Raw genomic sequence first — 56,304 nt, 5'->3', positions numbered from 1 at the left:
AGATGAGGGGGATGAGGGGGATGAGGGAGTAGTGTAGTTCAATTACTTGAAAAGTGTTGTAACTGCAAATTACGAATTACGAATTAGCATGAGTTGTGTTTAACCGCAGTCGTCGTAACTTAGCTCTTTGGTTTACCCTTTCGATGGGGGGCATTCTCGTTCTGTTTGCTGGAGTCATTTATCATCTTGAGGTAAAAGACAAACTTCAAGCATTAGATCGACTACTTTATAAAAGAGCAGAGCTAATGGCAGCTAGTTTGCAGTACCGACTTTATCAAGGACAAAAACAAGTCGATCTCAGCAATATACCGCTATTGGGTAGTGGTTCTCACCCCGCTGATATTGAACTAGTTTATGTTCGCTGGTATGACCCGAATGGCAAACTTAAACGTTTTTTTGGTACTCCACCTCCAGAGCGGTTAAAAACGACACCTGGGTTTTCCACTATTAAATCTGTTGACGAATTAACAAATAAAGCGTTTTGGCTTCGTCAAGTCACGCTACCTGTTGAAGGTGGAAATTCGGTCATTGGCTACCTTCAAGTTGCTATCCCGCTGGCGGAGACTCAAAACGAACTCAGAGAATTTCAGTTAATGTTGACCCTAGCTGTGCCTGTAGCGCTAGGATTAATTGGACTTACAGGTTGGGTACTCGGTGGTATAGCTATGCAGCCCGTTAAGGAAGCCTATAACCAGCTGCAACGCTTTACTTCAGATGCTTCTCATGAATTGCGATCGCCTCTTTCTGCGATTTTAACCAATGCCCAAGTCGGGCTACTGATGGCAACAGACCGTCCTCAACTTCATCCCACATTAGAAAACATTATTGATAGCACCAAGTCGATGAGTACTTTGGTGAATAACCTACTGCTATTGGCTCGCCATCAGGGAAAATTAACTTCAGAATCTCTCAAAAAAGTAAATCTTAATAATTTGCTGGAGGATTTAGCCCTTCACTATACTACTGTTGCTGCAAAAGCATCGATTGAGTTGATCGGCCATTTCCCAAAAGAACCCTTTAATTTATGGGCTGACCCCGATTTACTGCGGCAAGCTGTGGAAAACTTGCTGGATAACGCTTGCAAATATACTCCATCTGGTGGAACTGTCTGGTTACGCTTAGAGTCTCACCCAGATCGGGCAGTAATTCAGGTCATCGATACAGGAATTGGAATTCCAGAAGCAGATTTACCTTACATTTTCGATCGCTTTTACCGAGTTGACACAGAACGAGCTAGAGAAAGCGGTGGATTTGGATTGGGATTGGCGATCGTTCAACAAATTGTCCAGGCTCACGGCGGTCAAATTCAAGTAACGAGCAATGAGGGTAAAGGCTCGACGTTCCAGATAAAATTACCGCCGCTCGACAATAATTTTTCGCCTCAAAGAGTCTCTAAAAGAGTAACGATATGAAGGTAATCTGCTGTTGCCAGAAATTGAGCTTAAAGAGGTTTTAAGCGATCGCATCACAATACTTAAATCCAAAGTCAAAACAGCCACAGCCAGACTGGCAGAGTTAGCAACAACACCATAGCCCCTAATGCCAAGGCTGTAACTGTCAGGTCGCGATCTAAATTAAAAGTTTCGGCAATTACCAGTGTGGCAAATGCTGGCGGCATTGCCATTTGTAATACAATCACTTGTGCGGGAACGCCAATTACACCAAAAAGTGGTAAGGTAATGCCGATAACTAAGGGAACTACCAGCATTTTAATTGCTAAACTCATTGCCGCTTGAGGTAGCTTGTACCAAGAATTGAGCCGCGAGAGTCGCATACCAATTAACACCAAAGATAAAGCAACGACACACCAAGCAAATTTCTCTAGACAAAATTCCACTATATTTGGGATGTTTGCCTGTCGCAGTAGCAAGCCCAAACCAAAACTCCACAAGGCAGGATTAATAATGATTGCCTTAGTAATTTGCCAATAATTCCTGACACCACCACCAAAATGAGATGCCAGCACTACACCCAATCCATAAGATCCGAATAGCGAACCGAGTAAATCGTAGAATAAAGCCCAGGCAAAGTATTCTTTTCCTACCATTGCTAGGATGATGGGAAAGCCCAGATAACCCGTGTTACCCACCATAGCCGCCAAAATTAAACTACCTTGGGTTGAGTCTTGAGGAATGGTGTTGGTGAAATAAGCTTGCCCTTTGATTCCTAGCCAAGCTAAAAATGCTCCTAAGAAAATAGCTAAGTAAGCGATCGCAGGTGCAATCCAAATCTGCCCCGATAAATCAGCTTCTCGTAAAAAAGCTACTATACTTATAGGTACTCCCACAGAGAAAAGCCACTGAGCTAAACGGGTGGGAACAGTGGTAGGTAATTTACGTCCCAAAAGAAATCCTAATAAGACTAATCCCACCAGCTTGACGTATAGTTCTAAGAGATTTGTCAAGATTGCGCCTAAAAATACAGATGTAGAATGTTACCCAACATGTTAGTTTTTCTCAAGTTTACAATCTCTAATTAATGTTGAACAAAATCAGGAGTTGACCTTTGAATAGAGCTAGCTTTTCTGGACAACCACAAAATTTATCGGGCGAACCTGGTGACGATATTCCAGTGGCTGTACGCGATACTCCTGATGTAGCACCCAAGATCCGCTTACAACTTCCAATTTTGCTATTGGGAGGAGCAGCAGGCTTTGTTCTACTAGCTATAATTAGTGGCTTTTTGTTTTTCGTCACTGCACCAGAAAAAACTACCAATACCCAGTTTTCAGCAAATAATTCTGCTCCTGCACCTATAACCAAAGACAATAATTCTAGCAATACTCAAGGTAGTAAAAGCGATACTGTATTAGGGCATTTGGCGTATCCAGAAGCACCTCAATCAGAATTAGTGCCAATTAGCGCCGATGGGCGAATTAGAATGCGAAAATCTGCTGCGGCTAAGTTTCGGGAAATGGCCCAAGCAGCGCGGAGTGCAGGTGTGATTTTAGCCCCAATTTCTGGCTTTCGCTCGGTGAAAGAGCAAGAACAGCTGTTTTTTAGTGTTGGCGCTCAACGCAATCAAACTCCAGCGCAAAGAGCCGCTCTCAGCGCTCCTCCCGGTCATAGCGAACATCACACAGGTTACGCTATGGATGTTGGGGATGGGTCAGTACCAGCAACTAATCTTCAAGCCAACTTTGACAATACCAAAGCTTATAAGTGGCTACAAGCAAATGCAGCCCGTTTTGGATTTGAAATGTCATTTCCGAAAAATAACGTTCAAGGTGTCAGTTATGAGCCTTGGCACTGGCGTTATGTAGGCGATCGCGATAGCCTAGAAATGTTTTATAAAGCTAGAAATTTAAAGCCTATCCCGACACCCTAATCGAGGCATAGCTAAGAATATTTACAATCCGTATTTAATAACTAAATTTCATCTCATCACCAATTTCACCAAGCGATCGCTCCCATCGTAAAATTCTTAATAACCATTAGTTACATAATTTACTCTCAAGTCAGCGAAAAAGGAGTGCGTCATCGATGGTGAAAGGGAGGTTAGAAGCATTCAGTGATGGGGTGCTGGCCATAATTATTACCATCATGGTGCTTGAACTCAAAGTGCCACATGGAGCTAATTGGGCTGCCCTGCGCCCTTTGATTTCAGTATTTTTTAGCTATGTGTTGAGTTTTACTTTTATCGGTCTTTACTGGAATAATCACCATCATTTGCTACAGGCAGTCCGCCACGTTAATGGTCGCATTCTTTGGGCTAATATGCATCTGCTATTTTGGTTGTCGCTAATCCCATTTGTTACAGGCTGGATGGGCGAGAACCACTTTGCTGCCTTGCCAGTTGCACTTTATGGTACGGTATTGTTATTCGCTGCGTTTGCTTACTTTATCCTGACCCGTACTCTGATTTCTCACCACGGGAAAGATTCTGCTATAGCGATCGCACTTGGTAAAGACTTCAAAGGAAAAGTATCAGTAGTGTTGTATGCGATCGCAATTCCACTTGCATTTGTCAACTCGTGGTTTGCTTGTGCGTTATATGTTTTAATTGCGATCGTCTGGCTCATCCCCGATCGCCGCATTGAAAAAACTCTGACTCAGTGAAATCTGGGGCTTAATCGTTCGGCGTTTGACCTCAGCGCTGTCAAAGGGTAGCAAAGAGTTTCGTAATTAACACCTAATGTGAATTAAAAACGCCTCTAGTCCCATAAGGGTTTCAAGACTTGTTAAAAATCTTGGTTGAGGTGCAGATAATTGTAAGGGCGGACGGCTGTTCGCCCCTACTCGCATACTTTATTTACCTGAAAAATTCTGTAGGAATTATTAATTACGAATTATAGCCGTCGCCAGTAGTGTTAGGACATCAACAGACGATTAAACCTAGACACAAAAAGACTTTTCACCCAGTCACCAGTCCCCAGTCCCCAGCTATAAGTGTTATGTTCCAAATTCCTAATAATCTAATCTAGAAATAAACTAGTATAATATTTGCACTACATAGAATAAAACTATGACTATAGCAAGCAACAACCACTAGTAAAATGAAAGCAGATTGTCTAAAATAAATTTAAAAAGTAACTACCTATAATAGGTGTAATATATACAATCTGTAGTTACCAAAGGTTAAGATATCACCATAATTTGAGATATAAAGTAGATATGCAAGCAGAATATCGGCAGCGTCGCCAGCAGTTAATGGCAAAAATTGGTAATGGCACAGCAATTTTTCGCAGTGCGCCAATGGCAGTGATGCACAACGATGTCGAATACGCTTATCGCCAAGACAGTGATTTTTTCTATCTGACTGGCTTTAATGAATCGGAAGCAGTGGCGGTGTTAGTGCCACATCATGCAGAACATCAGTTTGTGCTGTTTGTCCAACCGAAAGATCGAGAAAAGGAAGTTTGGACTGGTTATCGCTGTGGCGTAGATGTAGCCAAAGAAATTTATGGTGCAGATGAAGCTTACACCATTGGCGAACTGGATGAAAAGTTGCCGCAATATTTAGAAAAAGCCGATCGCATTTACTATCACTTAGGACGCGATCGCAATTTTAACGACCAAATTTTAGGGCATTACCAAAGTTTATTAAGAACTTATCCCAAACGCGGCACAGGGCCAATTGCCATTGAAGATACCGGGCCAATTCTCGGTAGCATGAGACTAATCAAAAGTGAAGCTGAGTTAGAGTTGATGCGTCAAGCTGCGGCGATCGCCACTGAAGCACACAACCACGCTATAGAATTTACTAAACCCGGACGTTATGAATATGAAATCCAAGCGGAGATAGAACACATCTTTCGCCTACGGGGTGGAATGGGGCCAGCTTATCCTTCAATTGTGGCTTCCGGTGTCAATGCCTGCGTACTTCACTATATAGAGAATGTGCGGCAGATGCAGGATGGGGAGTTGCTGTTAATTGATGCTGGTTGTGCTTATGGTTATTACAACTCCGATATTACCCGAACATTTCCGGTAGGCGGTAAGTTTACACCCGAACAAAAGATATTGTACGAGATTGTTTTATCAGCGCAAAAACAAGCGATCGCTCAAGTAAAACCAGGCAATACCTTCAAATCAGTTCATGATACCGCAGTCCGCGTCCTCACCGAAGGCTTAGTTGAACTTGGCATCCTCAAAGGTGAAATTGATAAGTTAATTGAAGAAGAAAAATACAAACCATATTACATGCACCGCACCAGTCATTGGTTAGGCTTGGATGTTCATGATGTAGGTGTTTACCAACATGGTGAGGATAAACCGCAGATTTTACAACCCGGTCAAATTCTCACAGTGGAACCAGGACTTTATATTGTCCCAGATACGAAACTGGCAGAAGACCAGCCAGAAACCGATCCGCGCTGGGTTGGTATTGGGATTCGTATTGAAGATGATGTCTTAGTTACATCTAATGGACATGAAGTGTTAACTAGTAGCGTTCCCAAAGAAGTAGATAAATTAGAAAGATGAAAAAACGGGGATGGTGCGTACTATCCCCAAGCTAAGTTAAAGAATTCTTGCTTGTTGAAATATTTGTTGAGGTGTAATTTGTAGCCCTTCAAATAAAGGATCTTCTAAACTATCAGTGCTGCGCTTGGTTTGAGGAAGAGTATCTGGATAAAAAATAGTAACAGTTTTTGCTCTAGTATCAATAACCCAAACTCTTTGAACATCAGCTTTGAGATAATCAGTTGCTTTTTCTGTCATTTCTCCAAAAGTTTGACCAGGAGAGATAATTTCTATGACTAATTCGGGTGCAACTGGACAAGCCTCATCTTGCAACCAATCAGCAGAAAGACGGCTATAAGAAACATATGTCAAATCTGCTACAGGAACCCAGTCTTGTTGATTTCGTGTTAGCTTAATTGCCGATTCAATTACAACCCGCTCTTTTCCTTGTGCCCATACAGACAATAGTAGAAATAACGCACCTGTTATAGAACTATGAAAAAATTTTGGTGACATTTCATCGTTTTTGAATTTAGGAACTGCTTCTTTGTCAATTAGTTCATAGATGATATCTCCTTCGGGAAGTGCGAGGAATTCTTCGAGGGTGAATTGGGTTTTGAGTTTTATCATGGTTGGTTCTAGAGTTAAGGATAACTCTATTTTAAATTTTTAATAATTACGTCGATCTCGGCAATCTCCCTTAGTTCTATTCAGCTTGGTATTAAAGTCGTGCTGAGAGTTACCCAACAATCACTTATCAAAGCTTTTTGCATCTCTATTTCATCGTTAAAAGTCTGGTGCAGCATCCGCCCTTCATAGACCAGCTTTATTTCTTTTTGCTCGAACGCCCAAGGAGAGAGAATTACTGTGTGATGATACTCTTTGTCTTCTATCAACGTTAGCTTTAATGTAGTTGTGCCATTAGTAACTGGCACTTGATTAATATATTGTTCGCCAGTTTGTCCTGTACATAAAATTATCGAAAGGGCATCCCATGTTGCTACTAAACGCTTGTTGCGTTCAATCACCTTTGGTATTGCATAAGGTGCGTAGTATTTATCTTTTTGAAGAATGTCAATAATTTGCTTTTGAAAAGCATACTCTATTTTTAAATAATTCTGGACAATTTGAGCAGATTTAGCTGAGTTTTGCCAGCTTGTGAATCTTTCATACAATCCTGTCCCGTGGAGTGAAACAAGTAATGTTACATATCTACCCCAAGGAAATGCTTGCTGTTTAGCACCCGACCAAATATCTATATGTACTTCGATTGGAAGTTCTGTGAATTTATAAGGGTAGCCAGTTTCTGGGTTCAGTGTAGGTTTTTGTTCCCATTGCAGCCAACCAATATCGTGCTGTTCTGCGGCCAGACAAACTTCTTCTTTGGGGACAAATTCACCAAATTGTTCGTTTCCCCACGCTCTTGCTAATTGCCCCGAAAGCCATGCATGATGTGGTTGAGTGATGCAAATCAGTCCAGATTTGGATAAGCGATGTAGCATGAGTTGAAAATTCAATCTATTCCTTGCTTTTCAACTTACAGTTCGTTTGCTATTACCTAAAGGTTAAATTCTTTAGGTAGAGACGAACATACTAACACTATCCTTCTAGACAATTGTGAAAGCAACCTTAATTTCACAAATATCAAACCTGTTGCCAACTGCTTGGGCTTGCAGTTGGCTCTAATATTAAAAGTTTTTGCTCTCCAAAATCTAAACACACACTCGCAGAAAACTAGGCAGATATTTCCAAAAGGCTAATTTTTGGTACTAATGAATCAGCTTGAACAGATAGCATACTTTGCTCTGGAAAGGCTGTCCAATTTTGGTTAGATAAAGGTTCAGAGGCAACAATAACTCGGCTGGGATGAGTTACATCATCGCAATACCAATAAAGAGTAGGTGCTTGTGTACCATAGGCATAGCGAACTGCTGCAACTGATTGACCATCGCTGACAATTATATTAGTACTAAAACTGGTGTCGTATTTTTGAGCCAAGTCAGTCAATTTGTCGAGGGCGATCGCCAGGGCTGACGACAGAGTGCGATCGCCACAAGACTGCCAAATTTCTACTAATAAAGCGAAAATGTGTTCGGAGTCTGTCAGACCTTTAATTAAACGATATGTAGAATCACCAAGGCGATCGCGTATCGGTCTATAAAGTGTTTGTTGAAAGTTTGATATTTCGCCATTATGGACAAACAACAGCTTTCCATTACGAAATGGTTGACAGTTACTGATGTCAAGCGGTTCACCTGTTCCAGCTAGTCGGACATAACCTACACTACAGGCAGATTGTACGTATTGGCTCAAGTCTTTCAGATTCGGATCGTTCCACAGTGGAATCGTATTGCGATAAATAAATGGTTTACCCGCTTCATCATACCAACCTACACCAACCCCGTCTCCACATACGAATCCTGATTTTAATTCCAAAGGATTATAACTTTGATTGTAAAGAGAGTGTTCTTGTTTATATAACAACTCATCTAAGCGAATATTGTCACCAAAATAGCCAATTAATCTACACATACAAAACTGAGGTAATACAAGAGTAATAAAATTTGGTTGCTAGTTACTTCAATACCATTTGAAAATGTATATTTTTGTAAAGCATTATGAATATAATAACAATATTTGGGCATTTTGGCTCTGCTTAAACCGTGACTAAAGTCATATATAAAATTGTGACTTTAGTCTGATTGATTTGATAAAATGACTCTAAAAGTGACTAAATAAGCTAAAAGCTATTACTACTAAATTTGGGATTTTAGTAGTAATTTAGAGACTATTTATAAAGTAAATTTTAAGTAGGGTATGTTATGGCTTTAGCCTAACGCACCGCCATCTAAATGGTGCGTTAGGCGCTTTTTAAGTATTTTTCATGAAAAATCATGTTGAAATCTGCGCCTAACACACCCTACAAGAATTTTATTTTTACTTTATTAGGACTTACGCAAGAACTCTCTGAAACTCTTATAACTTCGTGCCCTTTGCGCTCTTTGCGGTTCGTTTTTTCATAATTTTGCGTAAGTCCTGTTTATTAATAACCTCTTAGGAACTTAGAAAAAGTTATCAAAGATGAAACATTGACATTAGCAAAAATTAATATTCCTGTTTTGGTTGTCTATGGTGATTCAGATATAGCTACTAAACCTATTGCAAGCGATCGCATGGTAGCAGAATTACCTCAGCCTCAAAAAGTTACTATCAAACAAGGTAGACACATGGCGCTGATGGAACAAAATCGTCAGTTTGCCAAAGCTGTTAGCGCCTTTTGCAATGGTTGTTCCTAAACGATCGCTTATATAGCAGAATTCAGGAGTCAGAAGTCAGAAGTCAGAATTAAAACAGGCTTGATACCTGGATTTGAGACTTATATTGTTTACTTCATTAACTTGAAATCTGCTGTAAGACTATAAAAATTCTACTTAATTGCTGAAAAAATCAGTACATTTATACTTTCTTTTTTGTTCTTTATTTTCTGCTTACGCCAGTAACATCAGAAATTAAAGCGGATTGCTATAGAGAAATTTAATTTTTTTAAAGTTTTTTGGATTAGTGTAAAGCTAAATTTGAAATTTTAGGTAAGTGAATTAAAAATTTAATTTTATAACTCTTTAGATAGATAAATTTTATCCCAAGAGGTCGAGGATAATTAGCTTTTAATATGTACCAATAATAGTGGGAGATGTGTCTAGCAATAATTTTTTATCAAGATATGAAAGACCAAGTACAACAACTGGAATATGTCGATCCTAGCTCCTTAGACGACACGACAATAATTAAAATTTCTGAGCCAGGACAAGTGTCTAGATTATCAAGTAATAATAATTTTACTAATCAGATATCAAAAGTCAGCCAAAAAGTTTCTGATTTTTGGGAACGATTACCGGGAAATATAGTTAATTTTTATCATGAGTACAAGTTTCTGATTATTAGCTTTACTTTACTTGTTGTAGTAGTAAATGCCCTCAAAATCTTACTAGCCGTTACAGGTGCTATTAATAGTATTCCATTAGCTTCTACGATTTTTGAGTTAATTGGATTGAGTTATGTAATCTGGATAATTTTTCGCTATTTCCTGAAATCTAACACTCAGCAAGAAGTAGTGAATGAAATTGACTCACTTAAAAGTCAAATTCCAGAGGAAGACGCGGAGAAAGGGAGACGCGGGGATGAAATTTGAATGATTATTAGCTTACTACCCTGATGCGAAGCCGCTAGCCTGTGTCAACGCTCTGCGTATTCTAAGCACTCATCTGAATCGAGAGGATAACTGGAGAGCTTCGTTACAAAAGTAAGCGCTTCTGGTATGTCAATGCCTTGATTCAGGCGATCGCACATCTTAGCGCTTTGTTATCTAATAGAATTTAGGAATCAGAAGCTAAAATTCAGTTGAGTATTATGTGGAACTGGCAAATAAATGGGTTTTATATCTCCATCAAATCTCAATACACTGAGATTTGAGATCGAACTAATTTCAGTATAAAACAGTACTGTCAGTTTTTATGTTTGAACAACAACCTGAAAAATTACAGCTTCATATTAAACAGTTAGCTACCGAAGCTTTACAAACAGCAGAACCATCAGCTTGGTTTGAAGTTTTATACGCCGAAGCTCAAGGCGACGCAACACAAGTTCCTTGGGCAAAGTTGGCTCCTCACCCTTATCTACAAGACTGGTTAACTAATCATCAACCATTCGCTTCTAGACAAAAGGCGCTGATAATCGGTTGCGGTTTGGGAGATGACGCAGAAGCTTTAGCAAAACTGGGATTTGAGGTAACTGCTTTTGATATCTCTCCTACAGCTATTGCATGGTGTCAGCAACGATTTCCCAATTCGACTGTCAACTATCTAGTTGCAGATTTGTTCGCCCTACCAGAAAAATGGCATCTTGCTTTTGACTTTGTATTTGAATGTCGTAATATTCAAGCTTTGCCTTTGAATGTGCGTTTTTCAGTTATCTCCTCAGTTACCTCCCTTGTGGCTCTCGGTGGGACACTTTTAGTGATTACTCGCGTTCGGGACACAGAAGCTGAACCGAATGGCCCTCCTTGGCCATTATCAGACTTGGAACTTCAGCAGTTTGAAAGTTTGGGATTACAGCAAGTAGAAAAACTCGTGTTTTTAGAGTCTGAGCAAGTTGAGGTTAAACAAGTGCGGATTGAATATCAAAGGCATAATTCTATCTAGGCGATCGCTAGTTTTAATAATGTAAAAAATAATTGAGACCACAAAGGTTAAAAAATAATTAATTTTGGCTAATTTTTTGGAAAGATAGAGCAAATAACCACGCATTAATCAGCTTTTGAGAGCTGAGAGCCTTTATATTAAGTGAGTTAGAAACTGCGAATATTTGGGAAACATACTGTAAATGAATCAGTTTGTTTGTCAAAAAGGTTACTAAAAATGACTACAGCAATCGAGCCACTGAGCAAAATCCTGGGTTATCGAATTAGCGAGCGATTGTATACAGGCTCTAGAACCCTAGTTTATCGCGCAATCCGCGAGGTGGATCGACTGCCAGTGGTCATCAAGATACTCAAACAGGAGTATCCTACATTCAATGAATTACTTCAATTCCGCAATCAGTACACCATTGCCAAAAATCTTGACCTAGCTGGTATTGTTCGTCTTTACAGTTTGGAACCTTATCACAACAGCTATGCACTGGTGATGGAGGACTTTGGTGGTATCTCTTTACGAGAATGGATACACAAACAAGCCAACAGCAACTGCGATCGCCTGAAAGGGTTTTTGGAAATTGCGATCGCCCTAGCCGCAATTCTTGACCAACTCTACCGCCTGCGAATTATCCACAAAGACATCAAGCCTGCCAACATTTTAATTAACCCAGATACCCAGCAGGTGAAGTTGATTGATTTCAGCCTTGCTTCCCTACTGGCTAGAGAAACCCAGGAAATTTATAATCCTAATGTTTTGGAAGGCACTCTCGCTTATGTGTCGCCAGAACAAACCGGACGGATGAACCGAGCAATTGATTACCGCAGTGATTTCTACTCATTAGGCGTAACTTTTTTTGAACTACTCACCGGACAATTGCCTTTCCAATCTAACGATCCGATGGAAGTAGTTCACTGTCATATCGCCAAACAACCTCCTAGCGTTGACAGCTTAAATCCTGATATTCCCCCGGTGCTGTCTCATATCATTAGCAAACTGATGGCGAAAAACGCTGAAGACCGCTATCAGAGCGCCTTGGGGTTGAAATACGATTTAGAGATATGTCTGAACCAACTGCAAGCAACTGGGCAGATCGATACGTTTAAGATTGGACAACGAGATGTGTGCGATCGCTTCAGTATCTCAGAAAAGCTCTACGGTCGTTATAACGAAGTTGCAAGTTTGCTAGCGGCTTTTGAGCGAGTTTCTCAAGCACGTAGCGAACTCATGCTAGTGACAGGTTTCTCTGGTATCGGCAAAACTGCTGTAGTCAACGAAGTTCACAAACCGATTGTGCGACAACGAGGTTACTTTATTAAAGGTAAATTTGACCAGTTTGGGCGCAACATTCCCCTGTCTGCATTTTTACAAGCATTTCGTGAGTTGATTGGGCAACTGCTCAGTGAAAATGATACCCGATTAGAACAATGGAAGCAGAACATTCTCTCGGCTTTGGGAGAAAATGCTCAAGTTATTACTGAAGTTATCCCAGAACTGGAATGCATAATTGGTAAGCAACCTGCTGTCCCCGAACTCTCTGGGAGCGCTGCTCAAAACCGCTTTAACATCTTATTTAAAAAATTTATCCAGGTATTTACTATCAAAGATCGTCCTCTGACGATCTTTATCGATGACTTGCAGTGGGCAGATTCTGCTTCTCTCAAGTTTATGCAACTGTTAATGAGCGAAATAGATAGCCGATATCTTCTGCTAATTGGGGCTTACCGGGATAATGAAGTCTCTGCAACCCATCCACTGATGCTGACGCTTCAAGAAATTGAGAAGTCACAGGCTACAGTCAATACAATTACTCTTGCTCCTTTAGATCGGCCGTCGGTGAATCAATTGATTGCTGATACATTCAGTTGTTCGCTAGAGTTAGCTTTGCCATTGACAGAGTTGATATTTAGCAAAACTCAAGGAAATCCGTTCTTCACAACTCAGTTTCTCAAAGTACTACACGAAGATCGGCTGATTGCATTCAATTTTCATGGCGGTTACTGGGAGTGTGACATTGCACAGGTAAGATCGCTTGCTCTGACTGATGATGTAGTAGACTTCATGGCAGTTCAACTCCAGAAGTTACCCCAAACCACTCAAAAAGTATTGCAGTTAGCGGCTTGCATTGGTAACTCTTTTGACTTGGAAACACTAGCAATCGTCTCCGAACAATCCCCAACCCAAACCGCTAAAGAGCTGTGGAAAGCTCTCAAAGACAGGTTGATTGTACCGCAAAATGATGTTTATAAGTTTTTTCAACAAGAAATATTATTGAGCGATCGCGAGTCATTGCTAAACGCTCAAGCAGGAAAAATTACCACCAACTATAAATTTTTACATGACCGAGTACAGCAAGCGGCTTATTCATTGATTCCTCAAGACCAGAAGCAAGCCACTCACCTCAAAATTGGGCGACGGTTGTTAGAAAATACATCAGCAGCGAACCAGCACGAGAAAATTTTTAATCTTCTGAATCATCTCAATCTGGGTGTGGAACTGATTACTAATCCTAGCGAACGAGAGCAACTAGCGAATCTCAATTTGATAGCTGGTCGTCAGGCAAAGTCTGCAACGGCATACGAAGCGGCGCTGAGATATTTGTATACAGGCATAATGTTTCTCGAAGCAAATAGCTGGCAGACTCAGTACGAGCTAACGCTGAATTTGTATTTAGCAACGGCAGAAGCAGAATACTTGAATACAAACTATCTACAAGCAGAGCAGCATATAGAGACGCTTCTAGAAAATGTCAAAGAGACATTACAAAAAGCCAGTGTTTACGAAATCAAAATTCAATCTTTAATTTCTCAGTCTCAGATGCAGTCAGCGCTAGATGTAGCGTTAGAAATTTTGCAGATGTTAGGTGTCAGTTTAGAGCAAGAGGCGATCGCTACCTTAGAGATTGAAGCATTAATTGACCTGCCAGAAATGACCGACCCGGATAAACTAGCAGCACAGCGAATTTTGATGACCGTTGGCCCTGCGGTTTACCTTGCTCATCCCCAAATGTATCCATCAATTGTCTTTACAATGGTCAGTCTGTGCATTAGATATGGCAATTCTAGCCTTGCCGCTTATGCCTATGTCATCTATGGATTGTTACTCTGTGGTGGGGGGGATATTGAGTCTGGCTATAAGTTTGGTCAGATAGCGATCGATCTGTTAGAGCGTTTTGATAGCAGGAAGCTGAAATCTAAAGTTTACATGATGTTTAATGGCAACATTCGCTACTGGAAAGAACACTTACAAATCTGCTTGGAACCTTTGCAGGAAGGATTTCATGTTGGATTGGAAACTGGAGATTTAGAATTTGCTTGCTACAACGCTACAACATATTGCGATTTTTGTTTTCATACTGAGCTAGAGTTAGAAGTCGTGCTTGACAAGCAAGCTCAGTATCTTGAAGTTATTCAAAATTTAAAACAAGAGTATCAGCAAATTTATAGCAAAGTCAGCAGACAATTTTTATTGAATTTAAGTGGTCGTGCAATTGATAAGTTGCGTTTGGTTGGTGAGAGTTGCAATGAAACAGAAATGTTGCCAATCTGGACTCAAAATAATCTTGGTTTCATCGTATTTCTTGTATATTTATACAAACTGATTCTTGCCTATTTGTTTGCAGATTATGGTGATGCGGTGGAAAATCTGCGACTAGCAAAACCATATCAAAACTTTGCTATGTCCACAATTCATATCGTAAATTATAACCTGTATTCGTCTCTAGCGCTGTTGGCGCATTACCCAGAGGTATCAGCCAGCGAGCAGCAGCAATATCTGCAACAGGTGGATGAAAACCAAGCACTGATGCAGGAATGGGCAATTCATGCACCCATGAACTATCAACATATGTGGTGTTTGGTCGAAGCGGAAAGAAACCGGGTGCTGGGTAACAAAGCTAATGCCATCGAAATGTATGACCAAGCTATAAAGAATGCCAAACAGCAAGGCTACATCCAGCAAGAAGCGATCGCTAACGAACTCGCCGCTAAATTTTATCTTCACTGGGGCAAACAGCACATCGCGCAAAATTACATGATTGAGGCTTATTACTGCTATACCCGTTGGGGAGCTAAAGCCAAAGTTGCCGATTTAGAAACTCGCTATCCCCAACTTTTAGCTCCTATCCTCGAACAAGAGTCTTTTGCTTTTTCTACTAACGAAACAATCGTTGTATCTAATCGGATCAGTTCTCATAATTCTTCTTCAGGTAATAGCAATGCCTCTGTTGCTTTAGATTTAGGCGTGATTCTCAAAGCTTCTCAAACCCTGTCTAGGGAAATTGAATTAGAAAAACTCGTCTCTAGCTTATTGCACGTCGCTCTCGAAAATGCTGGAGCTGATAAGAGTGTGTTGCTGCTGTCTGAAAACGGCCGTTTGCTAGTGCAAGCGATCGCCAATATAGATAATTCTGCAACGCTACTCCACCCACAACCAATGGAAGAAAGCTTAGAAGTACCCTTGAGCTTAATCAACACGGTGAAACGTAGTTTGCAACCATTGGTGATTTTGGATGCAACGGTACATCCGAGATTTGCCAATGATTCATACATTCAGCAGCACCAGCCCAGAAGTATTTTGTGTAGCCCAATTTTGCATCAAGGCAAGTTGCTGGGTATTTTGTATCTAGAAAACAATCGCTCTATTGGCGCGTTCACTGACAATCGCGTTGATATCCTTAATCTTCTCTGTACTCAGGCAGCTATTTCTTTGGAAAATGCCCGTCTGTATCAAAAATCACTACAGTATAGTCAACAATTAGAGCGATCGCTGCAAGAAGTACAGCAAATACAGTTACAGTTAGTGCAGAGTGAAAAAATGTCAGCCTTGGGAAATCTAGTGGCTGGCGTTGCTCATGAAATCAACAATCCCGTTGGCTTCATTTCTGGTAATATCGAACCAGCTAAAGATTATGTGCAAGATTTGTTAGGGTTAATTAATCTTTACCAAGAAAAGTTTCCCGATCCTGGTTCAGAAATCGCAGATGAAATTGAGGCGATCGACCTAGAGTACGTGCGCGAAGATTTACCCCAGTTACTCGACTCGATGAATCTGGGCGCTAATCGCATTCGGAGTATCAGCAATAGTTTGCGAACCTTTTCCAGAACCGATAAAGATTACAAAGCACCCTTCAACCTTCACGATGGCATTGACAGCACAATTTTAATTCTGAGACATCGTTTAAAAGCCAACGAATTCCGTCCAGCAATTGAAGTGATTAAGAATTATGGTGTACTACCCTTAGTAGAATGCTTTGCCGGACAACTCAACCAAGTATTTATGAACTTGTTAGCAAATGCCATTGATGCTCTAGAAGAATCTAATCTAGGGAAGAGTATGGCAGCGATCGCCACCAAACCCAATTGCATTACAATCAAAACCCATGTAGCCCAATCAAGTCAGCACGTTGTGATTCGGATTGCAGATAACGGAGTCGGAATGTCCCAGGAAGTGAAGCAGAAAGTATTTGACCATTTGTTCACCACTAAAGCTGTCGGCAAAGGAACCGGATTAGGATTAGCGATCGCACATCAAATTGTAGTGGAAGCTCATGGAGGCACAATTGAAGTAGATGCCATTGAGCAAGAGAAGACGGAGTTTATAGTCACGCTGCCAATCGAGGCGTAATACCAAGTTCGCTTAATTATTTATATAGCTGGGGACTGGAGACTGGTGACTGGGTGAAAAGTCTTTTTGTGTCTAGGTTTGATCGTCTGTTGATGTCCTAACACTACTGGCGACCGCTATAATTCAAAATTCTCCGCATTTGGGAGGGGTTAAAGCAGAATTCCATAATATGAGCGTTTGATAACCCAATCCCCAATCCCCAATCCCTTTTACTCTTCATAAATTACATTGCCTGTAGTACCTGCCGAATAGTGTCTGATGGCACATCATCTGTAATTTGGACTACACCAATCTGTGTTGGCAAAATAAACCTAACTTTACCCGCTTTGACTTTCTTATCTAATTGCAATGCTGCAATAATTCCTTCAATATCTATCCCTTCTGGTAACTTAGTGGGTAAACCCGCTTTTTGAATTAAAGCGTTTTGACGTTCTGCATCTTCCTGTTGCCAAAGTCCCAAGTCCACAGCAATTTGTCCTGCTGCTACCATGCCAATAGCAACAGCTTCACCATGATTCACTAAACGATAACCCGTCAAGCTTTCTACTGCATGACCGATGGTATGACCATAATTCAGAATTGCCCGCAATCCAGCTTCTTTTTCATCTTTGCTCACAACATCGGCTTTGGCTTGACAAGAGCGCGTTAAAATAGCGCTGATGAGTTCGGGCTTGATGTAACGCAGTTGATTGAGATTTTTACTAGCTTCCATTTGGGAAAATAACTCAGCATCCCAAATCACGCCATATTTGATTACTTCTGCCATTCCCGCCCGAAACTCTCGCATCGGGAGGGTTTTTAACACTTCTGGGTCAATCAACACTCCTCGCGGCTGATGGAATGCCCCAATCAAGTTTTTGCCATGAGGATGATTCACACCAGTTTTGCCACCAATTGACGAATCTACCATTGCCAAAAGAGTGGTGGGTACTTGCACTACATTAATACCTCTGAGCCAAGTCGCCGCTGCAAAACCCGTCATATCACCTATCACACCTCCCCCCAAAGCCGCCATTGTGGAGGAACGTTCTAGACGGTTTTCTAAAGCAATATCGTAGAGTTTTTGGATAGAGTTGAGGTTTTTGTAGCGTTCGCCTGCTGGCAGAGAACAGCTACCTACTTCAAATCCCGCAGATTTCAGCGATGCGATCGCTTTTTCTCCATAATGCTTAAAAATCGTCGGATTAGAAACAACTAAAACCTTCTTGCCTAACTTCAATTCGGTCATATATTGACCCAGTTGTTCTAAACTCGCAGGTGCGATCGCAATTTCATAAGATTGCTGCGGTAAATTAACATTAATTATAGAAGTCATTACCCAACCCCAAACGCAAGCTTGTGGGCTGTATTCTACCGCAATCTGAGGAGTGGGGAGTAGAAAGTAAAAGGGACTGCCAAATAAATGCAGGGGAAAAGGTTAAAGGTTAAAGGGAAAAGCTCAGAATAGGTCGCCCACCATTCTACTCGCTTTTTACCTTCCCCCAAGCAAAGTCTTACCACCGATTTTTTTAATAGACTTCTTGCAGAAGTCGGGAAAAGGGGGAAAGGTTTGTTATTTTCCCTTTCCCCTTTAACATGAGACCCTTTTCCCACAAGAGTGCAAAAAGAACTTTTGCAAGAGGTCTAATAACTCCCAGCCCAAGTTATCCACTTATGGGATATGCCTATATGCAACATTCCCCCAGTCATCTCTTGTTCGGTGATGACTGCTTCTGTGAAATCTGCACCGCTGAATTCTGCTTCACTGATATTGCTACCAATCAAATTTGCCTTTCTGAGATTGGCTTTTCTCAAATCTGCCCCACTCATTTCTGCCTCGCTAAGGTTTGCACCTGCTAGGTTTGCCAGACCTAAATTGGCACTCCGCAAATCTGCACGACTTAAGTTAGTTGCTTCCAGATTGACTCTAATTAAGTCTGCACCAATCAAGTTCACTTCACTCAAGTTGGCATTGTTTAGGTTAGCTCCACTCAAGTCGGCATCAGTCAAATTTGCCCTACTGAGATTACATCCACTCAAGTTTGCTTGACTGAGATTAGCTCCACTTAAGTCTGCTTCAGTGAAATTTGCACCTTTTAAGTCTGCATCATAAAGATTTACCTGATGCAAATTAGCTCCATCAAACTTCCGTTCTCCTGCTGCATATAAATTGAGAAGCTTGTTAGCATCCATAATTATCACCTCATAATATCTATTGGTAAGTAAGTTTAGTTATGAGTTAACACTGCTCAAACCACACCAAAGATAAAAAGACGATTTTGGGAGTTGCCAGCAACCAGAGCTTTAGAGAAACTAGTAATTTTATTGTGCTATATTTTTGGGATTTTGGAACATTTACTTCATGAAAATCAAAACTATTTTTCTACTGAGTTTTCTGCTTTTAAATTGATAATTTACTTAAGTACTAGTCAATAATCAGCATTTTTATTGTGTTTGAGTCATAACTAATGTAGTTAAATTGTTCATATTGCTATTTACTAGACCTTCGACAGTAGAAAGAAACTCATGCTCTAAATAAGGTTTCGTTAAATAAGCCTGTACGCCTAATTCTTGAGCAAGTTGGCGATGTTTATCAGCGCTACGAGACGTAAGAATAATTACAGGTATTTTAATGAAATCTGGGTTTTGACGGAGATTGCTTAATAACTCAAAACCATTCATTCGTGGCATCTCTAAATCGGAAATCACAATCTGTATTTCAGGATGCTGTTGCAACTGCTCTAGAGCTTCGATTCCATTTTGTGCTTGTATTACTTGATAGCCTGCCTTTTGTAATGTGAGACAAAGAGTTTGTCGAAGACTAATTGCATCATCGACTATCAAAACTACTTTTGGTGTTTTCTTATTTGGTTCTAGAGGCGTAATTGGTTGTTGTTCTATAGTATCTATAGAAGCAGAGGCAGTAAGTAACGGGATTGATGGAGCGGGATATCCTGATATTTGCAAAGAATTTTTACTAGCAGAATAAGCTGGTGGTAATTTTGCAATATCAAGAGTCGTTTGCATTTCGTTAGATTCTAGTAATAGAGCACCATCAATTACTAAAATGAGATTACCATTGGCTAAACTACTACAACCATAAATATATTTTGGCGGAGCGATCGCATTTCCTAAAGGTCTAATTACTAGTTCTTGTTCGCCAATGATTTGGTCGATTTCTAAACCAAAAATTTCTTGATTTCGCCGCAGCAAAAGCACGGGGTTTTTCATAATTTCTGTGCCACTATTAGTAGGCGCACTGGGTAAACTGGCACTGTTGAAAAACGAACCGCGATAAGACATCAATTCTGAAAGGTTATGGAGACTAACTATAGTTTCATCTTGCTCTGTGTTCCAATGTAATACTTTTTTTCCTTGATACTCCTTAATTTGCTGAGTTGAGGGAATCAATATTTTTGCGATACTATCCAAAAGTAAGGCATAAACAACACCTCTCGATTGGACTAACATTAATTTATCTGTAGTCATAGAAAAAGGTATTTTAAGTATAAAAGTTGTTCCCTGTTTAGGTAAGAATTGTACTGAAACTGAACCGTTAAGTGCCTGTATTTGCGAACGGACAATATCTAATCCTATACCGCGTCCAGAAATTTCACTTACTTTCTCAACGGTGGTAAATCCTGGCGAAAACATTAAATCTAATAATTCTGATTCAGTCAAATTAGCAGCATAGTTTTTAGCTTTTTCTTCAGTTTTTATGTGATAAAGCTCAATAGCTTTTTTCCGAAGATTGTCTAAATTTAACCCTTGTCCATCATCTCGAACCTCGATAATAGTTTGGCTTCCTTGATGATAAGCACAGATTTCGATGGAACCTTGTTCTGGTTTGCCATTTTCTCGGCGAATTTGTGGAGATTCAATACCATGGTCAAAAGCGTTCCGTACTAGGTGTAATAATGGTTCGTAAAGCTTTTCAGCAATGGCTTTATCTACTAGTACTCTTGTGCCAGTGAGTCTCAATTTTACTAGTTTGTTATATGCATTCCCCAACTTTTCGATCGTTTGGGGAAAACGATTAAGAATGTTTCCTAATGGTAACATTCGCGCTTCTACTAAATTATCGATGATACTAAAAGCTAGATTCTGTTTTTTTTCACTTATTTGAATAGCTTGTTTGAGGAGTAAATCAAGGGACTCTGTAGTTTCTTGTAGTTGTAGTGTTTCTTCTATAGTTTCGTTCAACGTCAAATTAAATTCTGTATATACATCCATTTCTAGAGCGTCAAAGTTCACACTAGCAAAATTTTGTGTGTATTGTGATGTGAAGTTTTGTTTCTGTAATGGTAGATCGCGTAATTGATTTAAAGTTTCTTGATGTCTGTTAAGTCGCTGTAATAATTGTTCGATAATTTCTTGGATTTGTTCGTCATGTAAACTCCGGCGTTTTTGCTGAATTAATAATTCTCCTGCTAAATAATTGATGCGTTGCAGACCCTCTGTATCCACACGTACAAATGAACTTTGGCGAAATTTTTTTGTTTTATCAGACTGGGATTTATCTTCTATTTTTTTGTGAGCTTTGATATTTAAAGTAGGAATATTTGTAATTTGATGTTCGTTAGCAGACCATGGATCGACTGATTGTAAATGATTATTAATTTGATTACTGTCTGTAGTTCCATCGGGTTCAACTTCATTATTAGTATTTGTATCAACTTTTCCTCCCCATATTGTCTCTATAAGACTATCAGCTGGATCGGATATTTTTTTCAGGAATAACAACCTTTGTAATTTAGGGTTGTCGAGCCAATTTTTTTCTTTAGCTGTTACAGGAGGGTATTTTTTATATTCTTTTGCTAGCTGGCTGATTTTGTTTTGCAGTTTTTGGATCGAGATCGAAGTATTATCATTTTTATATGCAGAATACTGAAATTTAGCAACAGCAAGTAAAATAATTAAAATGACTCCGTGACGATAAAGACAAAGATTGTAACTATCTGCTTCGTCTCGCACAAAATTAAGAAACTTACCTAACCAATTTTCTAAATAAATAAATTGATTTTCTTCCTCGTTATTTGAAATCAGCAGAGTCAATACAAGTTCTGACTCTGGTATTTCCATTTCATGGTTAAACCAACCTAAAATATACTGAATTACTTTTAAATATAACTTGGCAGTTGTTGGTTTGATCCGTTCGTTTTTAGTATTGCCAGATGTAGTTAAAAATTGGTAAAATTCTTCACTAATACTTACAAATGCTGGGGCTGGGGTAGTAGATAAATCAGATTGTGATTCTACAGATGCCGCTAATGCGAATTTTTGTAAAGCTAGAGAAGGCGTTCCACCAGAAATGCGATCGCCTGCTAGAATCTCTTTTTGTGCTTGCTGCAAATTGGCAAGAGCAACTTCTGCAATTTGGCATACCTGGGTAGGATTTGCTTGCAGTGCTGCTATAATTGTTTTGGCAATTTCTCCAAATCCAGGTAAGTTTAAAGATTCTGCAAGTCCCAGAAACACTTCAGCTTGCGAAACTAGCAAATTTACAAAACTATGATTGTCTGGAGGGTTTTTAATAGCTTCTCTAAGACTTTCAATGCGTTGCTGTACCCCGACTTCAAATATTGATTGAACAATATCAAATCCTAATTCTTGAGAAGTAGGGATATGAGTATCAGCACCAAAATCATCGCCAAGTTTTATTTGTAATTGAGCAAAAACTGAAGTAGATCGTTGAATAATTTCCTCATCATCTACACTACTTCCTGTTAGCTCTTTTGTTAATGCTAAGTGCAAACATTCGTAAGCTTGGAGTAAGAGAGTTTGTAATTCGGCATCAATTAGCAAATCTGGGTTATACAGAGCTTTAAATACATCTTCTAGAGAATGAGCGATCGTCTTAATTAGTTCTAGCCCAACGGTAGCAGCTCCACCTTTAATTGTATGAGTTGCCCGCATCAGATTATGTATTTTTGCAATGCTATAATCTTCTGACAAGCTAAACAATTCTTGCTCGATAGTTTGTACTAACTCTGGTGCTTCTGCCAAAAAATAGCTATAACCTTGTTCGCGGATTTCTGAGTCTGTCATCATAAAAGTCGGAGAAATAATTTAATCATTAAAAAGTAAATATAAAAATTTTTGTTAAAACAGAATCCAGAAGTCAGGAGCCAGAATTTAGTATGATGTTTGTGCGACTTGCGAATGGATAAATGGGTTTAATACCCCACACAGTTGAAAATTTTATAGTTTATAATTTACGATCAATTCAGACCGACCATTTATTGATTCTGATTCCTGTATTCTGATTCAATGAATAATACTTTCTATCATTTTTCATCCCCTTGTTTGCTACTAACAATTCACAGTTAAGAGTTAGTTGTAAAGTTTTGAATCTGAGATTTTCAAGTATAAATTTTCAACTTCCAACAACTATTAACTCATAACTATTTTTCAGCTGACTTTAAACTTACTTGCCGTTGTTAATAAATCTTGTGCCATTCCCGATAAATCTTGGAAGACAGCAGCAATTTCTTGAGATTCAGCAAAGGTTTTATCAGCAATTTCTGCGACATCTTTCATTGATGTTGTTACCGTTACAGATTGCCCCATTTGTTTATGAGTGGCTGCGGTAATTTGTTGGATTAGCTGACTAATTTCGGCAGTTGCAGAAACGATCGCATTTAAGTTTTGGCGAGTTTCACTGACAAGATTTGTTCCTTCTACTACCTGCTGAATACCAGTTTCCATGGCTACAGCAACTTCTCCTGTTTCTGCTTGAATCTCTTGGACTAATTTTTCAATTTCGATAGTGGCTGCTGCTGACTGACGAGACAAAGAACGAACTTCATCGGCTACCACTGCAAAGCCTTTGCCATATTCACCTGCACGAGTAGCTTCAATCGCTGCATTCAAAGCCAGTACGTTTGTCTGTGTGGCGAAATTACTAATTAAGTTCACTACTTTGGAGATTTTTTGCGAAGACTCGCTGAGGCGTTTAATCTTTTTACTGGTTTGAGCAACGGTATCGCGGATCGCTTGGATGGCTTTGACGGTTAAATTCATGGCGGTATCGCCAGACTCTACAGTTTGATTGGCTTGTTGCACCGCTGCTTGTACCAACTCGGCGTTAGCTACCACAGCTTGAGTAGAGTCCACCATCTGTTGAATCTCGCCTAAAGCTTGAGCAATATCATCAGACTGTTGTTTTGCGAGATTGGTCAGTCCTGCTAGTGAAGTATTGCTATCGCCAGAGGTTTGAGCAACTTGTTGGGCTGCTGCTTGGACTTGAATGACAATTTGCCGCAGTGCTTGCAGGGTATTATTGTAAGCATCGGCAATTGTACCTAGTTCGTCTTCTGTAATTGGGGCGCGTACTGTTAAGTCGCCGTTCAGGGCTGGTCTGAGGGCTGTTAAGAGTTGAATAGATCGTTGTTGCAGTAGTTCTTTGTCTGCCTTTTCTCGTGCGGCTGCTTCTGCTAGTTTTGCTGATTGCGCCTGTAGTTGTTGCAGATATTCGGTCTGTTGTAATGCTAGTCCTAACTGGTCGCCAATGCGTGCTAACAAGCTGACTTGCGATTCTTCCCAATCGCGGGAACCAGAATTTTGATAAGCTGCCAGCAGACCCCACAATTGCTCGCCAAAGAATACAGGCACAATTACATAAGCTTTAACTTCAAACTGCTCTAACATATCAATGTGGCAAGGAAAATGTCCCACTTGATAGATGTCATTGACGACAAAGCTTTCACCTTTGGCATATCGACCTCCTTGAGTTTCTTGCAAGTGAGTATCTTCCCAAACGGTTTTGATATCAGAACCTACTAGTCTTACCCAGTTATGTCCCACTGACTCAGCGATAAATTCGCCACTCCAATTGGGGTGAAAGCGATAGATGGCGATGCGATCGCATCTTAGTAATTGCCGTACTTCTTGAGTGGTTGTTTTGAAGATTTCTTCTACATCTAAAGATTGCCGAATGCGATTAACTATCTTGGTAACAGCTTTTTCTTGTTCGGCTAACTGCGCTAGTTGTTTGGATTTCACCCGCACTTGTTCGAGATATTCTGCTTGTGAGATCGCTATACCAAATTGCAAGCTAATTTGTGTCAAAAAGTTGACTTCCCAAGGTTGCCAATCACGAGAGCCGGAGTTTTGATAAGCTGCCAATAAGCCCCACAATTGGTCGCCAGAAAATACAGGTACAATCACATAGGCTTTAGCTTCTAACTGCTCTAACATCTCCACGTGGCAGGGAGAATGACCTACTTTATAAATGCTATTAGCTACAAAGCTTTCATTTTTGCTATATCGACCTCCTTGATTTTCTTGCAAGTGGCTATCTGCCAAGATAGTTTTAATATCAGGCCCTACAAGTTTTATCCAACCATTACTCACTGACTCAGCGACAAATTCACCACTCCAATCGGGGTTGAAGCGAAAGACACCGACGCGATCGCATTTTAGTAATTGCCTGACTTCTTGAGTGGTTGTTTTGAAAACGCTGTCTATATCTAATGATTGGCGGATGCGGTTAACTATTTTTGTTAAAGCTTTTTCTTGTTCGACTATTTGAGTTAATTGCTCGGATTTTGTATTTACTTTTTCGATATATTCCGCTTGGGAAATAGCCACACCAAATTGCAAGCCAATCTGAGTTAAAAAGGCTTCTTCCCAAGGTTGCCAATCACGAGGCCCGGAATTTTGATAAGCTGCCAGCAAGCCCCATAATTTTTGTCCAGAAAATATCGGTGCAATCATATATGCCATCATTTGATATTGCTCTAAAATATCAACGTGGCATTGAGAATGACCTGCTTGATAAATGTCATTAACTACAAAACTTTCACCCTTGGCATAACGTCCTCCTTGGGTATCTTGCAGGTGCGTATCTTCCCAGACCATATAAAAGTCAGGGCCGACCATTTTTATCCAATTATTACCAACAGACTCAGCGACAAACTCGCCACTCCAATCTGGTTTAAAACGATAAACACCAACGCGATCGCATTTTAGTAATTGCCTGACTTCTTGAGTGGTTGTCTGAAATAATTTATCGACATTTGATACCCGCAAAATCTTATCAACGACTTTAGCTACTGATTTTCTTGCTAATAACCGCTGATGCAATTCGTTTTGAAATTCAAAGTTTTGTAATCTATAAACTAGTTCTGTTGTAACTTGAGATAAAAGAGTAATTTCTGCTTCTTGCCACTGCCGTGCTGAAGTACAGCTGTTTACTGCTAGTAAACCCCAAATTTTACCTTCTACGACAATCGGTAAACTCAAACTAGCTTTGACCTGAAATTTCTCTAGCAGTTGTTTTTGATGGGGGGTAAGTTGTATCTGATTGATATCGTTAACAACTACAGGTTCTAAATAATCTTGATTGGTATATAAGCCAAAAAGAATTCCCGGAATATTTTCACCTTGCGTAGGTGTCCAACCTAGGGTTCTAGACTCTGCTAAAACGATACCAGATTCCAGCGAATTAAATTGATAAATTAAAGCGCGATCGCTAACGATTTTTTCCCTAATTTTGGCAACAGTAACTTTCAGTAGCGTCTCTATGTCTGAAGGTTGACGCATTTGATTTAAAATCTCTTGCAATTGCTGCCGCCAAATTTTAAATTCCTGAGATACTAAATTAATGCTAGTATCCTGATTTTCTAAAGATTTTACTTCCGAAAGTAGATGCTCGTTTTCCTGACTGTTATGATAGGCGATCGTCATTTTCAAAAACCTCAAGCTGTGTTATTATCAAAGTAATTATTTGCTACTTATAAGCTAGATATCATAGGAAAATTTTGACTTATCGTGTTGTGATATCTGGCAAATGTATAATCTCGATACATTAAAAAATTTCCGATGAATTATGAATAGCCCACATAGGAGATTGGATAATTTCTACTGCATCCAAATTAAACATCATATCATTAGTATTGTTAATAAAGTATCCTCGTAAAAAAGGTATCATTTTAGAGTAAAATAAATCAGCAGATGGAGATGTCATTTGACTAACATCAAGCCATTCAATATCCATTGATTGCCGCACTAACAGACCCAGAAATTTCCCTTCTATCTCTAAAACAATAGCCATCATTTTTGAGAGAAAATTTCCTCCTTGCGAAAGTGATGGATAACCTAACATTTCTTCTAAATCAACTAACCAAAGCATCTCGCCACGCCAGTTATATATACCCAAAACACAACTAGGTACTTGAGGTACAGCACATATTTCTGCTAATGATATTTGCACAACTTCTGCTACGTGCTGCAATGAAATTACTGCTGTATCTGTTATTCCTAAATTAAAACTTAAAAATTTCTGCTTTTCCAAAGTTATTTGTCCTTTTACAATCACTCGTGTTATGTATTTTCATTTACTTAATTGCTTTAAAATTAATATGAGTTCTTCTTGATTAATCGGCTTAGAAAGATAACCTTCTGCACCCAACATATTGCCCCAAATTTTATCTACATCGCTATTCTTTGTCGAGCAAAAAACTACAGGTATCTTGCTAGTATGGGGATTATTTTTTAGCTCTCTACAAATTTCAAATCCGCTTTTTCCTGGCAAAATAACGTCGAGAAATATTAAATCTGGCTTGGTTTTATCTATTTTGACCTCAGCCTCTTCACTACTTGTAGCACTCATCACAGAATAACCTGCTTGTTGCAAGTAACGGCTGAGGATTTCCATATCAGTCAAACCATCTTCAACAACTAAAACAGTATTCATAGTAACTACCTATCAAATTCTCCTAAAGATAAAAAGCAAAACTCCAACGTGTATCAAAATTAGATAAATACAAGTTTTTGTTGTTATCCAATTTTGATCCATCGTTTTTATATATGACTCAGAAAAAACACGCAATCTTTACATTTTGTCTTAAAAAAACCAACCCTAATTTATTAAAAACAAATCATCACTGATTGATGAATAATCCCGCACAACACAAACAACTATGCAATTAGAGCCTGAAGTAAAACTATGTTTTAAACTTTCTTATCTATTGCTACTTAAATTTTTGATTTCAGATATTTCATCTAAAACCTCAAGTCTGAGATTATTTTTCTGTTACCGACAAACTTCTAAAGAAGATTGAGGTTTGCTTTTAACTTGAGTAGGAACCTGTGTAGGTAAATACTTACGTACTACACTCATTACTTTATCCGCTGCTACAGGTTTAGTGATAAAATCTGTAGAACCCACTACCTTAGCACGGACTCTATCTAAAAGACCGTCGTTACCTGTTAAGATGATCACGGGTGTGTTGGCAAAAGCAGAAATTCGTCGCAACTGAGTGCAGATTTCGTAACCACTGGCGACTGGCATGATTAAATCTAAGAAAATTAAATCTGGCTTATCTTGAATGATGGTTGGTAGGGCTTGTACGGCATCTTGAATCTTGATAAACCTTAGTCCATTTGAGGTGACAATTTCCTCTAGTATTTTACAGACTTGAGCGCTATCATCTACACAAGCTACTAGTGGAGCAGTCGATTTTTTTGCTTGTGTAGAGATATTGTTTTTTACATTCGTAACTGACAAAGGCAAATCAGGCACTTCCACTAGTTCAATAATGCCTTTGAGAATACAAGGAAGTAAGGAACGGCTGAGAGGCAAAACACTCTGCTTCATTTTTGCAGCCAAATCTCGCAGTGTATATTTGCCGTTAATCAAAGTTACAAAGTTTTTGTAAACAGATGGACTTACCAACTGCTGGAGTTGTTCTGGTTTCCGTAAGACTGGTGCTAAGTCAGGAGCAAAATTTGCCAAGCCAGCTTCTGACCAAGTATTCCACGAGTCTTGCATATGCTTCATAGACACATCTGCACTTGTGAAGCTCATTGGTGTTTCTAAGATAACTTCTTGATTGCGATCGCAACTAGCAGCTACAAAATTTGTTTGTTGAGCTAAGTCAAACAAAAGCTCTGCGATCGTGCTTTCTACAATAGCATTAATTTTTTCTCTTTGAATTTTTTGTTTTTTATACAAAATTTCCCAAAGCCGATAATCCCAGTAACTAATTGATATGTCTTGCTGGCGTAACTGCATTTTATCCACATCAATTTGGGGGCAATATTGAGCCATATAACGCCGCCAACGTCTGAAAGGATGAGTTCCCCCACTTGCCCAAACAATTCGTCCCAGACGATAGTAAAAAGTCCATTGTTTTCCCTTTGAACTTTTAATATTTAATTGACCGTTATATTGCAATTGAGTACAGGTTTTAAATTCATTAAGTATATTATTTGATACCATCAGTTCCGGGTGGGTCATACTTTGTTCCCTGAATTAAGAAGTAAGTCAGCCCTTTCAAAACCCACACTAGCTATATAGTCATTTGCAAGCATCCCAACGTTCGCAAATCTAATTGGGAAGCTAATTATAATAGCAGCCCGTTTATTTTATATGTGTGAGCATATAGCTTTCTTAAGCCAACTTTGAGAAACTCAACAGCAGTGAGGAGATATTAAAAATATTACTAGTAGAGGAGCCATTTCATACAGAATTTACTCTCAAACTACTCTACTCACTAATTTTTTATTTCTCAAATAAGATTGCTATACTTCAATATTAAAACGCATTCATTACTATCATATTATTAAGCAAACTTATACTAATTTATAACCGTGGAATTCCTGATTTTTGTTTAAAATAACAATGTGTTAGATAAATTTTAAATTATCTTATTTGATTTTTTATAATGTAAATATATATGAAAAAGTTATTTTTCTTCATATTTTCTAGATTATCAGCTTGAAAAAGCGAAATATCTTATTTTGACTAATAATATTTATAGTTCATCATCTATGATATGGAATTGCTGAACGCCATCATCTGAATTGCGTTGAATTAGCGAACAGATAACAGTCGGTTTTTAGAAAATTTTAGTATAGCCGTAGTCATACCCGTTAGGACAATTGCGATTGCTCAAAGCCTTACAGCAACTTACTTTTGTCCAGACGCGTAGACGCTCGTAAGAGGGTGAGAGAGTCGCAATCTTGGCGGTGAGGCAGTCCGGTCTTGGGGTCTCCCCAAGTAGAGGAACTGCCGTTAGCGCAGCGTTAGCGAGTCTTCTCCCAAGGGGAGAAGGAGCGTCACTCTCGAATCCGGAGGGCTTCTCGTAAGAGTATAATCACGTCTCTACTTTGCTATAAATCAAATGGACAAACAGCAAAAGCCTACATTACTAATGAACTTTCAATTTAATCTTGGAACACCATGATATTACCAGAATAGCAAGCTACCCAAACTTCCCTAGTTTCTGGATCGTAAGTAATCCCAATTGGATTGGCATCAACATTAACTTTTTGGATTACTTTCATGTCACTGGTACGAACTTTACTTACTGTGTTGTCGCCGTAGTTAACAACGTAAAGCTGTTGACCGTTATCTGATAAAACCATGCTACGCGGAGCGTTGCCTGTGGAGACTTTATTAATTAATTTACCACTTGGCAAACTAATCTTGGCAATTTTTCCTTCACCATTTAATGAAGCGTAGAGATAATTACCAGCGGGATCTATGTTTAAATGACGTGGCGAACTACCAATATTTTTGAGCCATCGAACTGAAAAATTTCTGAGATTTATTTCCGCGATTTCATAAGAACCCATTACAGCAACATAGGCTTTTTCGGAAGCAGCATTTACGACAATTCCCCTGGGATATGGCCCTAATTTAATCCGTTTAATTTCTTGATTATTTTTAGTATCTACAACACTCAAGTCCCAGGAACACCAATTACTAACTAGTACAAAACGTTCATCTGCTGAAGTTGCAACAAATTTTGGTACAGATCCAACTTGAATGACATCATCAATATCTAGAGTTTCAGTATTAATTCGATACAAAAAACTTCTGTCAGTCTTTTGATCTGGACTGCATTTATCGCTACCAGGTCTATTAAAGCCAGGGCCATACATATTGTAGTTAGAAACCCAAGCATACTTACCATTATGGGAAAAACTGGCTTCGACAGGTGCGCCTTTGTAATTACCTTTGAAGTTTGAATAACCATATTGGGATAAATTTACTTCATCAGGAATGACTTTGACTAACTCATAATTTCGGTTGTATACAGTTATCGTATGGTTATACATCATGTTTTGGGCAAAGAATAAACCATTACCCGAATACACTACTGATTTAGGCGAAATCTTGCCAGAAATAGTTTTTGTGAGCTTCATCTGGCTTTGAGGACTGGGAAAAATTTTCTGGATATCGTCTTTTTTGTCCTGGTTTTCTGATGGTTTAGAGATTTCAGCAACTACAGGATGGGAAGGAGTAGTTTGAGAAATTGAAGATATCAGTATTTCTGGACTAGATTCTAATGCTGATAGTGTTTTGGGGCCAGCAATACCATCAACAACTAACTTATTAGCTTTTTGAAATCTGATGACAGCCGCTTCTGTTGCAGCATCAAAATATCCTGTGATGGGTTCCTTAAAATATCCTGCTGTATGCAGTTTTTGTTGAAGAGACATGACTTGAGAATTGTTGATACCCCTTCGCATAAGTGGAGGAGAGACAGCTAATTTTGGTTGCTCATCAGTAACTGAAGAAGACGGGGTAGTGTCTTGGGAGAATGAGGGTATAGGTGTTCTCGAATCAGATTCCAGCACTGATAAAGTTTGAGAACCAACGATTCCATCAGCGATTAGCCCATTGGCTTTTTGAAATTTAATCACAGCTGCTTCCGTTACAGGGCCAAAATATCCTGTGACAGATTCTTTGAAGTATCCAGCTGCTTGTAGCTTTTGCTGGAGGGCTATTACTTGCGAACTTTTGTTGCCCTTTTTTAGAGCAAGAGCTGGGTTAGACCAACTAAAAGAACCCAAACCAACTGCAAAAGAGGCCAAAAGCATCAACGCTCCACTACGCTCCTTTGCCGACTCTAGTTCTTGGAAAAATAAACCATAATCAGCAATAGTTTGTAGTTCTGAATTAGCAGTAGCCTCATAAGTTTCGGCTAAATGAAGGTAGGCAAGTGTATCCATAGTCAGGGAATAGCCAAAGCGAGAATGAGTAAAAAATATTACTTAGTTTTACATAATTATACTTGGAAATTTGTAGATATTAAATGAGTATGAAAGTTTTTCTACATCTGTTTATCAAACCATTTAGTCGGATATGACTCACAAATTACATCTGGTAGCAAAAAATGAGGAATAATAATCGGTGGGCTTTTGGCCCACCTTACAGAAAGCAAAAATTTGCTTTAGCGAACTATTAGTCCCCATGTCTGCTATTTCAACTCGTCTCGGTCTACATCATCTTGGTTGGAGGAGTGGGTGATGTTCCTTTGGGATCTGATGGAGCCAAAGCTGTAGGCCATAGCTATTTTCACTATGTCAAAATATGCAGGATGATTGTCTTTGTTGACGATCGCTAAAGATATCGACCCTGCCACTAAGATGATTAAAATTGGCGACAGTGTTTCTTGGTTGAAGCCGTTGCTGTTTTTGTTTGGCATGATGTGATTTCCTATTGTGGAACCTCTGGCTAAGGTATTGAACTTTGCTATGAACCTAGAATAAAAACCTTGCTGGCGATCGTTGGTGGGTGAGAAATTAACCCCAAGACTCTAGAATCATGGCGATCGCAAACATACAGAACAAAGAGACTGCAATTCTCACAAACCATATCAACACAGTTGCAGATAGCAGTACTTGGATTATTGAAGTAGCCTGGAAAACATGAAACACAATCAAAGCGATCGCAAAACCCAGCAGAGTTAACAGAAAATACTTGAGTCCTCTTCCAGTCAAAACTAAAAGTAGATTTCGATTGTTTTTCATAGATTTTGTCCTTTTGGGCGAAGAGAGTGGTGAGTCAGAAGTAGAGAGTAAAGAACGGGGATTTTTATCCTGCTTGTTGTTCATAGAATTTCCTCCAGTAAAAATACGCCTAACTAAAAAGCCGGTCGTGTTGAATCACACTACCGGCTTGTAAACTTCTCATTTATCAAAAGCCAAATGTTTTTGAAGGTACAGCTATTTAGTTTTATATATCGCCCTACTTAGCTGCTAGTCTTCTGGTCTTACGATCCTGAAACTAGCTGTAAGGCAAGTAAATTAGGTCTTGTTGCGGGTTTGCCTCCACACTATCCACGTTTCCAAAATTTGGTCGTATATTTTTTGGATCTCTTCTACTTCCTGTTGACTCAAACGATAACGGTGACTAATATGACTGCTCAGTTCCACTAGAGTTTCGTATTTACTCTGTTTACTACGGGTAATAAACTCACCATGTTGAGTTCCTGATAAAGTCTCAATCAACAAAAAGCTCATGTGAGAAAAAACTGGAGGCAACTCAATAGTGTCAAACTGCTTTGGCACAAGTTTCAGCCTCTGTTTGTCTTGTAGTTTGACTATAGGTGAGTCACCTAGGGGCCGATCTTCTATCTTTAACAGCATTTTGATAGTATTTGAACCCCCAATAAATTCCGGCAATCGTGAGGAGCTGGTCATATTAGTTACTCCGTGAGGTTGTCGAGCTTTAAACTTATCTGTCTTCTCACATACATCTATATACGTATAAGATAACCACATTTGAATAAATTTGGCAAGTAAGTTTTATCTGAAAATAGAGATATGATGTAAACTTTTCTATCTTCTATCTCAAATTTAACTCACATATATATAAAAAGCTATAATAAAAGTGAGTTTTTATACAAAAACCTTTTGTTTAAACAATTTAGCAATCAAGAGTAAAAATTATAGTCTGGCTAATAGTGACTGAAATAATTGTGTAGTTATTATGAAATATGGATAAATGGAGATAAATACCCTTTTCCATATTAGTCAGCCATGCTATAAAAAATTATCTCACATACTGATAACTGAATAATATATTGTGTGGAGCTTAGATGAAATGAAGCACGTAGCCGACATGCCTCAGCTTCCTGAAGATTTCATCACAGAAGTCGCAACCAAACATGGTGTTACTCAAACAGAGTTAGATGCCTTACTTTTGGCGTTAAATGATTCTTCTGGTATTGAAATCGCTAATAGGTTAAAGATTTCTCAACCAGCGGTGAGAAAACGACTAGGAGAAAGTTATCGCAAATTAGGTATAGAGGGTAGCGGCAACAAAAAACTGAATAACCTGAAGCAAAAGCTATTTACTCAGTATCAAGCCAGTGATGAGAATAGCACTGCACTGCGTCAAGACTGGGGTGAAGCAGTTGATGTAGAAGGTTTCCGGGGTCGAAAAGAGCAAATTGGGGAATTAGAGCAATGGATGATGAAAAATAGTCCCAATCACTGTAGATTAGTAGCAGTCTTGGGTATGGGCGGAATTGGCAAGACAGCGATCGCAGCCAAAGTTGCCAAAAAAGTAGAGCCAAATTTTGATTATCTAATTTGGCGATCGCTTCGTAACAATCCACCATTAGGAGATATTCTCACACAACTATTACGATTTTTACCCCATGATGCGGAAGCATATTCAACAGATAGCGATAGCGATAACAATAAAATACTTCGATTGATTGACGCTTTAAGAAAAAACCGTTGCTTAGTAATTTTAGATAATGTAGAATCAATACTTCGTACCGGCGAATGGGCGGGTGAATATTTACCTGACTACGAAGATTACGGCTACTTGTTTAAAAAAGTTGCAGAAGCCGCTCACAACAGTTGTTTATTTTTGACTAGTCGAGAAAAACCTAAAGAAGTAGCTGCACTGGAAGGAAAAAAATTACCAGTCAAGGTATTGCAGTTATCGAGTTTGGATTTAGCAGAAGCTAGGGATATTTTGTCTGATAAAGGATTTTCTTGTAGTGACGAACAGTTGCAGGAATTAGTAGAAAGATACTCTGGTAATCCCTTAGCTTTAAAGATAGTTGCTACCACAATCTATGATTTGTTTAGCAACGATATTGGAGAATTTCTATCCCAAATTCAGGAATCGACTGCTGTTTATGGAGATATTCGCACTCTTTTAGACCAGCAATTTAATCGCTTGTCTCAGTTAGAAAAACAAGTGATATACTTGTTAGCAATTAGACGCGAATATGTTTCACTAACAGAAATCAAAGAGGATTTACTGACAACAGAAACCACAATCAAAATTTTAGAAGCTGTAGAGTCACTGTTGCGGCGATCGCTGATTGAAAAAGAAGAAAATGCCAGTAGGTTTGGGCTGCAATCTGTAGTTATGGAGTATGTGAATGAACAATTAACCGAACAAGCAGTTCAGGAAATAATTCAAAAAAAAAACTGGGAATTTATCAATACTTACCCTTTAATGAAGGCGCGATCGCTTGATTACATCAGGCATACACAAGAAAGGCTAATTCTAGAACCAGTCAAACAAAAACTACTCAATGTTTTTGGTACAGAAACAGAACTTGAATCTTATCTCCGGCGCATATTAGATAATTTACAACAGGAGCCTCTACCAAAAAAAGGTTATGCTGCTGGTAACTTGGTCAATCTACTGCGCCAACTTCAGATAAATAAATTTCCAGATGATTCTCACATAGATTTGAGCGGACGCGATTTTTCCGGTCTAACTATTTGGCAAGCTTATCTGAAAGATGTCAAGTTACAGGATACTAGCTTCGCCAATACTGACGTAACTGGTTCTGTATTCGCTGAAACTATGTCTAGTATTGTCTCAGTGAGATTTAGTCCTGATGGCAAATACTTTGCTACAGGTTTAATAAATGGGGAAATTCGCCTATGGCAAACTTCCGATAATAAACAACTTTGCACATATAAAGGTCATACTGCCTGGGTTTGGGCTTTCGCTTTCAGCCCAGACAGTAAATACTTAGCTAGTGGTAGTGCAGACTACAAAGTTAAACTTTGGAATGTCGAGACAGGCGAGTGTCTGCAAACATTTAAAGGACATACCAATAAAGTTTACTCGGTAGCTTTTAGTCCAGATGGTCGTCTTTTGGCCAGCGCTGGTGAAGACCAAACAATTAAACTTTGGGATATTGCCACAGGTATTTGCCAGAAAACACTCATCGGTCATCATGGCTGGGTTTGGTCAGTTACCTTCAATCCAATACTTACAGATAATGCGCCCTGGTTATTGGCAAGTGGCAGCGCCGACAACAACATTAAACTGTGGGATATTTCCGAAGGAAAATGTCTCAAAACTCTTGAAGGTCATAGCCGCGATGTTCGTTCAGTGGCTTTTAGTCCAGATGGCAAAACACTAGCTAGTAGCAGCAGAGATAAAACTGTCAGACTATGGGATGTGACTACAGGTAAATCCAAACAGATTTTTGAGGGACATAGCAAACAAGTTTATTCTGTACGTTTTAGTCCAGATGGACAAACCTTTGCAAGTTGCGGCGAGGACAGAACAATCAAACTATGGCACATCCACAGTAGTCAATGTTTAAAAACTTTAGAGGGACATCAAAGCCAAGTGTGGGCGATCGCATTTAGCCCAGACGGACGCACGCTAATTAGTTGCAGTGACGATCAAACAGCCAGGCTGTGGGATGTAGCCAAAGGCAATTGTCTCAATATATTGCGAGGTTACACTCGTGATGTCTATTCTGTGGCATTTAGTCCCAATAGCCAAATGCTTGCTAGCGGTCGTGATGACTACACAATTGCGTTATGGAACTTACAAACAGCAGAATGCCACTCTCTAAGAGAACATCAAGGACGTATTCGTTCTGTAGTCTTTCATCCAAATAAGCAAATACTTGCTAGTGGCAGTGCTGACAATACCATCAAACTTTGGGACATTCAAGACATTCATCATCGCAAATGCATCCAAACCCTTAGAGGACACAATAATTGGGTGTGGACAGTGGCCTTTAGTCCCGATGGCGAAACCCTTGTCAGCAGTAGCGAAGATCGAACTATTCGCATATGGGACATCTCCACAGGTGAATGTATTCAGAAATTTAAAGGACATAGCCATTGGGTGTGGACAGTTGCTTTTAGTCCTGATGGTCGCCACCTCGCAAGTGGTGGTGCTGACAGTCTAATTAAACTTTGGGATATTTCCACTGGAGAATGTATTCAAACCTTGACAGACCATCAAGACATGATTTGGTCAGTAGCATTCAATCCTGATGGAAAAATTTTGGCAAGTGCTAGCGAAGATAAAACTGTTAAGTTATGGAATCTCGATGCGGGTGAATGCTATCAAACCTTGACAGGACATACTCAACAAGTCTACTCAGTAGCATTTAGTCCTGATGGGCAAACTTTAGCTAGTGGTAGTGCTGATACTACCGTTAAACTATGGCAAGTCAGCACAGGTAAAAGTTTAGACACCCTCAAACGAGGACACACAGCCGCAATTCGTTCTGTTGCTTTTAGTCCTAATGGGAAGTTGCTAGCTAGTGGTAGCGAAGATGAAAAAGTTCAATTGTGGGATGTCCAGACCTGTAGGCGAGTGCGATCGCTTTTAAGCGATCGTTTGTACGAACGCATGGAAATTACTGGCATTACTGGTGTGACAGACGCTGAAAAAGCCTCTTTAAAAATGTTGGGTGCTGTTGAAGAAATGCCATCTGTTTAAACAACTAGAACTGATGGTATTTGCAAATTAATTGTAGGATGGATTGGATTAAAAAAGCACCTCAAAGTAAGTGGGTTTTTAAAAGCACATTCAAAACAAAAATATCACTCTTTTATCATCCTTCAGGAATATGCATTTTAGCTGTTTTAATCCAAAAATAGCTGAAAACTCTGATTTGACCTGAATAAATAATTACTCACGTTCAGAGTAATTTATCTAATAGTAAATGAAACACATATTCTAACATATAGGTGTCTCATTTATATAAAAACTAAATCAAGGTAGGTATATATATAGTGTCATTATCTTGTCTAACTGATAAAGACAGTCGCCTCAATCTTAACTCAGTAAAAATTGTCCTAATCGGTGAAATCCTCAAACATAGAAGCTTTAATGGTGCTAATAAAGCTTTACCCGTTCTCGCTTCTAGTTTATTCAATGCTGGATTTAGTCAAGTAATACAGCTAGATTTAGAACGTCCCGACCTGACTATTGAAAATGTGTTGTTTGAAGTTAGAAATGCCGATTTAGTAATTTTTGCTGGTTGTATGACTCCTCAATGGCCAGAAATTGACGAACATAGCAAAAAAATATTTGATGAGCTAGAAAAACTAGGAAGAAAAAATGTACCGATTTTGGTTGGTGGATATGCTACCAAAAGCGTTGAAGATATTGCCAGAATCACTCCTTGGGTAACAGCATTTTGTGATGGCGAAGGCGAAGAATCAATAGTAGAAATTGCTTATGCAGTTGCCAAAGGTAGTTTTTATCAACAAATGCAATACTTGCCAGGATTGTGTTTCGTTAATCAAGATGGCAAATTCTGCCGTGTCACCCCAGAGAATAGTAAAAAAAGCATTTTTCATCGTTCTATTGCTCCGAGAGTTAATAATTTTGATGAAATTGACCAGAATTTTGGTCTGATTCATGTGCCACAAGTACATGACATGGATATCTTTAAATCTGCTGATAGCAGACAATTAAAAACAGCGCAATTATTTACTCAAAGAGGATGTCCTTGGAAATGCGGTTTTTGTAACAAAAGCAGTGAAAGTAGTCACGTAGTTCGGTTAAGTGAAGAATCTTTTCGCAGACAATTAAGACAACTCAAGCAGTGTGGTTATGAAGCAGTTTATTTAGATGTGGATACTTTTACAGTTCATGAAAAAGTAGCAAGACAGGAAGCAAAAATCCTCCAAGAAGAAGGATTCATTTGGGGTTCCAATACTAGAATTGATAAAATTGATTACGAACAAATGTGCTACCTAGTGGAGCATAACTGTGTTTATATGTTTTTTGGAGTAGAACATACTTTACCAGAAGTTGCACTAGCAAATCATAAATTTAATGGCTCTGTCCTAAGCCAAATTAAGCAAGCATTTGATTATCCCGCAAAAGTAAAGCAAGTTTTTATAGACATGAATAGAGCTGGATTACCTAGCAGTTATTTTGTTATTTTAGGACTAACAAAGGCAAAATTTAATGAAAGTAAAACCGCAATTATCAGCTACGAGCCGACAACTTTTGAAGACGACATTAATGTTATTCGCTTTGGATTGGAAGAGTGCAACCCAGATTTTCTGAATTTCAATATTTTGAGATTTATGCCTGGTAGTATGGCAGCTGATATACCTGCTCATCCTAGCTATTCCTGCGTGCGTCCTTCAGGAGAACAGCCAATAACTGCCGGATATTTCTTACCACGAGTTGCCAAGCATTATGGCTATCCCATGTCCTCAGTTCATGGAGTCTACCGATTATGTGAGTCAGTAGGCAGATATCAACCCATAACAGTTGCCATGCATCCCCAACGGGTTTACGATACCATTCGCTGTGCTATGGAATTAATTAACGCCAAGATTGATGCGGGAGGCAAAGCAACCAAGTTGTTTATGGACAGGGATTTACTAGCTTTAGGTCTAGTTAATAGAGATGAGAAGGGAAAATACGCGATCGCTCCTTTAGAAGATTTTGCCAATATTTAGGAGTCAAAAGCGTAACGTCCCTTACTGATTAATATTTTTAATTGTAAGTTCCCCGAATTACGAATTACGCATGATTGTTTTCACACGGTCTGCTAGCCTAATTGCCAAAGCGACAATAGTCAGTGTGGGATTAGCATAGCCTCCTGTAGGAAAAACAGAGCTACTGGCGACGAACAGATTAGAAACGCCGTGGACTTGGCAATTTCGATCTACAACACCCTGCTTGGGATCGTCATGCATACGCGTCGTTCCCATGTGATGATGCGTACCGGGATGAATTAATTTTGGTAGATTGCCATCTCGTTCGACTTGTAATTGACCTATACCAGCACGAGCGATTTCTGCTTGGAGAAAATCTTGTGTGCGCTTAATGTTGTGGATATCAATATCGTTCCAACGCCAGTGTAACTTCACTTGCTGACGACCGAGGCGATCGCGATCGGCAATCAAAGTTACTCGGTTGTCTGGGTCAGGTACTTGTTCGGTTTGATGAAGAACTTCAAATTCCGCAAATCGATTTTCATGACCTCGAATATACGACCAACCACCCCAAGCCAAACTAGGAATAAAAGGTTGCTGTTTGGTAACTGCGCCATAAGCAGCAGGCAAAATATAGTCAAGACCAATAATTACATTTGCTAAGTGTTTGAAAACATCTTTACGTGCTTCTGTATTATGCTTCATCGAAAGCAATGTTTTCAGTGAATTAATAGCTTGTAATTGATATGTTTTTGGTATGGGAAATAGCAATGTACTATTATTTAGTATTTGTTCGCGGCGCATGAGTTCTTCGTTGAGAGTTAGCTTGCCCATTACTGGCACGTTATTTACTCGCCGCAGATCGTATAAAGCTGTACGTTTGAAAAGTTCTGAATTAGTAGGAATCAATCTACCACAGCTAACTAGAGGATGATCCATAAAGAATCTACCTACTAAATCGTTTTGATTGCCTAAACCAAATGTCTGCACTTTATTGGATAGCAATAGTAAACGTGCAGTTTCAATGCCACCAGCAGCTAAAATCACAATCTTGGCACATACCCAAAATTTGTTACCTGACAAACAACCTACTCGCAAGCGGGTTACAGTTTTGGCTGTTTCATCTGTTTCTATCTCAATTAAGTTAGCGTTGAGATAAGTAGTAATATTACTAGCTTGATTGATTTGTTCGCGGTACTCATGGGTGAAGACAGCACGCGGGCCAAACTGAAACATGCTGGTAGTTACATTACTAGCCAAAGGTAACTGCGGAGTTTCAGCATCTTCCCAAGCTTCAGCGTCATAAGCAAAAGCTCCTAATTTACAAATTGCTTGGGCGCGATCGTAGAATGGATCGATGTGAGATTTATCGAAAGGCCAGCCACTATATGGTAGCCAATCTCGTTTCTCAAAATCTATCTTGTCCAATGGTACATACCTAACACCAATTTGATTGTCACCCAATCGAATTTTCCAGGCATTTGCTGTACCACCAAACTGAAAACGACGTTGTTCGTCTAGTGTGCCGAAAAGATTTCCTACGCTTTCACCTTGAGTAAGTGACTGAGTATCTTTGTCAAAATCCAGTCCACCACTTTCTAAAAGACAAACTCGAAAATCTGCAAAAGCTAATTCTTTTGCCAAAGTAATGCCTGCTGGCCCAGCACCGACGATACAAACTTCAGTTTCAATAGTTTCATCAGCAGGTAGTGTACGTGCGTCGATTAACATTAATTCCCTATAACAATTCTAAATTATTTGTGAAAAAGGATATTTGGTAAATTATCCTTGTTTCCTTGTTTCAATAAAAATGAATATGACACAACTAAAATAGAATTGCCATATATAAATCATGTTTTTCAGCATGATTCAGTAGAGTATTTAAATAGACAAAATATGGAGTTATGCACTTTACCTGTAAATAGTTATTTATGTAACAAAATTCTCCTACTATTCTCATTAAGAAATATAGCTAGCAAGACTTTAAGGTATATCAAAGATAAATTACTTTAGTATAAAAATCTTAAATACTGCTTGTCCAAGTTCGCGTTAATTTAAGTAAATCAACCTTACAGATATAGATATTCATAGATTTTTTACATGTCAGATATTTTAATTTATAGCTTCTTCATAAAATCGCTAAAAAATTATCGTTAAATAATTTACGTAGAAAAATAAGTTTTTTCTACTCACGTGCATCCTCCTGAACCCAAATACTCAAACCCAAATAAAACATTTAACAGCAATTCTATTTAGGTTACTAACAAAAGCTACCTAATAGAGCTTTTGTCTCTGCAATTTTGCATATTCTACTTAGGAATGCTGTAGCAATTTATGTTGACTCTAATCTTCTACATTCATACAAGCAAACTCCTGATATGACCGTAATTAATGCTCTTGCCAATCAATATTATCTCTACATCAGACGAGGACAAAAACCAGTTCCTTGGGATATATACGCTCCTAATCCACCAATTAACTTTGGCTTAACTACTTATTTTGGTAAAGTCTTCCAAGCTATAGAGAAAAGTTTTCAACTTAGCGGTTTAGTATTTTACGTCACTTGGGATGAAATTGATGAACTTCCATCATACGGGCAAAATGTTGTTGTTTTCGTACTAGGAGATGAGTGGTATCGCATACCAAAGTATGCTCACAAGGTAAAAGCTGTATTTAAATGTATAGGTACACGCCCAATCCTTGGATGTAATCCCCTCGTTAAGCCTTCTCTTTTAAACTTGCTAACACTAATTCAATTCCTCAGAATCTTAGTTGTTTGCCTACCTGGGTTTATGAATTATCAGTGGCACAAGTTTAAAAACTTGCTGTTGGGTAAAGGGGAAATAACTCCTATCTATGACATTCCTTTAGGGTATAACAACTCAAAGGATATGCTAATTAAGGATATTGAAGAGCGCCTTTATGATGCTTATTTCTCTGGCAGTATAGTACATGTAGCGTATCCTTTGTGGTCTTTGAAGTACTGGTTAGGAACTCCAAAAACTTTGGCTCGCAAACTCATGTTATCAAGTGCCAATAAGTTTAAGAAAAAAAATCCAGATTTGAAAGTTGAATTAGCAATCACTGGTGGTTTTCGCAATAGAACTATTGAAGATGAGCGTAGCTATTGCGAAATAATGATGGATACGAAAATATGTCTAGTTCCTAGAGGTACATCTTTTGAAACAACTCGTTTGTTTGAGGCAATGAAATATGGTTGTATTGTGGTGACAGAAGCTTTGCCTTCACGATGGTATTTAGATGGAGCGCCTGTGATTCAAATAAAGGATTGGCAGGATTTGGAAGGGATATTAGGACAACTGTTGAAAGATAAGCAACTTATGGAAGAGTTGCACGAAGCATCATTAAACTGGTGGAATAATCAATGTTCAGAAGCCATTGTTGGAGAGTACATTGTTGAAAAACTTTACGCAAATATCCCATTTTGGCGCAAACACATAGCAGGTGTGTCTATGTCCTTGACTCCACCCTAATGGAGATGGGGGAGAAATTGTTATAAGTCTTTCTCCCTATCTTCCTATTTTCTCTAACCCTCGACCTCAAGTTGACGTTATTTGTGCATCTTGAGGTTTTTCTGTTGTATTAGTAATCTTTCCTTGGATTGCTAAAACCGAGCAATGTGCGTGATGCAGCACGTAATTGCTTATACTACCTAAGATTAACTCGCTGACTCCAGCAAGACCACGACGACCAACAACAATTAAGTCAGCCGGCCAACTACTAGCTACTTCACAAATTATTCTACCTGCATCACCCATATTTTGGGTAAAACCAGTTTTGACACCCGCATTAATTGCTGTATCAGTGAGCGATCGCAGCCAATCTAGTCTCTCTTTCTTTATTGCTTCCCACTCTTTGGTATGATTATCCAGAGGATATGTTTGTAAAGTTGGATACATTGCATCTGGCTGGGTAAAAACAGGGCTAAGATAGGCATCTTCCAAAGGCGAGAGAACGTGCAGCAACATGACTTCAGCATTTATTCCTTTGGCCAATGACACGCCTTGTTCAAAAACATGTTGACCCGTTTGGGTTCTGTCTACTGCAACCAAAATTTTGTGAAACATAGTGAAAAGTCCTTTTATTTTAAATTCTTGAATCCTCGCTTTAGCAGAATAGGGAGTGGGGAGTAGTGTAAAACGAAATTGTGGTATTATCCTAACTTCTAATATTAATTTTACTAGATGGTGCTTAAATTGATGGTAAGAATTCAGCACCCAGGAGTCAGAAGTCATAATTTAAAGGTATCTAGTAGAATAGTAGATTGGTTCATCAAATATTTCTTCTCATTCTTTAACCCCTCTGGCTCCTGGATTCTGACTCCTAAATTCTTACAATTAATGTTATGCGAAGCGACAACAATATTTGATTTGGATTTTATATAAAGTAAAACGAGCGAAATAAAAAAATGTGACTACACAAAAAGTATTATTAATTATTATTGCAATTAACAAGATGTTGCGATCGAGAATCACAAGTTCCTCAAAATTACCTTTTAATGTAAATATAGAGATACTGCCTATAGCTATCAGTTGAAAAATGGATGAGTAGCAAAATTGGGATACTCCCTTAACCGAAAAGTATTTGGATTAACTTTACTCTTATCCGAGGGAGGTTCTAAATTATGACTACTAGATTTCGCAACCGCACTGAAGCAGGTCAGATGTTAGCAAAACGCCTTATAGCCTATGCTAACCGTGAAGATGTATTGGTATTAGGTTTGCCCCGTGGTGGTGTACCAGTAGCATTTGAAGTCGCAAAAGCACTAAATGCACCACTAGACATATGTTTGGTAAGAAAACTTGGTGTCCCTAGTCACCAAGAATTGGCGATGGGTGCGATCGCCTCTGGGGGCGTTCGGGTGTTAAATTACGAAGTTGTTAATTGGTTGGGCATCTCCAATCATACGATTGACGAAGTAGCTGCTCAAGAATTGCGGGAATTACAGCGTCGCGATCGCGTCTATCGCGGCGAGAAACCCCAACCAAAAGTTAAAAATCGCACCGTTATTTTAGTAGATGACGGCATTGCTACGAGTTCAACTATGCGTGCTGCCATTGCCGTACTACGGGCACAGCAAGCCCAGCGAATTGTTGTTGCAGTTCCAGTCGCACCGCCTGCAACTTGCGAACAGTTAGGTAGTGAAGTAAACGAAGTAATTTGTTTGATAACACCAGAGCCATTGTATGCGATCGGTCTTTGGTATGAAGAGTTTTCGCAAACCAGCGACGAAGAAGTACGCGATCTATTGGCAAGGGGTCAGCTGTTATCAATTACCAATGACCATTGACGAACCTTGGTAGAGTAAAAATATCAGAAAAATATGAAGTCGTCAGACTTTCACGGCAAAACATGGGCAGTATTTGGGAAATCGATTTTTACTCTCGTCCAATTTTGGACGAAAATCAAAAAAAAGTTTGGGAAGTCTTAATTTGCGAAAGTCCCTCAAATGTTGAGACAAAAACAGATTCTTTGTTTCGTTATGCTCAATATTGTTCTAGTACAGAGGTAAATTCGGGTTGGTTGCGGACAGCATTGCAGGAAGCGATCGCCAAAGCCGGAGAAGCACCGATCAAAATCCGCTTTTTCCGTCGCCAAATGAATAACATGATTACTAAAGCCTGCCAAGATGTGGGTATTCCTGCCCAGCCTAGTCGCCGCACCTTGTTCCTCAATCAATGGCTAAAACAGCGGATGGAAGAGGTCTATCCTCAAGAACCTGGATATCAAGGAGGTACTAATCCCTCGGTGCGCATAGAAAGACCCTTACCACAGCGTTTACCAGATGCTTTGGAAGGAAAACAGTGGGTGTTTGTGACTTTGCAAGCTGCGGATTTTGCAGAAATGACAGAGTGGGAAATAGGCTTTGGCGAGGCATTTCCCCTAGAGTTGGCACAATTATCTCCCGAAACCCGCATTCCTGGGGTTTTGATTTTCTCTCCTAGGGCATTACCCATAGCGGGTTGGATGTCTGGTTTGGAATTAGCTTTTTTAAAGTTTGACACTACCCAAGGAGAGAGATTAATTTTAGAAACCGGTGCTACTGAAAGTTGGATTTTAGCCAATATCAAAAATCCTCAAACTTTAGTAGAAGCCAAAGGTTTTGAAGAAACTAAACAAAAAGCCAACGGAGTGCATTTTATTGGCGTGCAATCCGATCCTCAAGCCGAAGCTTTTGCTGGGTTTTGGCTGCTGCAAGAGGTGAATCTGGCGTAAGGTGTATACACGAAAGGGTTGGGGGAGTTGGGGGAGATGAGGAGGATGAGGGAGACAAGGGAGAATAACTTGCGACTTGCGACTTGCGACTTCTGCTAAACCACTGCCGCTATTTTGTTGAGTGGTTTCCCTTACACCCCTTTATTGCTTCACTACACCCTACCCCCTACACCCTACACCCTGTTGCTGACCAATTACTGAGACAGATATGATACATAATTAATCATTTTGGGATAATTCTCTGCGTCCATGACATGCAGATAGACACCGATGATTTGGGATAATTATCTGCGTCCATCTGCTTTAAAAAAGGCAACTGCCGATATATGTGGATAGACACCAATGATTTGGGATAATTATCTGCGTTTAGCCGCAGTTCAAAATCCAAAATCTACAATTTATCAAGGGTCATGGGTGCTGAAAATTTGTCACAAGATACACTAGCAGAACAGCTACTGGAACTAGCCATAAAATCGGGAGCGCAAGCAGCTGAAGTGTATCAGTCGCGATCGCTTTCTCGTCCCGTGTTTTTTGAGGCTAACCGACTCAAGCAGATAGAAACCAGCCAATCTGAAGGCACAGCACTGCGGCTGTGGCGAAATGGTCGTCCAGGACTGACAGTCGCTTATGGTGATGTCCCAGCACAAGCGATGGTGGAACGCGCTCTGGCTTTGAGTCACCTCAATCAACCCGAATCTGTAGAATTGGGCAGTAACTCTGGGCTAGTTTATCCAGATGTGGGGAAAGCTGTCCCCATAGAAGTATTAGTAGACTGGGGCAAAGAAGCGATCGCGCTGATCCGCGAAGTTTATCCAGATGTGCTTTGCAGTAGCGACTGGGAATGTGATGTGGAAACTACTAGACTTGTCAACAGTCACGGTTTAGATTGTTACTACACTGACACTACCCTCAGCTGCTATATCTCAGCCGAATGGATACGAGGCGATGATTTTTTAAGTGTTTCTGATGGCCAAACCCAGCGAGACTTTCTCCAACCTGAGAAATTAGCTCATCAAATTTTACAAAGGTTAGTCTGGGCTAACGAAAATGTCTCACCGCCTAGCGGTCGCGTTCCAGTGTTATTTACTTCTAAAGCAGCTGATATGCTTTGGGGTACTGCACAAGCAGCTTTAAATGGCAAGCGCATCCTAGAAGCAGCTTCCCCTTGGGCAGAACGCTTGGGTAAACCAGTCATAGCACCCAGTCTCACCCTCTACCAAGACCCCCAAGCCGGGCCTTACAGTTGCCCTTTTGATGATGAGGGTAATCCTACTACTTCTTTAGTCTTTATTCAAAACGGGATTTTACAGCATTTTTATAGCGATCGCACCACTGGACGACAGCTGGGTATCGGTACTACAGGAAATGGTTTTCGCTCCAGCTTAGGCAGCTATCCCACCCCTGGTTTATTTAATTTCCTCATCGAGCCTGGTTCTGCATCGCTTTCAGACTTAATTCAAATGATAGATGATGGCTTAATTGTCGATCAAATGTTGGGCAATGGCAGCGGTATCTCTGGCGATTTTTCCATCAATATTGATTTGGGTTATCGCGTGCAAAACGGACAGGTAATTGGGCGTGTCAAGGATACGATGGTTGCAGGTAATGTCTACACAGCTCTCAAACAGTTAGTAAAATTAGGTAGTGATGCTGATTGGAACGGTTCTTGTTACACTCCATCTTTGATAGTAGAAGGACTATCCACCACAGGCAGAAATAACTAAAAATTAATAAAGGTGATTTTTATGTTATTCCTCCCTTGCCAATGTGAGGGAAGGGAGGAGAGATTCGTGGAACTCTTAAGAAATAAGGCAGGAGGCAGGAGGCAGAAGGCAGAAGGCAGGAGGCAGAAGGCAGAAGGAAATAGGATTTGACTTGTTTGTTTCACCCTTCCTATAGGTGCGCCTTCGTTGGAGACTCACGTTTCTTAAAATTAAATGACAACTGTATAAATAGATAAATAGAAAATAAATATTTGCTGACTGACTCACTCAATTAAGTTTTTAATTTTTAATTTTTAATTTTTAATTTTTATGTCGCTTCCTGTTCTTACTGTGCGCTTTCGCAGCTGGTTGCAGCCTAGAAGAGGTTTAGCGATCGCCGAGGCTTCTATTATTGGTCTAGTGGCTGCTTTATCTGCGGTATTTCTCAAAGTAGGTTCGGGATGGCTGGGGACATGGCGAGTCCATGCTTCTCACGTTTTACCTGCATGGTTTGCCTTACCATTAGTTGGTTTAGTCTTTGGATTTTTGGCTGGTGCTTTAGTACAAAGGTTAGCACCAGAGGCATCAGGTAGCGGTATTCCTCAAGTTAAAGCTACTCTTGGCAATGTTTCAACTGCCTTATCCTGGCGGGTGGCAATTGTCAAGCTCTTTAGTGCCATCATCGTCTTAGGTTCGGGGATAACTCTGGGAAGGCAAGGCCCGACTGTGCAAGTAGGAGCAGGTTTAGCAGCAGGTATGAGTCGTTGGGTTCCCACCTCTCCAGATCATCGGCGACAGATGATTGCTGCTGGTGCGGGTGCAGGTTTAGCCGCTGCTTTCAATGCGCCGCTTGCTGGTGTGATATTTATTGTCGAAGAGTTACTCCAAGATTTATCTGGACTTACCCTAGGGACAGCGATCATCGCTTCGTTCATTGGTGGGGTAGTATCTCGGTTGTTAGGTGGGCGTAGTCTGGAACTCAACCTGCAATTGCTCAACTACTCCAACAAGTTCTCTCTCCCAGAACTTCCCTTCTTCTTACTATTGGGCATCTTGGCAGGATTACTGGGTGCATTATTTAATTATGGCATAGTTTTTAGTATAAAATTTTACAAAAAACTTCATATTAGTTTGCCGTTCAGAGTAGCTTTAGCAGGACTTATTTCTGGGATTGTCGTGGCAATACTCCCAGAGTATTTTCGTGATAACACTGGTTTGCGAGAGTATATGATTACTGGTGACACGAATGCATCCTTGGCGGCGATCGTGTTTGTGGCTCAGTTTATCCTCACACTCATAGCATTTGGTTCCGGCGCGCCTGGAGGTTTATTTGCTCCCAGTCTCATTTTAGGTTCTTGTTTGGGACACTTTATTGGTGTATGTGAGGCTCAATTTTTGGGAGTGGGTTCTTTTACTACCTATGCTTTAGCGGGAATGGGGGGATTTTTTAGTGCCGTTTCCAAAGTGCCAATTACAGCAATTGTCATTGTGTTTGAAATGACTACAGATTTTAATTTGGTACTGCCTTTAATGATTGTGTCTGTAGTAGCGTATCTTGTTGCTGATAAAGTCATGCCAGGATCGCTTTATGACAAGTTATTGCAGCTAAACGGCATTACGATCGCCAAAGCAGCTTCTAGCGATGGCATACTGAAAAATCTCACTGCTAAAGATGTCATGCAGCAACAGGTGGAAACTCTGGATGCAGAGATGACTTTAGATGAAGCAAGACAAGCCTTTTCTCGTTCTCATCATCGCGGTTTTCCAGTAGTAAAAGATAGCAAGCTGGTAGGTATTGTCACGCAAACAGATTTGACAAAGATACACAATCGCAACCTCCCAAACGATACTCCTTTGAGGGAAATCATGGTTCCCACCCCGATAACAGTAACACCCATACACAATCTGAGTAATGTACTGTATTTGCTTGACCGCTATCAAATTAGTCGCTTGCCAGTAGTGCAAGGGCGGAAACTAATTGGCATCATCACCCGTGCAGATATCATTCGAGTAGAAGCAGAACATCTCAATTGTGAAGATGCTACCCCAAAACTGCAAGCAGAACCTTCTTATGTAGTTTACCAAACGCGATCGCCCAGCATTGGTAGAGGTAGATTATTAGTACCAGTAGCTAATCCAGAAACAGCAGCTGTTCTTTTGCAAATGGCAGCAGCTATTGCGCGCGATCGCCACTATGAAATAGAGTGCGTGCAAGTGATGTTAGTATCGCGTCACACTTCCCCCACCGAAACACAGGTAAGAACTGCAAAAAGTCGCCGTTTACTACGACAGGCAGAAGTTCTAGCGAAAAAGTGGCACATTCCTCTACATACACAGATTCGAGTTGCCCACGATGCCGCCCAAGCAATATTAGAGACAATCAACGAGCAACACATCGATTTAATTTTGATGGGTTGGAAAGGTAGCACTTCCACTCCTGGGCGGATTTTTGGCAACGTCGTAGATACAATAATTCGCCAAGCTACCTGCGATGTTGTATTGGTGAAGTTGGGAAAAATAGGACACAGGTATGCGGGGACACGGGGACACGGGGAATCTTGGATAGATTCTCCGCGTCTCCCACTCTCCGCGTCACCGCGTCCTTTGCCCTCATCCCCCCTCACTCCCCAGTTCAACCGTTGGCTAATCCCGATGGCTGGCGGCCCCAATGCCAGGGTGGCAATTAAGTTATTACCTGCTTTAGTGACATTGGGCAACGAACCACAAATTCGCTTGACACAGGTATTTAAACCATCTGAAATCAAGCCAGACATGACAGTTTTAGAACAAGCCATCCGCCAGCTAATGCGTCGCCGCAAGTTGTCTAATACTGTAATTGCTGCCCCAGTGCAGGCTAATTCTGTTGCCGAAGGTGTGATTAACTTAGTGAAAACCGAAGGATACGATGTTGTCGTTTTAGGAGCTTCTCGTGAAGGATTATTGCAACAAGCAATTCAAGGTAATATTCCCGAAGCGATCGCTTCTGGTGTAGAAAGTACAGTGATATTAGTCAGAGGTGCGATTAATAATTAGCAAGCAAGACTGAGAGCTAATTTGTCAACTAGAGTAAAGATTGGTTATATAGCAATACAGTTCAGTTAAGCCCCAAATCCTCATGTAGAGACGCGATTCATCGCGTCTGAAAGACCAATTTTCTACGCCAATAACCTTTAACTAAACCGTATTGGGTTCTATAGCGTTTGCTAGTCTAGTGAGGTTAAGTTTGTTGAAAAAATGCTTACTTAAGCGTTCTAGGAGCGGGGCCGCGAGTCACATCTAGTCCTGAAACCCGTGGAAGGGTAATTGTTTTGCCAGTTTGTGCCGCTTGGTAAATCAATGCTATCAGTTTTTGGTCTTGCAAACCTTCTTCGCCTGGTGTATGGGGTTGTTTGTTACCAATCACACAATCCGCCATATGATCGATTTCTAAAGCGAACTGGTTTTTTTCACTCAGCCGCACTTCGCTGATGTTCTCTGCCATGCTGTTAGTTGGTGATTTCCGCGAAATCATCATTCGCAAACCGTTGTAAGAGAATGCCGGATCGAGTTGTCCCCAGGCATCAGAACCAAAGACACGAAATCGTCGTGCTTCGTGAAAGCCGTAGCTAGTAGAGCAAATCGCTAGCACTCCACTAGGAAACCGCATCTGAAAGGTAACACTTTCTTCTACCTCTTTAAAACGCGGATCGCCGGGAGTGCTGAAGGTTTGAGCGCTAATTTCAATCGGTTCCTCTCCCGTCAAATAGCGAGTTGCATTTAGGCAATAAATTCCTACATCTGGTAAAGAGCCACCTCCAGCTAGAGCGCGTTTCAACCGCCATTGATTTAAGTCACCGCCCTGGTTTTGTCCGTTGTCTGCCTGAATCAGCTTTACAGTTCCTAATTCTTTGCTGCGGATCGTCTGAATCATCGCCCGATGGTGCGGCTCATACTGACAGCGATAAGCAATCATCAGCTTGCGATTAGCTTGTTTGCACGCATCGATCATCTGTTGAGCATCTTCTACTGTGGTTGCCATTGGCTTCTCACACAAAATATGCTTACCTGCTTTGGCTCCACGCACCGTATATTCTCGATGCATACTGTTAGGCAGTACAATATAAATTACATCAACATCAGGATTGTTGCGAAGATTGTCATAATTCTGATAGTTATAAACGTTCTGCGGTTTAATCCCATACTGTTGAGCAACTTGATTGGCTTTGGCAGCATCGCCACTAACTAATGCAGTCGGCTTTGCTAGTTTGCACTCTGCAAACGCAGGCATGATTTCTTCCAATGCCAATCTTCCTAGTCCCACGATCGCAAACCCCAAACGTTGCTCCGGTGGCAATGCAGTCGGGGGGCCGCCCGTATCCACTTCAGTTTGTGCTGAAATAGGCGCAAACTTAACTTGAGGCGGCAGAGTTCCTCCATGTGGAGTAGCTTGCTGCGTTGGCTGCTGGGCAGCAACCTGTTCGCCCATACTACCAATTGTGGCAGCTGAAATGGCTCCTAATCCAGCAGTGGTTAGAATCTGACGACGAGAAAATTTTCCTTTAAACAATTCAGACATTATGCTTCCTTAACGGGCGAGTTTTGGACTTACATCATTTCACAAAATTTCCGCAAAAAAATTAGATTTTAAATTAAGAAATGAGCTTTTTCTTTACTGAAAAAGCTGCTCTCTTATACCTAGCCTTTGCGCTTTGGTGTCATCTTTTCTTAATGACATTCTTCTATAATTCGAGTCTTTTGCTGTTTTGCAGCCCCGGTTGTAAACTGCTTGTAATCACTAGCAATCCAAATTCTTAGCTTTTAAACCTCAGCTTCATACCTATATTTTTAGATTTTTAAGTATAGCTAGAATAGTAAAAAAAATATGATTGGGAAATACCTGCCTTCAGACTGAAGTTCTCTTTCATACAAAATATAGTTCGTTATAACCCAAGAAGGTTACTAAAAAGGAAGTGATTTGTATTGAAGTTACCGCTCTTTCATTCCACGTACAAAACATTTGAGGAGGATTACAAAGACAGGTTTGGATTTGAACGCCATCATTTTTACAGACTAATCGAAGCTTTGGCTGTATTTGATAACCCGATCGAAACGCGTCCCAGTGGGACATAAAATCAAATAGAATCGGATGATAAGCAAATGTGTCCTAATGGGACACAAACGCAAATTGAATTGGCCAATGAGCAAATGTGTCACAATCGATCGCATATTCTGTCTACGAGTGAGCGCCAAGTCTGAGCGATCGCGAAGTTAGAACCATAGCACAAATCTGGTAGCAGGCTGTAAAGCAGGCAGGCGATCGCATCAGTAGGCTATGGGTCAAAGAAAATCTAGAAGAAGCTGCTCGTACTATGTTGAAACATCTAGGGGAATCTATATTGAGCCAATTGCCTAAGAATCGCCATTCAGAATAAACCCTGTTTCTTCGAGCAGCTGTAGTAGTTTTACATGAGGAAATTTTGTGTTCTTTTTATTATTCCACATATCAACAAAGAAGTTTTGCATCAGTGCAATAATACTGCGGTATTTGACAATACTAGCAACATAGAAATTATCTAACTCCATGATTCCATCAGCGTATAACTGCTCGATATTGTCAAGTAATACAGACCCTAATTCATAGGGTTTTAAGCCTTCTTTTATGTCATATTTTTCCATTATCCTGCGTTTATCGTTCTCAGAACATGAATCATACGATGAGCGGATAAGATGACCAAGATTTCGTAAGACTTCTCCATAATCGTAAAATTGATTCTCTTTAAAAAAAGACTCTTCATCGTTGGTTAACGCAAAACTCTTGTCAAGCACCAAACCAAAATCAGTCAAATATGTCCGCTTGCCGTCTGTGAGGATATTGTAAAAATGTGTGTCAAAGTGAATAATTCCCTTCGTTCTCAAAAAGGTAATCGTTTTGTGTAATTCATCCAGGGATTTCTGAAGTTTGTTTGGGTTTTCTTGCAACCATGTTGCTAAAACATGGGGTATGTACTCTAAGAACAGAATCAATTCGTAGTTGGCGTTGGCTCTATCTAATACATAATTACCAATACTTGCATTATTACCCCAATACTCCACAAAGCTCTTGTAATTTTCCATATCGACATCTCCACGCTGCCCAAAGAACGGAATGATTCGATAATGGTACATTAGAGGAAATGAGGCGATCGCTCCTTCTAATACCCAGTTAGTGGTCTTGATATGTGTCAGAAGTTCGCGGAAGACACCTAAACCAATAGAACCTACACCGTAATTAAAGTAAGTTGGTAAGTTATACAGATTTTTGGTAGAAAATAGGTTTTCATATTCGATGTTGGTAATTGGAATACGTTTGACAAAGACTTTAGATTGTCCAAGAACAATAGTGTAATTTCGCCCCGAATTTAAACTTGATATACCAGACTCACTATCGTCAAACAAAGAACGCAATTGTGTATTATCCAACCCAGCAAGTTGTGAACTAAGTTGAAAGTACTTCTCGATTCTAAACTCTAGATCGTTCCTAAGCATTTTTTCGTTTAGGTAGAACATGAAAAAATAATATGATTGCAAATATTTTAACTTTTTAAACACTAGAATATTTTGTAACACTGCTTACCCGGAAGCGGTTATAAGTGTGGCAGATTAAACTATGTGTTTTCTCGAATAGACAGTAGCAGAAATTGAACTAAAATGTGCTGAAGAATTGGTTAACATTCAAGTTCAACTAGCACGATAGAAATTAAAGTTTGATAATATTTGGTTTGATGATAGTTAATGCAGAGATATGAAACAGCAATCTAGTGCTTGGTCAGAGCGATTATTAGATATATCAAAGTTGTTGTCCGAATCCATCTAAAATTTTATTTAAAGACTATTGCCCTCACCTGCATGAATACTCAAACACGCTCTAATTCTCCAGATATTTACTCGATTTTGAGCCAGACTCAACGCTTGCGAGTTAGCGATGGAGAAAGTAAACTCGTTTTAGATGGTTGCACCCATACTTCAAAATTGCTCGTACTTATTTGGTCGCAGTTAGGAGATTTTGATAATTTAGAATACGCTTGGTGGCTAAGGAAAGAAAAAGAAGAAATCGAAGCCAGAAGAATCACAATTCGCGCTATTGGAATTGGAAATCGCAATTCTGGAATCAAATTTTGTGAATATACAGGATTTCCTCAAGAATGGTTATTTGTGGATGCCAACGCTGAAATTCACAATCTTTTAGGACTTTATCGTGGTTTATCTCTACAATTACCCTTACTATCAACCTCACAAACAGCTTGGCTGAATTTAATACTCATGTGTGCTGGTATTGGTAGTCCCGGAACTCTCAAGGAAGTTTTTCGGGGTTATAAAGGTGATAAAAAAGCCCCGCAGTTAATTGCAGATGAGGAAATTGTCAGGAATACACCTTTACCACCAATAAAAGGTTCGTTTTTCAAAGCTGCTGGAGGTAAAGGCTTTCAACGTCCTTTTGAATTAGCAACTCTACGCCTGCGAAACATGACGGAAGTTTTGAGCAACAGGAATACTTATGTACCAGATTCATCTTATTTAACCCAACGGGGAGGAACTTTTCTATTTGATTCTCAAGGTAAATTAATTTACGAACATCGCGATCGCGGTATTCTTGGTTTTGCCGAAAATATGAGCAATCCCTTATCTTTTTTGGATAAATAATTTTATTATCGTGGCGACACTGTTGGTGATGCAGATGGCGCTTCTACTGGAATTGCTCGCTGCTGTTGGTAAAAGGCAACAACTTTCTGGACGTAAGCAGCAGTGAAGCCGCGATCGCAACCGATATAGTTGCCAGTCATCCACCAGCAAGCTACACCATAAACAGCTTTAGTTTCATTATTGCTAGTAGCGCGAAATTGGTTATTCAACTCCCGACGCGTAATACAAGATACTACCGAGCGGGCTGTCACAGGACTATTCTCAAACTGTATCGGTGTTAGTTCTCGTTTGAGGCAATATTTTGACCAAGCTTTGAGGGTTTCTGGTTTGACTTGCCATTGGCTGTAAAGTCCATCATCTGAAGTGCCTGTTTGCGGTGCAGCCTGTCGCAGTGCCTCTACCATAGCTGCTACTTGAGCATTAGAAACTACCTGTTGTGCTTGAGCTAATAATGACGGTAGCCCGAAATTGGCAACCATTGTACACAGCAGTAATAGTATGGGGTTTTTCCTCATAATTATGAACTCTGGGGTCTCTTTGGCATAGTAGCAGTTATACACCCTGATTTTTCCTAAACAAATATGCAATTTCTATCAAGTTTAGGGCAGATATCGATTCATCTTTAGCCAATCTTGAGTTGAGCCAAAGTTGGGATTTTCAGTTGGATCGTTTGTCCCATATATTTGTCCTTGACGATTTATCCAGTAGTAATTGTAGTTTGTTGGTAACTCGACCATTGGATAACCGTAAGGGTTTGTCCAAGTTGTGACATTGCCCAGATTTTCACGAAATTGGAAGTTTTGACGGTCTATAGATTCATTTCGTTGGCGGTTGACTTCGTTCCAGGTATTCTGCGACCATTCGCGGTATTCTCTATGCCTTTGCCCTTCGGTAAGCGAAATATTGATGTTTTGCGCCATAATTCCTTGAATTCCGAAGGCCGCTCCATTGGTTGCTGAAACCTCAGATGCTATTTGTGGCAACCATGAAACATAATTAGCCCACTGCGAGCGATCGGATGCTGCACAAGTCATGACCATTGTACACAAGTTGTAGCTATATGCGATACTGCACTTAGCTATTCCTTGATAGGCGATACCATTGTACATATAGTTGTAGTCCCACTCATAAGCAACTGTGCATCCAGCAATCGGTTGCACTTGACGAGGCTGACCCATTTGTAGTTGATATGGTTGCATTGCCAATAGCTTTTCGTAGACGAACTGCCAGGGATTGTAGTTTACAGGCAGACCAGAATTCCCCACCATTATCGTTAAAGCAGTATTGTCTGGGGAAAATAAAACAACAGCAAATTGTCCATCCTCAACCACTCGCCAACCGCTTGGCACTACATAGTTAAAGTAATGTCCGTGCCGGATCTCCAGCGAAGGAGGGGTTGAAGCCTGAGAAGAAAAAGAAGACTGATTATAATTGTACATTTGACTTAGCGACACAGATGAGAACTTATGCTGAATACATCTTGAGTTTGGGGTTTTACGTAGTGGTTCACAACTTTTCTTCCAACAATTTTGCACCAAGCCCCGTTGGGGCGGGGTGTGGGGTGTAGGGGAAGAG

Annotated in this window: 37 protein-coding genes; 16 read left to right on the top strand and 21 right to left on the bottom strand. The window is 39.9% G+C overall.

What is annotated here, in order from left to right; genetic code table 11:
* Nucleotides 1-95: 95 nt before the first annotated feature.
* Nucleotides 96-1,412, top strand: coding sequence for a sensor histidine kinase (locus tag I8752_RS06945; protein ID WP_214431575.1), 1,317 nt, complete (start codon nucleotides 96-98; stop codon nucleotides 1,410-1,412).
* 74 nt (nucleotides 1,413-1,486) lie between these two features.
* Here the strand turns inward: I8752_RS06945 and I8752_RS06940 are convergent, their stop codons facing one another.
* Nucleotides 1,487-2,404 carry an AEC family transporter gene (locus I8752_RS06940; protein WP_214431574.1) on the bottom strand — a complete coding sequence of 306 codons (918 nt, stop codon included), beginning with the start codon at nucleotides 2,402-2,404 and terminating at the stop codon, nucleotides 1,487-1,489.
* Nucleotides 2,405-2,505: 101 nt separating this feature from the next.
* Here I8752_RS06940 and I8752_RS06935 point away from each other — a divergent pair, with 101 nt between their 5' ends.
* The 3 genes from I8752_RS06935 (at nucleotide 2,506) to I8752_RS06925 (ending at nucleotide 5,924) form a co-directional block, all read left to right on the top strand.
* Nucleotides 2,506-3,327: a M15 family metallopeptidase gene (locus I8752_RS06935; RefSeq protein WP_214431573.1), complete on the top strand. Its 822-nt coding sequence runs from the start codon at nucleotides 2,506-2,508 to the stop codon at nucleotides 3,325-3,327.
* 155 nt (nucleotides 3,328-3,482) lie between these two features.
* Nucleotides 3,483-4,058: a TMEM175 family protein gene (locus I8752_RS06930; protein WP_214431572.1), complete on the top strand. Its 576-nt coding sequence runs from the start codon at nucleotides 3,483-3,485 to the stop codon at nucleotides 4,056-4,058.
* Between the two features lie 555 nt (nucleotides 4,059-4,613).
* Nucleotides 4,614-5,924: an aminopeptidase P N-terminal domain-containing protein gene (locus I8752_RS06925; protein ID WP_214431571.1), complete on the top strand. Its 1,311-nt coding sequence runs from the start codon at nucleotides 4,614-4,616 to the stop codon at nucleotides 5,922-5,924.
* A gap of 36 nt (nucleotides 5,925-5,960) precedes the next feature.
* On the opposite strand, the gene I8752_RS06920 is transcribed toward I8752_RS06925, so the two are convergent.
* The 3 genes from I8752_RS06920 to egtC form a co-directional block, all read right to left on the bottom strand.
* Entirely contained in the window at nucleotides 5,961-6,533 is a 573-nt protein-coding gene (locus I8752_RS06920; RefSeq protein WP_214431570.1) for a Uma2 family endonuclease, read from the bottom strand.
* A gap of 80 nt (nucleotides 6,534-6,613) precedes the next feature.
* Nucleotides 6,614-7,405 carry a DUF3891 family protein gene (locus I8752_RS06915; RefSeq protein ID WP_214431569.1) on the bottom strand — a complete coding sequence of 264 codons (792 nt, stop codon included), beginning with the start codon at nucleotides 7,403-7,405 and terminating at the stop codon, nucleotides 6,614-6,616.
* Between the two features lie 232 nt (nucleotides 7,406-7,637).
* Nucleotides 7,638-8,435, bottom strand: coding sequence for an ergothioneine biosynthesis protein EgtC (egtC, locus tag I8752_RS06910; protein ID WP_214431568.1), 798 nt, complete (start codon nucleotides 8,433-8,435; stop codon nucleotides 7,638-7,640).
* Nucleotides 8,436-8,992: 557 nt separating this feature from the next.
* On the opposite strand from egtC, the gene I8752_RS06905 reads away from it, so the two are divergent.
* The 4 genes from I8752_RS06905 to I8752_RS06890 all read left to right on the top strand — a co-directional run bounded on the left by I8752_RS06905 (nucleotide 8,993) and on the right by I8752_RS06890 (nucleotide 16,717).
* Nucleotides 8,993-9,199, top strand: coding sequence for an alpha/beta fold hydrolase (locus I8752_RS06905; RefSeq protein ID WP_225895489.1), 207 nt, complete (start codon nucleotides 8,993-8,995; stop codon nucleotides 9,197-9,199).
* A gap of 425 nt (nucleotides 9,200-9,624) precedes the next feature.
* Nucleotides 9,625-10,092, top strand: a complete 468-nt coding sequence (locus tag I8752_RS06900; protein ID WP_214431567.1) for a CAAD domain-containing protein — start codon at nucleotides 9,625-9,627, stop codon at nucleotides 10,090-10,092.
* Nucleotides 10,093-10,414: 322 nt separating this feature from the next.
* Nucleotides 10,415-11,101, top strand: a complete 687-nt coding sequence (locus tag I8752_RS06895; protein ID WP_214431566.1) for a class I SAM-dependent methyltransferase — start codon at nucleotides 10,415-10,417, stop codon at nucleotides 11,099-11,101.
* Nucleotides 11,102-11,317: 216 nt separating this feature from the next.
* Nucleotides 11,318-16,717 carry a trifunctional serine/threonine-protein kinase/ATP-binding protein/sensor histidine kinase gene (locus I8752_RS06890; protein ID WP_214431565.1) on the top strand — a complete coding sequence of 1,800 codons (5,400 nt, stop codon included), beginning with the start codon at nucleotides 11,318-11,320 and terminating at the stop codon, nucleotides 16,715-16,717.
* A gap of 223 nt (nucleotides 16,718-16,940) precedes the next feature.
* Here the strand turns inward: I8752_RS06890 and aroB are convergent, their stop codons facing one another.
* From aroB to I8752_RS06835, 11 genes are all read right to left on the bottom strand, one after another.
* Nucleotides 16,941-18,032, bottom strand: a complete 1,092-nt coding sequence (aroB, locus tag I8752_RS06885) for a 3-dehydroquinate synthase (protein ID WP_214431564.1) — start codon at nucleotides 18,030-18,032, stop codon at nucleotides 16,941-16,943.
* Nucleotides 18,033-18,340: 308 nt separating this feature from the next.
* Entirely contained in the window at nucleotides 18,341-18,889 is a 549-nt protein-coding gene (locus I8752_RS06880; protein ID WP_214431563.1) for a pentapeptide repeat-containing protein, read from the bottom strand.
* Between the two features lie 252 nt (nucleotides 18,890-19,141).
* Nucleotides 19,142-22,747, bottom strand: coding sequence for a hybrid sensor histidine kinase/response regulator (locus I8752_RS06875; RefSeq protein ID WP_214431562.1), 3,606 nt, complete (start codon nucleotides 22,745-22,747; stop codon nucleotides 19,142-19,144).
* 360 nt (nucleotides 22,748-23,107) lie between these two features.
* On the bottom strand, nucleotides 23,108-26,386 hold the full coding sequence (locus I8752_RS06870; protein ID WP_214431561.1) for a GAF domain-containing protein: 3,279 nt from the start codon (nucleotides 26,384-26,386) through the stop codon (nucleotides 23,108-23,110).
* A 121-nt stretch (nucleotides 26,387-26,507) separates the two neighbouring features.
* On the bottom strand, nucleotides 26,508-26,993 hold the full coding sequence (locus I8752_RS06865; protein WP_214431560.1) for a chemotaxis protein CheW: 486 nt from the start codon (nucleotides 26,991-26,993) through the stop codon (nucleotides 26,508-26,510).
* A gap of 39 nt (nucleotides 26,994-27,032) precedes the next feature.
* On the bottom strand, nucleotides 27,033-27,395 hold the full coding sequence (locus I8752_RS06860; RefSeq protein WP_214431559.1) for a response regulator transcription factor: 363 nt from the start codon (nucleotides 27,393-27,395) through the stop codon (nucleotides 27,033-27,035).
* A 339-nt stretch (nucleotides 27,396-27,734) separates the two neighbouring features.
* Nucleotides 27,735-28,940, bottom strand: coding sequence for a response regulator (locus I8752_RS06855; protein WP_214431558.1), 1,206 nt, complete (start codon nucleotides 28,938-28,940; stop codon nucleotides 27,735-27,737).
* Between the two features lie 929 nt (nucleotides 28,941-29,869).
* Nucleotides 29,870-31,663, bottom strand: a complete 1,794-nt coding sequence (locus I8752_RS06850; RefSeq protein ID WP_214431557.1) for a peptidoglycan-binding protein — start codon at nucleotides 31,661-31,663, stop codon at nucleotides 29,870-29,872.
* Nucleotides 31,664-31,911: 248 nt separating this feature from the next.
* The gene (locus I8752_RS06845) at nucleotides 31,912-32,139 is read right to left on the bottom strand and encodes a hypothetical protein (protein WP_214431556.1); all 228 of its coding nucleotides are present in this window, start codon (nucleotides 32,137-32,139) and stop codon (nucleotides 31,912-31,914) included.
* 97 nt (nucleotides 32,140-32,236) lie between these two features.
* The gene (locus I8752_RS06840) at nucleotides 32,237-32,548 is read right to left on the bottom strand and encodes a hypothetical protein (RefSeq protein WP_225895488.1); all 312 of its coding nucleotides are present in this window, start codon (nucleotides 32,546-32,548) and stop codon (nucleotides 32,237-32,239) included.
* A gap of 192 nt (nucleotides 32,549-32,740) precedes the next feature.
* Entirely contained in the window at nucleotides 32,741-33,136 is a 396-nt protein-coding gene (locus tag I8752_RS06835; RefSeq protein ID WP_214431555.1) for a hypothetical protein, read from the bottom strand.
* A 403-nt stretch (nucleotides 33,137-33,539) separates the two neighbouring features.
* On the opposite strand from I8752_RS06835, the gene I8752_RS06830 reads away from it, so the two are divergent.
* Together I8752_RS06830 and I8752_RS38345 are read left to right on the top strand one after the other, a co-directional pair.
* Complete coding sequence (locus I8752_RS06830) at nucleotides 33,540-37,166, top strand: WD40 domain-containing protein (protein ID WP_214431554.1); 3,627 nt, start codon at nucleotides 33,540-33,542, stop codon at nucleotides 37,164-37,166.
* Between the two features lie 296 nt (nucleotides 37,167-37,462).
* Entirely contained in the window at nucleotides 37,463-39,151 is a 1,689-nt protein-coding gene (locus I8752_RS38345; protein ID WP_214431553.1) for a B12-binding domain-containing radical SAM protein, read from the top strand.
* A gap of 57 nt (nucleotides 39,152-39,208) precedes the next feature.
* On the opposite strand, the gene I8752_RS06820 is transcribed toward I8752_RS38345, so the two are convergent.
* Nucleotides 39,209-40,861 (bottom strand): GMC oxidoreductase, encoded by a 1,653-nt coding sequence (locus I8752_RS06820; RefSeq protein ID WP_214431552.1) that lies wholly within the window; start codon nucleotides 40,859-40,861, stop codon nucleotides 39,209-39,211.
* A gap of 647 nt (nucleotides 40,862-41,508) precedes the next feature.
* Here I8752_RS06820 and I8752_RS06815 point away from each other — a divergent pair.
* Nucleotides 41,509-42,624, top strand: a complete 1,116-nt coding sequence (locus tag I8752_RS06815) for a glycosyltransferase family 47 protein (RefSeq protein WP_214431551.1) — start codon at nucleotides 41,509-41,511, stop codon at nucleotides 42,622-42,624.
* Between the two features lie 66 nt (nucleotides 42,625-42,690).
* Here I8752_RS06815 and I8752_RS06810 read toward each other — a convergent pair whose 3' ends face one another.
* Nucleotides 42,691-43,218 (bottom strand): universal stress protein, encoded by a 528-nt coding sequence (locus I8752_RS06810; RefSeq protein WP_214431550.1) that lies wholly within the window; start codon nucleotides 43,216-43,218, stop codon nucleotides 42,691-42,693.
* A gap of 557 nt (nucleotides 43,219-43,775) precedes the next feature.
* Here I8752_RS06810 and I8752_RS06805 point away from each other — a divergent pair.
* The 4 genes from I8752_RS06805 to I8752_RS06790 all read left to right on the top strand — a co-directional run bounded on the left by I8752_RS06805 (nucleotide 43,776) and on the right by I8752_RS06790 (nucleotide 50,103).
* Complete coding sequence (locus I8752_RS06805) at nucleotides 43,776-44,441, top strand: phosphoribosyltransferase (protein WP_214431549.1); 666 nt, start codon at nucleotides 43,776-43,778, stop codon at nucleotides 44,439-44,441.
* Nucleotides 44,442-44,503: 62 nt separating this feature from the next.
* Entirely contained in the window at nucleotides 44,504-45,367 is an 864-nt protein-coding gene (locus I8752_RS06800; protein WP_214431576.1) for a Tab2/Atab2 family RNA-binding protein, read from the top strand.
* Nucleotides 45,368-45,777: 410 nt separating this feature from the next.
* Complete coding sequence (locus tag I8752_RS06795) at nucleotides 45,778-47,091, top strand: TldD/PmbA family protein (RefSeq protein WP_214431548.1); 1,314 nt, start codon at nucleotides 45,778-45,780, stop codon at nucleotides 47,089-47,091.
* A 309-nt stretch (nucleotides 47,092-47,400) separates the two neighbouring features.
* Nucleotides 47,401-50,103 (top strand): chloride channel protein, encoded by a 2,703-nt coding sequence (locus I8752_RS06790; RefSeq protein WP_214431547.1) that lies wholly within the window; start codon nucleotides 47,401-47,403, stop codon nucleotides 50,101-50,103.
* Between the two features lie 205 nt (nucleotides 50,104-50,308).
* Here the strand turns inward: I8752_RS06790 and I8752_RS06785 are convergent, their stop codons facing one another.
* Nucleotides 50,309-51,625 (bottom strand): Gfo/Idh/MocA family protein, encoded by a 1,317-nt coding sequence (locus I8752_RS06785; RefSeq protein WP_214431546.1) that lies wholly within the window; start codon nucleotides 51,623-51,625, stop codon nucleotides 50,309-50,311.
* An 833-nt stretch (nucleotides 51,626-52,458) separates the two neighbouring features.
* Entirely contained in the window at nucleotides 52,459-53,574 is a 1,116-nt protein-coding gene (locus tag I8752_RS06780; protein ID WP_214431545.1) for a BUD32 family EKC/KEOPS complex subunit, read from the bottom strand.
* A 360-nt stretch (nucleotides 53,575-53,934) separates the two neighbouring features.
* On the opposite strand from I8752_RS06780, the gene I8752_RS06775 reads away from it, so the two are divergent.
* On the top strand, nucleotides 53,935-54,729 hold the full coding sequence (locus I8752_RS06775) for a peroxiredoxin-like family protein (protein ID WP_214431544.1): 795 nt from the start codon (nucleotides 53,935-53,937) through the stop codon (nucleotides 54,727-54,729).
* Nucleotides 54,730-54,734: 5 nt separating this feature from the next.
* Here I8752_RS06775 and I8752_RS06770 read toward each other — a convergent pair whose 3' ends face one another.
* Both I8752_RS06770 and I8752_RS06765 read right to left on the bottom strand, forming a co-directional pair.
* Nucleotides 54,735-55,208 carry a hypothetical protein gene (locus I8752_RS06770; protein WP_318780820.1) on the bottom strand — a complete coding sequence of 158 codons (474 nt, stop codon included), beginning with the start codon at nucleotides 55,206-55,208 and terminating at the stop codon, nucleotides 54,735-54,737.
* A gap of 120 nt (nucleotides 55,209-55,328) precedes the next feature.
* Nucleotides 55,329-56,168 (bottom strand): hypothetical protein, encoded by an 840-nt coding sequence (locus I8752_RS06765; RefSeq protein ID WP_214431542.1) that lies wholly within the window; start codon nucleotides 56,166-56,168, stop codon nucleotides 55,329-55,331.
* Between the last annotated feature and the right edge of the window lie 136 nt (nucleotides 56,169-56,304).

The sequence above is a fragment of the Dendronalium phyllosphericum CENA369 genome (assembly GCF_016056275.1).
In the GTDB taxonomy this organism is placed as follows: Bacteria; Cyanobacteriota; Cyanobacteriia; order Cyanobacteriales; family Nostocaceae; genus Dendronalium; species Dendronalium phyllosphericum.
This window is presented reverse-complemented; position numbering and strand designations above follow the sequence as displayed.

Excerpts from the sequence above, each read along its gene's own strand:
- I8752_RS06790 (WP_214431547.1), top strand. The coding sequence starts at position 47,401 with ATGTCGCTTCCTGTTCTTACTGTGCGCTTTCGCAGCTGGTTGCAGCCT.
- I8752_RS06855 (WP_214431558.1), bottom strand. The coding sequence starts at position 28,940 with ATGACCCACCCGGAACTGATGGTATCAAATAATATACTTAATGAATTT.
- I8752_RS06800 (WP_214431576.1), top strand. The coding sequence starts at position 44,504 with ATGGGCAGTATTTGGGAAATCGATTTTTACTCTCGTCCAATTTTGGAC.
- I8752_RS06925 (WP_214431571.1), top strand. The coding sequence starts at position 4,614 with ATGCAAGCAGAATATCGGCAGCGTCGCCAGCAGTTAATGGCAAAAATT.
- I8752_RS06835 (WP_214431555.1), bottom strand. The coding sequence starts at position 33,136 with ATGACCAGCTCCTCACGATTGCCGGAATTTATTGGGGGTTCAAATACT.
- I8752_RS06805 (WP_214431549.1), top strand. The coding sequence starts at position 43,776 with ATGACTACTAGATTTCGCAACCGCACTGAAGCAGGTCAGATGTTAGCA.
- I8752_RS06810 (WP_214431550.1), bottom strand. The coding sequence starts at position 43,218 with ATGTTTCACAAAATTTTGGTTGCAGTAGACAGAACCCAAACGGGTCAA.
- I8752_RS06785 (WP_214431546.1), bottom strand. The coding sequence starts at position 51,625 with ATGTCTGAATTGTTTAAAGGAAAATTTTCTCGTCGTCAGATTCTAACC.
- I8752_RS06915 (WP_214431569.1), bottom strand. The coding sequence starts at position 7,405 with ATGCTACATCGCTTATCCAAATCTGGACTGATTTGCATCACTCAACCA.
- I8752_RS06875 (WP_214431562.1), bottom strand. The coding sequence starts at position 22,747 with ATGATGACAGACTCAGAAATCCGCGAACAAGGTTATAGCTATTTTTTG.
- I8752_RS06860 (WP_214431559.1), bottom strand. The coding sequence starts at position 27,395 with ATGAATACTGTTTTAGTTGTTGAAGATGGTTTGACTGATATGGAAATC.
- I8752_RS06880 (WP_214431563.1), bottom strand. The coding sequence starts at position 18,889 with ATGGATGCTAACAAGCTTCTCAATTTATATGCAGCAGGAGAACGGAAG.
- I8752_RS06780 (WP_214431545.1), bottom strand. The coding sequence starts at position 53,574 with ATGCTTAGGAACGATCTAGAGTTTAGAATCGAGAAGTACTTTCAACTT.
- I8752_RS06775 (WP_214431544.1), top strand. The coding sequence starts at position 53,935 with ATGAATACTCAAACACGCTCTAATTCTCCAGATATTTACTCGATTTTG.
- I8752_RS06820 (WP_214431552.1), bottom strand. The coding sequence starts at position 40,861 with ATGTTAATCGACGCACGTACACTACCTGCTGATGAAACTATTGAAACT.
- I8752_RS06765 (WP_214431542.1), bottom strand. The coding sequence starts at position 56,168 with ATGTACAATTATAATCAGTCTTCTTTTTCTTCTCAGGCTTCAACCCCT.
- I8752_RS06900 (WP_214431567.1), top strand. The coding sequence starts at position 9,625 with ATGAAAGACCAAGTACAACAACTGGAATATGTCGATCCTAGCTCCTTA.
- I8752_RS06890 (WP_214431565.1), top strand. The coding sequence starts at position 11,318 with ATGACTACAGCAATCGAGCCACTGAGCAAAATCCTGGGTTATCGAATT.
- I8752_RS06845 (WP_214431556.1), bottom strand. The coding sequence starts at position 32,139 with ATGCCAAACAAAAACAGCAACGGCTTCAACCAAGAAACACTGTCGCCA.
- I8752_RS06795 (WP_214431548.1), top strand. The coding sequence starts at position 45,778 with ATGGGTGCTGAAAATTTGTCACAAGATACACTAGCAGAACAGCTACTG.
- I8752_RS06920 (WP_214431570.1), bottom strand. The coding sequence starts at position 6,533 with ATGATAAAACTCAAAACCCAATTCACCCTCGAAGAATTCCTCGCACTT.
- I8752_RS06815 (WP_214431551.1), top strand. The coding sequence starts at position 41,509 with ATGACCGTAATTAATGCTCTTGCCAATCAATATTATCTCTACATCAGA.
- I8752_RS06895 (WP_214431566.1), top strand. The coding sequence starts at position 10,415 with ATGTTTGAACAACAACCTGAAAAATTACAGCTTCATATTAAACAGTTA.
- I8752_RS06930 (WP_214431572.1), top strand. The coding sequence starts at position 3,483 with ATGGTGAAAGGGAGGTTAGAAGCATTCAGTGATGGGGTGCTGGCCATA.
- I8752_RS06850 (WP_214431557.1), bottom strand. The coding sequence starts at position 31,663 with ATGGATACACTTGCCTACCTTCATTTAGCCGAAACTTATGAGGCTACT.
- I8752_RS06770 (WP_318780820.1), bottom strand. The coding sequence starts at position 55,208 with ATGGTTGCCAATTTCGGGCTACCGTCATTATTAGCTCAAGCACAACAG.
- I8752_RS06830 (WP_214431554.1), top strand. The coding sequence starts at position 33,540 with ATGAAGCACGTAGCCGACATGCCTCAGCTTCCTGAAGATTTCATCACA.
- I8752_RS06840 (WP_225895488.1), bottom strand. The coding sequence starts at position 32,548 with ATGAACAACAAGCAGGATAAAAATCCCCGTTCTTTACTCTCTACTTCT.
- aroB (WP_214431564.1), bottom strand. The coding sequence starts at position 18,032 with ATGACTTCTATAATTAATGTTAATTTACCGCAGCAATCTTATGAAATT.
- egtC (WP_214431568.1), bottom strand. The coding sequence starts at position 8,435 with ATGTGTAGATTAATTGGCTATTTTGGTGACAATATTCGCTTAGATGAG.
- I8752_RS06870 (WP_214431561.1), bottom strand. The coding sequence starts at position 26,386 with ATGACGATCGCCTATCATAACAGTCAGGAAAACGAGCATCTACTTTCG.